The sequence below is a fragment of the Dokdonella immobilis genome (genome assembly GCF_900115085.1).
Classification (GTDB): Bacteria; Pseudomonadota; Gammaproteobacteria; order Xanthomonadales; family Rhodanobacteraceae; genus Dokdonella; species Dokdonella immobilis.
Map to the genome: position 1 here is coordinate 1 of NZ_FOVF01000009.1, position 55,884 is coordinate 55,884.

Genomic DNA, 55,884 nt, shown 5'->3' on the forward strand with positions numbered 1-55,884 from the left:
CTGCGGGCAGCATTCGCTGCGCAAAACGGCAGTCCTGCCGTTTGGTCTCCCGCAAAGCGGGAGAAGGAAGTTCAAGAGCAGAGACGAAGCCGCATCCGCAGGCTTGCGGGAGTCTGCTTCGTCTTGGCTGCGCAGGATGCGCAGTGGATGGGGCCCCTATGCAGTGGACCAGCGGCGGAGAAAAGGCCCGAAGGGTGGCTCGCAAGGATGCGAGCCAGTTGGCTGCCAGTCCAGGGATGGACTGTCAGCCAACCCCGGAGCCGCTGCGCGAAGTCGCAGGGCAGGATGCCCGGAGACCGCTGCATCGGGGTGGCCTTTCTCTTGGTTACTTCTCTTTGGCCACGCAAAGAGAAGTAACTCGCTCGCCGAAGGCGAGTGAAAGCTCTGCTCCTAACCCAAGAATGCGCCGCGAAGCGATGTCGAACAGAGCGAAAAGCACAGTCACTGGGTCACGGCCCGGACGAAGTCCGGCCTGTCCTGAGCCTGTCGAAGAGCAAGGACGACGATGTAGAAGTTCGGACCGTGCAGGAGAGCATCGCGCCTGGAGGCGCTCCTACAGTGGAATCGGTGTGACTCGCTCGCCGGCAACCGGTCCGGGCAGAGTGAAACTAGATGCCAAAGGCCCGATTGCACCAGTCGAACAACGGCCCCCAGGCGAACCCGAGCACGATCAGCGCCAGGCCATTCAATGAGATCACCCAGCGCAGGGGCACGTCGCTCGGCAGCGGCAGAGCCGAGGCATCGGCTGCCGAGTCGAAGTACATGACCTTGACCACGCGCAGGTAGTAGTAGATGCCGATGATCGCGAACACGATCGCGACGATGGCGAGCCAGAGGAAGCCGGCGTCGATGGCGGCCTTGAGCACCAGCAGCTTGGCGAAGAAACCGAACAGCGGCGGCACGCCGGCCAGCGAGAACATGGCGATCGCCATGATTCCGGCGTACCAGGGGCTGCGCTGGTTGAGGCCCTTGAAGTCCTCGATTTCCTCGCACTCGAATCCCTTGCGCGCAAGCAGGCCGATCATGCCGAACGCGACCGCTGCGGTCAGTGAATAGCTGATCGCGTAGAACATCGCAGCCGAGAAACCCGCGGGCGAAGCGCCAACGAAACCGAGCAGCAGGAAGCCGACGTGCGAAATCGTCGAATAGGCGAGCATGCGCTTGAGATTGCTCTGGGCGATCGCGAACAGGTTGCCGATCGCCAGCGAGAACACCGAAAGGATGGCCAGCATCAGGGTCCAGTGTTCGCTGAGGCCGCCGAGCCCGCCTTCAAGCAGGCGGTAGGCCAGGCCGAAGGCCGCCAGTTTGGGCGCCGAGCCGATGAATACGGTGATCGCGGTCGGGGCGCCCTGGTAGACGTCGGGCAGCCACATGTGGAATGGGGCGGCACCGAGCTTGAAGGCGATGCCGGCGATCAGGAAGATCAGGCCGAAGGCCAGCCAGCCCGGATGCTCAACTTGACCGATCGAGGCGCTGATGCGGGCCAGATCAAGCGTGCCGGTGGCGCCGTAGATCATCGACATGCCGTACAGCAGCAGGCCCGAGGCCAGCGCACCGAGCACGAAATACTTGATCGCCGCTTCGGCGGAAACCGACGAATCACGATTCAGCGCGACCAGGGCGTAGGACGACAGGGCCAGCAATTCGAGGCCCAGGTAGGCGCTGATCAGGCTGCCGGCCGAGACCAGCAGCATCATGCCCAGGGTCGCGAACAGGATCAGCAGGTAGTACTCGCCGATCAGCAACTGGCGCTCGCGCATGTAATTGCGGCCGTAGAAAAGGCTCAGGCCGCTCATCAGCAGGACGAACTGCTTGAGGACGACGCTGATGCCGTCATGCAGGAACATGCCATTGAACGCGCTCAGGCCCTGCCCTGCCGCCGGCGCGCCCTGCCAGACGAAGCATGCCGAAACCGCCAGGGCCGCGATCGACATCCAGTGCGTGACATCGCGCTGGCTCGGCTTGAGGAACAGATCGATCAGCAGGATCGCGCAGGTCGCTCCGAGCAGGATCAGCTCGGGAAGAATCGCGACCAGGTCGTTGGGATTGAATGACATCATCGTTGGGGTCTCAGGCCTTGCTCAGCATCAGCGCGTTGACGATCTGCAACACCGAGCTGTCCATCAGGTCGGTCAATGGCTTCGGATACACGCCGACGGCCAGCACCGCCGCCGCGAACGATCCGAGCACAATCCATTCGCGTGCATCGAGATCCTCGAACTTGGCCACTTTCGGATTGGTCACTTCGCCGAAGATCACGCGCTTGACCAGCCACAGCGTGTAGGCCGCACCGATGATCAGGGTGAAAGCCGCGACTGCGGCGATCCAGAAGTTGTCCTGGAACGCGGCCAGGATGACCATGAATTCACCGACGAAGCCGCTGGTGCCCGGCAGCCCGCAATTGGCCATGGCGAACAGCACGAAGAACGCGCCGAACCATGGCATCACGTTCACGACGCCGCCGTAGTCGCGGATCATGCGCGAATGCAGGCGGTCGTAGAGCACGCCGATGCACGAGAACATCGCGCCCGAGACGAATCCGTGCGAGATCATCTGCACCATCGCGCCCTGCACGCCGAGGCGCGCCGCATCGGGGTTGCCGTGCACGCGAACCAGGGCGAGGGCGATGAACAGGCCCAGGGTGACGAAGGCCATGTGGGCGATCGAGGAATAGGCGATCAGCTTCTTCATGTCGTCCTGGACCAGGGCGACGTAGCCGATATAGACCACCGCGACCAGGGACATCGCGATCACGACCCAGGCGTACTCCTGCGAGGCATCGGGCGTGATTGGCAGCGAGAACCGGATGAAGCCATAGCCGCCGACCTTGAGCATGATCGCGGCCAGGATCACCGAGCCACCGGTCGGCGCCTCGACGTGGGCGTCGGGCAGCCAGGTGTGCACCGGCCACATCGGCACCTTGATCGCGAAGGCGATCAGGAAGGCGAAGAACAGCCAGGCCTGCTCGCTTGGGCCGAGCGGGGCCTGGGCGAAGGCCTGCAGCGAGAACTCGCCAGTCTTCATGTGCAGGTAGATCAGCCCGATCAGCATGAAGATCGAGCCGAGGAAGGTGTAGATGAAGAACTTCAGGGTCGCGTAGACGCGGCGCGGGCCACCCCAAATGCCGATGATGATGAACATCGGAATCAGCATGGCTTCGAAGAACACGTAGAACAGCAGCGCATCGGTCGCCGCGAAGACGCCGATCAGCATGCCCTCGAGCGCGAGCATGGCCGCCATGTACTGCGAAACGCGCTTGTCGATCGGCCCCCACGAACCGATGATCACGAGCACGCTGGTGAACGTGGTCAGCACGATCAGGGCGACCGAAATGCCGTCGGCGGCCAGCGCGTAGTGGACCTTCAGCGCATCGATCCAGGCATGCGACTCGATGAACTGCATGCCGCCGGCGGGTGCGTCGTAGCCGAGATAGAGCGGAATGCTGGCGGCCAGGGTCGCCAGCGCAACGAGCACGCTGAGCCAGCGCGCGACGCGCGGATCGCGGCCGAGCGCGAGGACGAGGATGGCACCGGCAATCGGCAACCAGATCAGTACGCTGAGAAGTGGCCATTGAGCCATGGTGGTTGTCATTCCCTAACCCACACTATTCATGAACGGGCGCGGATGATCGCGGAGGATTTTGTGGCGAGCGCAAGGCGCGCGGAGCCGGAATGGTGGGCCCATTGCGGCGACAAGCAACGCCGCGATCGCAGCAAAAGACCCGCGAGGGCCGTGCCAGCAGGGAAACGCAGCCGTATATTTTGTCGAAGCCAAGTGATTTACGACTTGCATTGCCCTATCAAACATTTCGGCGTTTTCCTGCGACGTTCATGAATAGTGCGGGTTGAATCAGGCGGCGATGCGCGTGAACAGCCACCACGATCCGCCGAGCAGCAGGATCAGGCCGAGGATCATCGCGAACGCATAGTGGTAGAGATAGCCGGACTGGACCCGGCGAACGATGGCAGACAGTTGATCGATGAAGCTGGCGGAACCGTCGATGGCGCGGTCGATCAGGCCGGCGTCGCCGCCGCGCCAGAGGCCGCGGCCGAGGGCGACGCCGCCGCGCGCGAAGACCGCCTGGTAGAGGCTGTCGAACCAGTATTTGTTGGCCAGCAGGGTATGCAGCGGACGCAATGCGTTCTCGGCCTTGTCGGCCACGGACGGCTGGAACAGCCAGATCCAGGTGGCGGTGGCAAAACCGGCGAGTGCAATCCAGAACGGCGGCTGCGAGAACCCGTGCAGTGCCATGGCCAGCGCACCGTGGAATTCATGGCCGAGTTCGCCGAGCACATTGTTGGCTTCGCGCACGAAGATGGCCTGGCCGAAATAATCGCCGAACAGCATCGAACCGATAGTCAGGAAGCCGATCACGACAGATGGAATCGCCAGTAGCACGAGTGGCAGGGTAACCACCCACGGCGACTCCTTCGGCGCATGCTCGAGGTGACCGGGCGCATGGTGGCCGTGCTCGTCATGATCGGCATGGTGCTCATGACCATGGGCGTGCCCTGCGTGCTCGACGACGAAACGTTCCTTGCCATGGAAGGTCATGTAGAGCAGGCGGAAGCTGTACAAGGCGGTGATGAATACGCCGGCAAGCACGCAGAAATAGGCGTAGCCGGCGCCAACGCGATGCGACTCGCCGACCGCCTCGATGATCGCATCCTTCGAGTAGAAACCGGCGAAGCCCGGCGCCCCGGCCAGGGCCAGCGAACCGATCCACATCGTGATCCAGGTCACCGGCATGTATTTGCGCAGGCCGCCCATGTGGCGCATGTCCTGCTCGTGGTGCATGGCGATGATGACCGAACCGGCGCCGAGGAACAGCAGGGCCTTGAAGAAGGCATGGGTCATCAGGTGGAACACACCGGCCGAATAGGCCGAGACGCCGAGGGCAACGGTCATGTAGCCGAGTTGGGACAGGGTCGAATAAGCGACCACGCGCTTGATGTCGTTCTGGACGACGCCGATCAGGCCGGTGAACAGGGCCGTGGTTGCGCCGATCACAAGCACGAAGGTCAGCGCTGTCTCGCTCAGTTCGAACAGCGGCGACATGCGCGCGACCATGAAGATGCCGGCGGTGACCATGGTCGCAGCGTGGATCAGGGCCGAGATCGGGGTCGGACCTTCCATCGAGTCGGGCAGCCAGACATGCAGCGGAACCTGGGCCGACTTGCCCATGGCGCCGATGAACAGGCAGATGCAGACGACCGTGGCCACCTGCCACGGGTGCCCGGCGATCAGCTCGACCGAACGCGCGCCCATGTCGATGGCTGGATCCTGTGCGTGCGCGAACACCGTACCGTAGTCCAGCGAGCCGCCGAACCACATCAGCACGCCGGCGATACCGAGCAGGAAGCCGAAGTCGCCGACCCGGTTGACGATGAACGCCTTCATGTTGGCGAAGATCGCGGTCGGGCGCTTGAACCAGAAACCGATCAGCAGATAGGAAACCAGGCCGACTGCTTCCCAGCCGAAGAACAGCTGCAGGAAATTGTTGCTCATGACCAGCATGAGCATCGAGAAGGTGAACAGCGCGATGTAGCTGAAGAAGCGCTGGTAGCCGTCGTCGTCGGCCATGTAGCCGATCGTGTAGACGTGCACCATCAGCGAGACGAAGGTCACCACGACCATCATCATCGCGGTCAGTCGGTCGATCAGGAATCCGATGTTTGCGCTGGTGCTGCCGACCTGGAACCAGGTGTAGAGGTTCTCGTTGAAGGTCTCGGCGCCGCCCCAGACCAGCTGGTAGAGCACGTGCATCGACAGCGCGCAGCTCAGGGCGACGCCGACGATGGTCACGCCATGCGCGCCAACGCGGCCGACTCGCTTGCCGAACAGGCCTGCGATCACCGCGCCGACCAGGGGCGCCAGGACGATCACGAGCAGGAGGTTTTTGTCGAGCGTCATGGGTCAGCCCTTGAGCGTGTCGATGTCGGTCACGTCGATCGTCGCGCGATTGCGGAACAGGACGACGAGGATGGCGAGGCCGATCGCCGCCTCGGCCGCGGCCACGGTCAGGATGAAGAAAACGAAGACCTGACCCGACGGATCGCCGAGGAAGCGCGAGAACGCAACGAAGTTCGTGTTGACCGCGAGCAGCATGAGCTCGATGCACATGAGCAGGACGATCACGTTCTTGCGGTTGATGAAGATACCGGCCACGGCGATGCAAAACAGCACCGCGCCGAGGGTGAGGAAGTGGGCCAGGGTAATCACGGTGTCGCCTCCCCTTTCTTGACCGCGTCCATCTTGACCAGACGGATGCGATCCTCGCGCTTGACCATGACCTGGCGGCCCGGATTCTGGGTCTTGATGCCGCTGCGCTTGCGCAGCGTCAGCGGGATGGCCGCGATCAGGCCCACGGTAAGAATCAGTGCGGCAACCTCGAACGGGAGCAGGAAGTCGCGGAACAATGTGCGCCCGAGCCAACCCATGTTGGACATGCCGGCCAGCGCGGCGGGATCGGCGCTCACAGGCACCTGCAGGCTGCGTACGCCGATCATCATCAGCATCTCGACCAGCATGACCACGGCGACCACGATGCCGACCGGCAGGAAGCGCACGAAGCCTTCACGCACCGGGGCGAAGTCGACGTCGAGCATCATGACCACGAACAGGAACAGGACCATGACCGCGCCGACGTAGACGAGGACCAGGGCGACGGCGAGGAACTCGGCCTGGGCGAGCAGCCATACGCAAGCCATCGAGAAGAAGGTCAGGACCAGGTTCAGCGCGGCGACGACCGGATTCTTCACGCTGATCACGGCCAGCGCAGCCAGCGCGGCGACCGCGCCGAAGAAGTAGAAGCAGACCAGTTCAAATGTCATCGGATTCTCCGTGGCCGCTCATCGGAATGCCGCATCCTGGGCGCGCGCCGCGGCGATCTCGCCCTCGTAGCGATCGCCGATGGCCAGCAGCTGGATCTTGCTGACGACGTTCTCGCCGCGCTTCTCGAAGTGGTATTCGTGCAGGTGCGTCTCGACGATCGAATCGACCGGGCAGGATTCCTCGCAGAAACCGCAGTAGATGCACTTGAACAGGTCGATGTCGTAGCGCGTCGTGCGGCGCGTGCCGTCCTCGCGCATTTCCGAATCGATCGTGATCGCGAGCGCCGGGCAGACCGCCTCGCAGAGCTTGCAGGCGATGCAACGCTCTTCGCCATTCGGATAGCGACGCAAGGCGTGCAGGCCGCGGAACCGATTCGACTTCGGAATGTGTTCTTCCGGGTAGCGCATCGTGTACTTCGGCTTGAACATGTAGCGGAGGGTCAGCCACATGCCGGCCAGTAGCTCCAGCAGCAGCAGACTCTTGAAATAGTGAGTGACTCTGTTCATGGCTTGGCTTGGGGTCCTGGCTCGTTCATGCGCCGATGGTGACGATGCCGTAGTACTTCATGCAGGCCGCGGCCACGACCCAGACGATCGTGATCGGGATGAACACCTTCCAGCCCAGGCGCATGATCTGGTCGTAGCGATAGCGCGGGAACGAGGCGCGGAACCACAGGTAGAAGAAGGAAAACATGAACGCCTTGATGAAGGTCCACTGCCAGCCGCCCTTCCAGAGCCAGTCGACCCATGGTACGTCGGCGTTGATCCAGCCCTGCAGCGGACTCAGCCAGCCGCCCATGAACAGGACCGAGGCGAGGAACGCGATCAGGATCATGTTCGCGTATTCGGCGAGGAAGAAGATCGCGAACGCCGAGCCGGAGTACTCGACGTGGAAGCCGGCGACGATCTCGGATTCGCCCTCGGCCACGTCGAACGGCGCACGGTTGGTTTCGGCCACGCCGGAGATGAAGTAGATCACGAACATCGGCAGCAGCGGCAGCCAGTACCAGTCGAAAAAGCCCTTGCTGCCCTGCTGGGCAAGTACGATGTCGGTGAGGTTCAGGCTGCCGGTCATGATCATGACGCTGACCAGGGCGAAACCCATGGCGATCTCGTAGGACACGGTCTGCGCCGCGGCGCGCATTGCGCCGAGCATCGCGTAGCGCGAGTTCGAGGCCCAGCCGGCGAGGATGATGCCGTAGACGCCGAGCGAGGTCATCGCCAGCAACAGGAGCAGGCCGACATTGACGTTGGCCAGGACCAGTCCTGCGTCGAACGGAATCACCGACCAGGCGGCGAAGGCCGGGACCAGGGCGATCATCGGGGCCAGGTAGTACAGCACCTTGTTCGAATTGGCCGGCAGGATGACTTCCTTGAACAACAGCTTGAAGACGTCGGCAAAAGCCTGCAGCAGGCCGAGCGGACCGATCTGGTTCGGCCCCATGCGCACGTGCATCCAGCCGATCACCTTGCGTTCCCAATAGACGAACATCGCGACGGCGATGATCACCGGCACGGCGATGGCGAGAATCTTGAGCACGGTCCAGACGACGATCCCGGTGTCCCCGTAGCCGAACAGGGTGTCGCGCATCGAATCGATCATGCCGAAGCCCTCGCAATCGTCAGCGCCGCGCCAGGGCCCGGCAGGCCGGCCACCTCGGCGTAGCCTGCCTCGATCCATACCGCCCCTTCCGGCACGGCCGCATCGCTTGCCGCAGGCAGGACCGTGTCCTCGACGCGAACGCGATCACCACCCTGCAGGCCCAGCTTGCCGGCATCGACCGGATTCAGGATGGCCATGGCACCCCGCGTGAGCGGATGCGCATTGAGTGCCGGCGAGCGGCGCAGGACCGCGTCGGCGCGATAGATGGCCGTCGTCGTGATGCGCTCGAACGTGTACGGAGAACTGGCGGGCGACGTGCGCGGTTCGGCATCGCCGGCGCCGGTCGCGATCGGCGCCTTGCCCATCTGCGCGCGGACCTCGTCGATCTCGGTGAAGCCGAATCCATCGAGCGCGAGGGCAGATCCGAGTGCGCGCAGCACTTTCCAGCCCGGCCGTGCGTCGCCCGGCAAGCGGGCTGCCGCGCTGAGAGTCTGCACCGTTCCGTCGATATTGGTGTAGCTCGCGTCGATTTCGGGCGGCAGGCCGATCGGCAACACGGCGTGTGCCTTGCTGCGCACGCCGGCACAGGCATACGCGCCCATGTAGACGTAGAACCCAGCCTCGCTTCGCGCCTTCTCGAAAGCCGAAGGCTCGGCGAAATCGGCCGAGCCGGCCTGATAGACGATCAGGTTCTTCGGAGGACTGGCCAGCATCGCGGCGACATCGCGGCCGTCCTTCTGCGGCGCGAGCCCGGCGTCGGCCAGGCCGATCGCGTTGGCCCCGGCCGGAATCTCATTGAAGCCCGAGCCGGTCACGCGCGCGATGAACTTCGCCGCGGCGCGCAACCAGGACGCCTCCGCATGCTGCACGGCGACCTCGCCGAGAATGACGGCGGAGACGCCAGCATCGCTGAGCCCGGCGATCCAGTCCTTGGCCGACTCATTGGCGGTGGCGCGAGTCAGTTCCTTGGCCAGCGATGACGACGCTGGCAAGTGACCGGCATCGTTGGCCGCGCGGGCCAGACCGAGCACGAAGTCGACCATCGCGTGTGGCTTGGCGATGTGCTTGCCGGCCACGTCGAAATTGAATTCGAGGTCGAGCGGATTGATGACGTATACCCTGGCCCCGGCCCTGGCCGCCTTGCGCAGGCGGTGATTGAGCAAGGGCAGTTCGTTGCGCGGATGGCAGCCGATCAGCAGTACCGCGCCGGCCTTTTCGAGGGCGGCGAACGGGGTCTCGAAGGCGGTGGCCCGTGGCGCATCGGAAAAATCGGTCTGGCGAAGGCGATGGTCGATGGCGTCGCTGCCGAGGCCGCGCAGCAGGCGTGCGAGCAGATGACCTTCCTCGCTCGAGGTCAGCGGCGCGACCAGGGCGCCGACATCACCGCCCGATTCGCGCAGCAGATCGGCGACGAAGGCCAGGGCTTCGGCCCAGGTCGTCTCGACCAGCTCGCCATTCCTGCGGATCATCGGCATCGTGGCGCGGTCCGCGGCCTTCAGGCCCTCGTGGCTGTAACGATCGCGATCGGACAGCCAGCATTCGTTGATCGCCTCGTTGTCGCGCGGCACCGAGCGCAGCACCTCGCCGCGGCGCGTGTGCAGCCACAGATTCGAGCCGAGCGCATCGTGGTAGCCGATCGATTCGCGCGCGATCAGCTCCCAGGCCCGCGCCTTGAAACGGAACGGCTTGTTGGTCAGGGCCCCGACCGGGCAGACATCGATGACGTTGCCCGAAAGCTCGCTCATCAGCGGCTTGCCGACATAGGTTCCGATCTGCAGGCGCTCGCCGCGCTCCATGCCACCAAGTTCGTAGGTACCGGCAACCTCGGACATCACGCGAATGCAGCGCGTGCACTGGATGCAGCGGGTCATCTCGGTTTCGACCAGCGGACCGAGGTTCTCGTCGGGAATCGTGCGCTTGCGTTCGACGAAGCGGCTGACCGAGCGGCCATAGCCCATCGACAGGTCCTGCAGTTCGCACTCGCCGCCCTGGTCGCAGATCGGGCAGTCGAGCGGATGATTGATCAGCAGGAACTCCATCACGTTGCGCTGCGCGGACAAGGCGCGCTGCGACTGGGTGAAGATCTTCATGCCGTCGGCCACCGGCGTCGCGCATGCCGGTTGCGGCTTCGGCATCGGCCGGCCGCCCATTTCGACCTCGACCATGCACATCCGGCAATTGGCCGCGATCGGCAGCTTCTCGTGGTAGCAGAAACGCGGAATCGGCACGCCGATGCGATCGGCCGCCTGGATGATCATCGAACCCTTCGGCGCAAACGTCTGCTGGCCGTCGATCTCGATGGTGACGTGATCCGGTGGCACGTCGGTTGTGATCGGCTGGGCGCTCATGCCTGGGCTCCTGTCGAAGCCGGGATTCGGGATTCGGGATTGGGGATTCGAAAGAGCCTGGGCTTGCGGCTTCGCTTTGCCGAATCCCGAATCCCGAATCCCGAATCCCATGTCGTGAGTACGGCGAACGACATCATGCTGCAGCCTCCATCGAAGCCTCGACCATCGACCTGCCGTTCACAATGAAATACTCGAACTCGTGCCAGTAATGGCGCAGGAAGCCCTGCACCGGCCAGGCAGCGGCCTCGCCGAAGGCGCAGATGGTGTGGCCTTCGATCTGTCCGGCGGCGGCTTTCAGCGTATCGAGATCGCCGAGTTCGGCCTTTCCTTCGACGATGCGGGTGAGCATGCGGTACATCCAGCCGGTGCCTTCGCGGCAGGGCGTGCACTGGCCGCAGGATTCGGCGTAGTAGAAGCGCGCGATGCGCTGGCAGGCGCGGACCATGCAGGTGGATTCATCCATCACGACGACCGCGCCTGAGCCGAGGCCGGAGCCGGCTTTCTGGATCGCGTCGTAGTCCATCGTGATGCCCATCATCGTCTCGCCCGGCAGCACCGGCATCGACGAGCCGCCCGGGATCACGGCCTTGAGCTTGGCGCCATTGCGCATGCCACCGGCCATCTCGAGCAACTCGGCGAACGGCGTGCCGAGCGGGATCTCGTAGTTGCCGGGTTTCGCCACGTGGCCGGACACCGAAAAGATCTTCGGGCCGCCGTTGTTCGGCTTGCCGATATTGAGGAACCAGCTCGCGCCCTTGCGCAGGATCGCCGGCACCGAGGCGTAGGTCTCGGTGTTGTTGATCGTGGTCGGCTTGCCGTAGAGGCCGAAGTTGGCCGGGAATGGCGGCTTGAATCGCGGCTGCCCCTTCTTGCCTTCGAGCGACTCCATCATCGCGGTCTCTTCGCCACAGATGTAGGCGCCGGCGCCGAGCGCGGTATGGATGTCGACATCGATGCCCGAGCCGCCGATGTTCTTGCCGAGCAGGCCGGCCCCATAGGCGGCCTTCAGGGCCAACTCAAAATGCTCGAAGGGCTCGTGGTGGAACTCGCCACGCAGGTAGTTGTAGGCGACCGTCGAACCGGTCGCATAACAGGCGATCGCGAGCCCCTCGATCACGGCATGCGGATTGAAACGCAGGATGTCGCGATCCTTGCAGGTCCCCGGTTCGGATTCGTCGGAATTGCACAGGATGTATTTCTGGCCCGGCGCATTGCGCGGCATGAACGACCACTTCAGCCCGGTCGGGAAACCCGCGCCGCCGCGGCCGCGCAGGGCGCTGTTCTTGAGCTCGTCGATGATCGTGGCCGGATCGGGCTTTTCGGCCAGGATCTTCTTCCAGGCCTGGTAGCCGTCGACCTTGAGATAGTTCTCGAGCGTCCACGGCTGCTCGAAGTGCAGCGTGGTGTAAACGACCTGGTGGTCCTTGGGAGCGGGTCCGAATGCCATGGTTATTCCAGTGCGTCGAGGATCTTGTCGACCTTCGCGGTATCGAGGTTCTCGTGGTAGTGGCCGTTGACCACCATCATCGGCGCGCCGCAGCAGGCGGCCAGGCATTCTTCCTCGCGCTTGAGGTAGATGCGCCCATCCGCGCTGCTTTCGCCGAGTCTGACGCCGAGCTTCTTCTCGCAATGGCGGACGAGCTCTTCGGCACCGTTCAGCCAGCACGAGATATTGGTGCAGATCGCGACATTGTTGCGGCCGACCGGCGTGGTCTCGAACATCGAATAGAAACTGGCCACCTCGAATGCCCACACCTGGGGCAGGTCGAGATAGCGCGCGACGGCGACGATCAGTTCGTCGGTCAGGAAACCGCCATTCTGCTCCTGGGTCACGAACAGCGCCTGGATCAACGCCGAGCGCTTGCGATCAGGCGGAAACTTGGCCACCCACGCATCGATGTGCTCGCGCGTATGCGAAGTCAGCAACGCCAGCGGATCGACGTCCTTGATCTGGTTGTAGGTGCCGGTGGGTTTCATGGGTTGGAAGCCGGGAATGGAGAATGGAGAATGGAGAATGGGAAAGCGGGACCTCGGGATTGGGCACGGGAGCTCGGGCTGGCGCGAGTTACCTCTCCAACCATTCCCCATTCTCCATTCCCCATTCCCGTACTCACCGATCTATCTCCCCGAACACCACATCGTACGTGCCGATCATGGCCACGACGTCGGCGAGCATGTGGCCGCGCACGACCGTGTCCATCGACGAGAGGTGGGCGAAGCCCGGGGCGCGGAGCTTGCAGCGGAACGGCTTGTTGGCGCCGTCGGAAATCAGATAGCAGCCGAATTCGCCCTTCGGCGCCTCGACCGCGGCGTAGGTCTCGCCGGCCGGTACGCAGTAGCCTTCGGTGAACAGCTTGAAGTGGTGGATGAGGGCTTCCATGTCCTCCTTCATCTCCTCGCGCTTCGGCGGTGCGACCTTGTAGTTCTGCACGATGACCGGGCCCGGGTTTGCCTTCAGCCACGCCACGCACTGCTGGATGATTCGGTTGGACTGGCGCATCTCCTCGACGCGCACGAGGTAGCGGTCGTAGCAGTCGCCGTTGACGCCGACCGGAATGTCGAAATCGACTTCGGCGTATTTCGCATAGGGCTGCTTCTTGCGCAGGTCCCAGGCAATGCCGGAACCGCGAAGCATCGGCCCGGTCATGCCCCAGGCCCTGGCTAGGTCCGGCGGCACGACGCCGATGTCGACCGTGCGCTGCTTCCAGATCCGGTTGCCGGTGAGCAGTTCCTCGTATTCGTCAACCTTGCCCGGGAAGTCCGCGCAGAACGACTCGAGGTAGTCGAGCATCGAGCCTTCGCGCCACTGGTTGAAACGCTTAAGATCGTTGCCCTTGTGCCAGCGCGACTCCTTGTACTTGGGCATCTGCGCGGGCAGATCGCGATAGACGCCGCCTGGGCGATAGTAGGTGGCATGCATGCGTGCGCCGGAAACCGCTTCATAGCAGTCCATCAGCTCTTCACGTTCGCGGAACGCATACAGGAACACGGCCATGGCGCCGAGATCGAGCGCGTTCGAACCGATCCACATCAGGTGATTGAGGATGCGCGTGATCTCGTCGAACATCGTGCGGATCCACTGCGCGCGCTCCGGCACCTCGACGCCGAGCAGGTTCTCGATGGCGCGCACGTAGGCGTGCTCGTTGCACATCATCGAAACATAGTCGAGGCGATCCATGTAGCCGATCGACTGGTTGTAGGGCTTCGATTCGGCGAGCTTCTCGGTGCCGCGATGGAGCAGCCCGATGTGCGGATCGGCGCGGACCACGGTCTCGCCGTCCATCTCGAGGACAAGGCGCAACACGCCATGCGCAGCAGGGTGCTGCGGGCCGAAATTCATCGTGTAGTTGCGGATCTCTTCCATTACTTCGCCCCTGCCTCGCGCTCCGCCATGGCCTGCTCGTAGCGCGAATCGTCGCGGATCGTGCGTGGCACGAGCACACGCGGCTCGATCGACACCGGTTCGTAGACCACGCGCTTCTTTTCCGGGTCGTAGCGAACCTCGACATTGCCGATCAGCGGGAAATCCTTGCGGAAGGCATGGCCCACGAAACCGTAGTCGGTGAGGATGCGGCGAAGGTCCGGATGGCCCTCGAAGACGATGCCGAACAGGTCGAAGGCCTCGCGCTCGAACCAATTGACTGCGGGCCAGACTTCCACCAGCGAAGGCACCGTGGGAACGTCATCGTCCTCGCAGAACGCACGCATGCGCAGGCGCTGGTTGTGCGCGATCGAGAGCAGATGGACGACCACCGCGAAGCGACGCGGAATGTTCGTGTCGCGTGGCCGCTCGGCCCAGCTGAAGCGACCGGCGCCCTTGCCTTCGACGCCGCGCGAGAAGCCTTCCGAGGAAACGTCGGTGGTGTCCCATTCGGTCTGGCCGTAGCTGAGATAGTCGACGCCGCAGACATCGATGCACTGCTCGAACTGCCAGGCCGGATCGTCGCGCAGCGTTTTCGCCACGGAAAGCCAGTTCTCGGGCAGCACTTCGATGGTCGTCTCGCCCTTGCGCTCGATGCTGCTGACCACTTTCGGGCCAAGCTGGACTTCGAGGCGGCGCGCCAGGGATGCGGGTTCGCTCATGGCCGGTCCTCAGCGCGCGATGGTGTTGGTTCGGCGAATCTTCTTCTGCAGTTGCAGAATGCCGTGGATCAGGGCTTCGGCGGTCGGCGGGCAGCCCGGCACGTAGACATCGACCGGGACGATGCGGTCACAACCGCGGACCACGGCGTAGGAATAGTGGTAGTAGCCGCCCCCGTTGGCGCAGGAGCCCATCGAGATGACCCACTTCGGTTCGGGCATCTGGTCATAGACCTTGCGCAAGGCGGGAGCCATCTTGTTGACCAGCGTGCCGGCCACGATCATGACGTCGGACTGGCGTGGCGACGGGCGAAAGATGACGCCGTTGCGGTCCAGATCAAGGCGCGCCGCGCCGGCATGCATCATCTCGACGGCGCAACAGGCGAGCCCGAAGGTCATCGGCCACATCGAACCGGTGCGCGCCCAGTTGACCAGCTCGTCCATGCGTGCGGTGACGAAACCGCGCTCGAGCAGTGGATTGTCGTCGCCCGGCCGCAGGATGTCGTCGACCGGACCGCCCGGAGTCGGGTTGTGCATGACCCGCGCGATGGCGTCGCTCATTCCCATTCGAGGGCTCCCTTCTTCCAGACATAGACGAAGCCGAGCACGAGCAGGCCGATGAACATGCCCATTTCGGCCAGGCCGAACGCGCCGAGTTCGTCGAACACGATGGCCCACGGAATCACGAAGGCGATTTCGAGATCGAAGATGATGAAGAGGATGGCGATGAGGTAGTAGCGCACGTCGAAGCGCATGCGCGCGTCCTCGAAGGCCTCGAAGCCACACTCGTAGGGGGCCAGCTTCTCGGCTGCGGGCTTCTTCGGTCCAAGCACGTTGCCGAGCACCAGCAACGCAATGGCGATACCGGTGGCGACCAGCAGGAACAGGAGGACCGGGAAATACTCGACTAGCACATGCACCTCCGCGCCACCTGGCGCATCAGCGGTTGCCGCAGGCTGCGGCAACGACGGTTGTACAAGATGTTGGTGCCCAAGGGGGGACTCGAACCCCCACAGCTCTCGCCGCTACCACCTCAAGGTAGTGCGTCTACCAATTCCGCCACCTGGGCAACGCTATCAAGCTCCGTCCTTCCTCGCATTCTCCGGCTTCGCCGCTTCGGATTTTACCGGCTCCGATGCCGGTTTGTCCGTTGCGGGAGCAGGCACTGGCGCCGGCACGTCGGTGGAGGCCGGGGCCGCCGTCGTTGCTGCCGGCACGTCGCCGGCAGCCGGTGCCGGAGCGGCCGGGGCAACCCCCGCCATGACGCCAAGGTCGTCCGAGGTTCCGCCAACAGCGGAGGGGCGACTGTGATACATGCCCATGCCGAGGCTGAGCAGGAAGAACAAACCGGCCAGGACCGCCGTGCTGCGCGACAGGAAGTTTGCCGAACCGCGCGCACCGAAAACGGTCGAGGAAGCGCCGCCGCCGAATCCGGAGCCTGCATCGGCACCCGCGCCACGCTGCATGAGGATCAGCGCGATCATCGAAACGGCAATCAGCACATAGAAGACTTGGGCAATGATCGTGAACATTTGAATCAGGAATCCCGGTTTGCCGCGGCCGAAGCCGCATCGCATATCGCAAGAAAATCAGCCGCCACCAGCGAAGCGCCACCAATCAGCCCACCGTCGATATCGGGCCTGGCGAACAATTCGGCAGCATTGGCGGCCTTGACGCTGCCTCCGTACAGGAGGCGCAGCGAGCTGGCTATTCTAGCATCCTGCCCCGCGAATTTGTCACGCATGAACGCATGGACCTCCTGCGCCTGCTCCGGCGTGGCAGTCTTGCCGGTACCGATCGCCCAGACCGGTTCATAGGCAACCACGGCATCGGCGAATGCGGCAATGCCGGCGAGATCGAGCACGGCATCGAGCTGGGAACCGACGATCTGCTCGGTTTCGCCGGCCTCGCGGTGCTCGAGCAGTTCGCCGATGCAGAGGATCGGGATCAACCCCGCGGCTTGCGCGGCGACGAACTTGCGCGCCACAACCGCGTCGGTCTCGGCGTGGTACTGGCGCCGCTCGGAATGCCCGACCAGTACATAGCGGCAACCGATGTCGTGCAGCATCGCCCCGGCCACCTCGCCCGTGTAGGCGCCCTGAGCATGCTCGCTGAGATCCTGGGCGCCGAAGCCCAGGGCACTGCCGCGCGCGGCGGAGATCAGCTCGGAAAGATACGGAAACGGCGGGATGACGGCCACGTCCGCGGATTTGGGCAGGTTCTCCACCACGCTTGCGACGAGGCTGGCGGATTGTGCACGTGAACCATGCATTTTCCAGTTGCCGGCAACGAAATTGCGACGCATCGGACGAACCTGCTCTTGCGGGGCGCGAAGGATAGCGAGCCGTCGACGTGCCGGCAAATGATGGCACGTCCTGTTGCAGCGATGCCTGCTCGTGATCGGGCACCCTGCCCGCTGTTCCTGGCCAGCGGTGCCGGCAGCCGCCATGGCTTGGCCCGTTCGACGGCCAGGCCGCGGAGGACTAGTCTTTGCGCACTTTCGAACCGGACAGGACAGGAATGACCCAGACCAGGGGCTACGCATTGATCACCGGCGCGTCGGCCGGCATCGGCGCCGCGTTCGCGCGCGAACTGGCCGCGCGCGGTCACCCGTTGGTACTGAGCGCACGGCGCGTCGAGCGCCTCGAATCGCTGGCGCAATCCTTGCGCGAGGCGCACCGAATCGACATTCAGATCATTCCGGCCGATCTCGCCGAACGCGATGCGCCGCGCCTGCTATGCGAAGAAGTCGCGCGACGCGGCCTCGGCGTCGATCTGCTCGTCAACAATGCCGGCTACGGCGTAACCGGATACTTCCTGAGCCAACCCTGGCAGGTCCAGGCCGACTTCATCCAGGTCCTGATGACGGCGCCGACCGAACTCTGCCATCGCCTGCTGCCAGCCATGCGCGAGCGTGGCCATGGACGGATCATCAACGTGGCCTCGCTCGCCGGGCACGTCCCCGGCTCGGCCGGCCAGACCCTGTACGCCGGCGCCAAGTCCTACCTGATCAAGCTCTCGCAAGCACTGCACCTCGAGTACGGTCCGGACGGCGTCAATACCTGCGCGCTCTGTCCCGGCTTCACCTACACCGAATTCCACGACGTCACCGGCTCGCGCGCGATGATGTCGAAGCTGCCGAAATGGCTGTGGATGGATGCACAGACGGTCGTTCGCCAGGGTCTGCGCGCGGTCGATCGCGGCGAGGCGGTCCACATCAACGGCCGCGTCAATCGCATGATCAAGTCCCTGCTCAAGCTGATGCCCGATCGCCTCGCCCTGGCCCTCATGGGACGCCAGTCCAGGCGCATCCGGAAGAAGAAGCCGGACTGAACTCACGATCAGGTGCCATCGCCATGCTTCAGCTGCCGGATCAGGGACACTCACTCGGTGCGCGAAAGCAGAAGAACCGGACCGAGCGGCGCCCCGTCCTGACCTCCTCGCTGACGTCGACGAACGCGCCGTCGCGCCAGGCCAGGAAGTAGCTGCCCGGACCGAGCGGAGGCTTCGCCTCGGGGGCCATGTTCAGGAACACCAGGGCTCCACGGCCGATCAGGATCGGCGCGACGGTGTCGCGCCCCGCCCGCACCGGCGAAAACGGTGGCTTTTGCGCACGCAGGACTTCCGATCGCTCGACGAGGTGATACCAGGGCGAAAACTCGGTTTGGATGAAGCATCGGCCAAGCTTCGACAGATCCGGCGCGAGGGCCTTGATCGTCGTGTCGACATAGAATCCGAACAGCTTGCTGTCGGTGTCGACCAGGTAGATCTGGCAGTCCTCGACGGCCAGGTCGAGCTTGCCGATGGCAGCCACGGCAGCGCTGGCGAAGCGCGCCTGTTCGAGGGTCGTCCCCCGGTAGCTGCGGGCCAGGTGCTGGGACACCGAGAACAGGGGAATCACGAGCAGGGCCGTGCCGAGGCCGGCCAGCCAGCGCTGGTGCAGGGCCGTCGCCGGACCGGACCCTGCGAACACGGCAGCCATGGCCAGGGCCATTCCCAGCGCCGACATGAAGTAGTGACGCGCCGCCAGCACATCCTCGAGGGTATCGGCGCCAAAATGCAGGTTCATCAGAACCAGCCCCGTTCGCGGCCACTGGACCAACGCCGCGACCGCGATCAGGGCCAGGCCGGCCACGATCAGGGCGACCCGGTCGCGGTCCCAGGCGCCTCTGGACCTATTCCATGCCAGCAGCAGCAGGCCCAACGCGCCGAGCACGAACAGGGTCGCGGTGACGCCACCGAGCCGAGGCCAAAGAAACAGGTAGCTCGGCAGCTTGAGGAACCACGCAGCCATGCCCTCGCTGAAAAGCACCCAGGCCGACTTGTAGGCGAACAGTTGCTCGGTGCCGGTGGGCGGGAGCACCCAATGTCGAACCAGAAGCCAGGCAACGAATACCGCGGCCAGCCACAGACAGGCCAGCTGCCGGCGATCCAGCCAGGCCGGCCGCTGTGCGCTCGGCCACCACCAGAACACGAAGGCCGCGGAAATCAGGGCCGCGGTGTTTTCCTTCGCGCACAGGCCGAGGGCAAACAGCAGCAGGGTGGCGAGCAAGGCTCCGGTGCGCCGGGTCTGGCGATACTCCCAGGCCCGCGCCAGGGCCAATAGGCCCAATACCGAGGCGAGCAGCTCGTAGCGATTCGACAGCCAGGCCGTGGTGCCGATCGCGATCGGGTGGATGGCGAACACGAATGCGATGGCAAAGGCCGTACCCCGATCACCGATCAGGCGGGCAACGAGACGCCACAGGGAGAGCACGACCAGCGACAGCAGGGCCGCGTTGAGCAGGTAATGCGGACAGGCATCGGCACCGAACAGGCGCTCGCTCAGCCACCAGAGCAGCACGCCGAGTGGCCGGTAGTGCAGGCCGCCTTCCACATGCTGGTGCCAGAACGGCAGCAGCGGATTGTCGAGGAAGCGCGGCAGCGCCAGCAGCGCATAGTCGTCGAAAATGAACGACCCCGCGAACGCTCCGCGCAGCGCGAGGAAGACTGCCCCGATCAGCGCGATCGCGCGAACGACGCCCGGGCCGAACCCGGGCATTCGGGTACCGGCCTTCATCAGATCAGCTTGATTTCACGCAGGCGTTCCAGCAGGTACTCGTGCGAGGTGATCGGCGTCGGGTACCGGCTCGGATTGTCGTCGTCGATGCATGACGGAAGCACGTCGAGCACGACGTCCGGATTCGGGTGCAGGAAGAACGGGACCGAATATCGGGGCTTGCGCGCATTCTCGTTTTGCGGATTGACGACCCGGTGCGTGGTCGAGGGATAGACGTGGTTGGTCAGGCGCTGCAGCATGTCGCCGATGTTGACGACGATGGCATCCCCCTCCGTGGTGATCGGCAGCCACTGGCCGTCGCGGGTCAGGACCTCGAGTCCTTCGGCACTGGCGCCAACAAGCAGGGTGATGAAATTGATGTCCTCGTGGGCGCCGGCGCGCACGTTCGGGATGTCCTCCGCGGTGATCGGCGGGTAGTGGATCGGACGCAGGATCGAATTGCCGAAGCAGGTCTTGTCCTCGAAGAAATCCTCGGCCAGGTCGATATGCAGGGCCAGCGCGCGCAGCACGCGGGTGCCGAGCGCATCAAGCGCCTCGTACAGTCCGTAGCCATGTTCGCGGAACCCTTCGATTTCGCTGGGCCATACATTGGCCGGCATCTGTGCCGCGTATTTCGAATCGCGCGGAATTTCCCGACCGATATGCCAGAACTCCTTGAGGTCCGGGTGCCTGGAATCCTTCGCGGTCTCGATGCCGAAAGGCGTATACCCGCGCGCACCGCCCGTACCCGGCTGGTGGTACTTGAGCTTGGTCTCCTCGGGCAGGGCGAAAAAGCGTTGGAAGACATCATAGGCCGCATCGATACGACTCTTCGGGATGCCGTGGCCGCTGATGCAGCAGAACCCGAACTCGCGGTAGGCCGCGCCGAGCTCGGCGACGAAGGCGGTGCGGTCGGAATCGTAGCGGCGGATGTCGAGCGTGGGTACGTGTTTCATCGCGGGCTCACGGTATTGAATCGGCAGAGTGGGCGATTATCCCACGACCCGCGCGATCGGGCGGCGGCGTCGAAGACGCCAGGCGGCAGGGAATGCGACGAGACCGCAACGGGTCAGGTAATGCGCGCCTGGGCTGCGCGCACGGCGTCGGCCAGTTCCTCGGCCAGGCGCGAAACGATCGCGGAATCCATCGCTTCGACCGTCACCCGGACCAGTGGCTCGGTGCCCGAAGGGCGCAGGACGACCCTGCCCTGGCCGGCCAGCTGGCCCTGTACGCTGGCCAGCACGCGCTGGACCTCGGCGTCGGCGACGAGTCGCGGACCGCCACTGGCGCGCACGTTGACCGTGGTCTGCGGCACCTTGCGCATGCCGCCTGCCGCATCGGCCAGGCTGCGTCCGCTGCGCGCCAGTGCCTCGAGCACCTGCAGCGCGCTGACGATGGCGTCACCGGTCGATACCCGGTCGAGGCAGAGGATATGGCCCGACGTCTCGCCGCCCAGCACGCCCGAGTGCTCGCGCAGGGCCTGCATCACGTAGCGGTCGCCGACCCGGGTGCGCAGGAACGGCACGCCGAGCGCGCCCATCGCCTGCTCGAGCCCGAAATTGCTCATCAGGGTACCGACCAGAGGACCGCGCAAACGGCCCTGCTCATGCCAGTCCATGGCCAGCACGTACAGCAGTTCGTCGCCGTCGACGACGCGTCCGCTGGCGTCGACCATCTGCAAGCGGTCACCGTCGCCGTCGAAGGCGATGCCAAGATCGGCCCCGGACTCGACGACTGTCCTGGCCAGGGCCGAAGGGCTGGTCGAGCCGCAATCGCGATTGATGTTGAGCCCGTCCGGTCGATTGCCGATCGCGGTCACGGTGGCGCCGAGTTCGCCAAACATTTTCGGTGCGATCTGGTAGGTGGCGCCGTGGGCGCAATCGACGACCAGATGGACTCCGTGCAGGTTGAACGAACGCGATACGGTCGACTTGCAGAACTCGAGGTAGCGCGCCGAGGCGTCCTCGATGCGCATGGCCTTGCCGATCGCTTCCGAGGCAACCGTCGAGAACGGCAGGCTGAGTTCGGCCTCGATCGCCAATTCGACATCGTCGTCGAGCTTTTCGCCGAACGCCGAAAAGAACTTGATGCCGTTGTCCTGATGTGGATTATGCGAGGCGCTGATGACGATGCCGGCATCGGCGCGCATTGATCGGGTCAGGTAGGCGACCCCGGGCGTCGGCATCGGACCGAGCAGGCGCACCTCCGCACCTGCGGCGAGCAGGCCGGCCTCGAGCGCGGATTCGAACATGTAACCGGAAATCCGCGTGTCCTTGCCGATCAGAACGATCGGCCTCTCGCCTTCGCGGGCCAGCACGGCGCCCATCGCCCGACCGAGCTTGAGCATGAACTCCGCTGTGATCGGCCACTGGCCGACCTGGCCACGGATGCCGTCGGTGCCGAAGTACTTCCTATCCACGGGAATCGGGAATTGAGAATGGGGAATGGCTGAAAGGCCGGGAATTGAGGATGTGGAATGAGGAATGGAAAAAGCGGTTCCCCGCTTCCGAACCATTTTGCCGACGAAACGGGCTTACGCTAGCGGACACCGCATCACAGCGGAGAGCAGCCTTACCGATTCTCCATTCCCTATTCCCGGCTCCCGGCACCTCAATCGCCCATCTGTTTCTGGCGATGCTCCCAACGCTCCTGGGCGTCCAGGCACAGGGTGGCGATCGGCCGCGCATCGAGACGCTCCAGGCCGATGTCCTCGTCGGTTTCCTCGCAGAAGCCGTAGCGGCCCTCTTCGATGCGCTTGAGCGCCTTGTCGATCTTGGAGATCAGCTTGCGGTAACGGTCGCGCGTCCTCAACTCGAGCGAGTTCTCGGTTTCGCGGGTTGCGCGCTCGGCCTCGTCGCCGACGTCGCGGACCTCGTCGCGCAGGTTCTCGATGGTCTGCTTGGACTCCTCGACCAGATCCTCACGCCAGCTCTGCAGCTTGCGCCGGAAATACTCGAGGTGCCGGGGATTCATGTACTCCTCTTTGGCCGACGGGCGATAGCCCGCGGGCAATTCGATCGAGGTATTGGTCGGCAGCGCGTAACGGCCGTCCTGCATGGTCACGCCCTTCTCTTTCGAAGGAACGGCGATCGCCTTGATCTTCGCATTCTTTTTGGATGTTGCCGGTGCAGCGGTCGTGGTTTCGGTCACAGAAGACTTGCTGTTCTTGGAGAGAGGGGTTGTGGACTTGCCGGAAGGAGCCGGCTTGCTGACGGTTTTCTTCGCCGAGGCCGATGCGGGCGGGACGCGTTTTGCCACCGCACTGCCGGCCGCCCTGGCTGGCTTTGCGGGTTTCGCGGATCTGGCCGGCTTTGCCGGTGGCGCGACCTTCTTCGCCTTGGCGGCCTTCACGGGCGTCTTGACCTTGGCCGAGGCGGTCGGCTTCTTTGCCGCGGGTGCTGGCTTTTTTGGAGCGGCCGCCTTTTTCGATGCGGACTTCGCGACGACGGGCTTGGCCTTTGCAGCGGGCTTGGCACTGGACTTGGCCGCCTTCACCGCAGGCTTGGCCTTCGGCTTGGCCGCGCTCCTGGCGCTCGCGATGGCCTTGCCGGATTTCGCGCTCGCCTTGGGTTTCTGTTTGGATTTCGCCATTTCCGTCCTTACCTTGTGACTCGGCGGCGGCGTGTTATAGCCTAAGTACCCCGCCCCGGCAACCGCTGCATCAGGCGCTGCGGTCGACGCCTCACTGCGCCAAACACTATCACCCCCGTGTCCCGGCTTATCCTCTTACTGTTGGCATTTTACAAGCGCATGATCAGTCCGTGGCTCGGGCCGCGCTGCCGTTTTCATCCGAGCTGTTCGGATTACGCGCGCGTGGCCGTGGCCCGGTTTGGAAGCCTGCGTGGCAGCTGGCTGGCGCTGAACCGGCTGCTCCGATGCCAACCGATGTGCGAAGGCGGCCTCGATCCGGTACCGGAGAACTTCAGCTGGCGACCGTTCCTGCGCGCCAGCAAGGCGCATGGACACGACCATGAGTGATGAACCACCCTTCCATGCGCGGCGTGCCGGACAGCAACCCCGCCAGGCGCCTCGATCGACTTCAACCCACTTCACGGAAGACGGCCTGATCCACGTGCGGCCAGTCCGGGAGGCCTGTTGAGGCTCCTTGACCTGCTTGTTCTGTCCGGACTGCTCGGCCTCGCCACGTCCAGCGTTGCGCGCGGCGATGCCGATCGCATCGTTTTTCCCGAACAGGCGTCGCAGGGTGCGATGGTGCTCGGCAAGGTACCGGCCGGTAGCGTCGTCCACTTTGCCGGGCGGATGCTGCGTGTCACCCCGTACGGCACGGTCGGATTCGGTGTCGCGCGTGACGCCACGGGTCCGCTGGGCATCGACGTGCAGAGTCCGGACGGCAGCCACCACCTCGCCAGGATTGAGGTAAGCAAGCGCGACTGGCCGGTCGAGCGGGTCAGTGGTGTGCCACCGAAAACCGTTGATCCACCGCCGCAGATTGCCGCGCGGATCCGGCGCGAACAGGCTGCCGTCGCCGCCGCGCGCGAACGTGACGATGCGCGCACGGATTTCACCGCGGCCTTCATCCGTCCGCTCGATGGCCGCATCAGCGGGCGCTTCGGCAACCAGCGCATCTACGATGGCAAGGCCGGATCCGCGCACTCGGGCATGGACATCGCGGCGCCGAGAGGAACGCCGGTCAAGGCGCCCGCCGGTGGCATCGTCACCTTCGCGGCCACCGATCTCTACCTGACCGGCGGCACCCTCGTCATCGACCATGGCCACGGCTTCAGCAGCAATTTCCTGCACCTGTCCCGGATCGACGTGGAACCCGGCGAGCGCGTCGAACAAGGCCAGGTGATCGCGGCGGTCGGTTCCAGCGGTCGTGCCAGCGGTCCGCACCTGCATTGGGGAATGAACTGGTTCGATGTCCGCATCGATCCGCAACTCGTGCTCGAGCGCGGGCACTGAACCCCTGATCGCGCCGACGGTCCGAACCGCCCACGCCAGAGCCGATCAGCCAGGATCTTGCGACAGTCCTGTCACCGGGATTCTTGTCGATCGGCACGTTCGAGTTCAGAGACCGAGCGCTGCAGCAACGGACTGAGGTAGCAATGGGAACCGCAGGCCATCAGGCCGGCCTCGGCGAATCGCTTCCGGTACCAGCCCGGGGGCCGCGGTATGAAGCCTGCCATGTCGCCATCGACGGGATCGCGCGAGCTGAACAACTCGATGAAGGCCAGGCCGCCGAGCAGTTCGGCGAAGCCCGACAGGCCCCGCACCAGTTCCGGGGCGCGCAGATAGTGCAACACGTCGGAGCAGACGATCAGGTCGAAACGTTGCTCGAAGCGCAGTTCGGCCAGGTCGGAAAAACGCGCCAGGCGCAGGTTGCGTGCGCGGCCGAAGCGCGCGATCGCGTAGCCACTCGAATCAAGGCCGAGATAGTCGATGCGCGGACGCAGCCTGCGCAGCGGCGCGCGCCAGACACCCTCGCCGCAGCCCACATCGAGCACGTTGCGGACACTGCGTCCGAGATAGTACTCGGCCAGGGCGACCACCATGGCGACCTTGCGCCGGGTTTCGCCCTGGGCGCGAACCCGCGAGCGCGGGTCGCGGTACCAGCGGTCGAAGTAGGCTCGGTCGTAGGCCTTTTCCTTCATCGGTTCTGTCATCCACGCGTATCCGAAAGCGACACCCGATGGTACAGAGCACGGGCACTCGCGCGAAGAACCGGTACCGCCGGCCCCGCCAGCCCGAGCGAACGCCGCATGGCCCGTCGCCAGGCCCTCCGCACGGGGTGTGCCGTGATCTCGGCCGGCCTGCGCAGCCGACTCGCGGCGCCCAGGTCGTGGAATGTGCACTTGCACATATCGCCGGAAGGGCTAAAGATGGGGGATTCGCCATCGAAATCCGAGGCCGGCTCTATGCTGTACCACCTGCACGAACTGAATCGCTCGCTGATGAATCCGCTTGTCGGCTGGTCGGGTGCTGCAGCGCAACTACTGACAGGCAAGGAAAACTGGCTGTCCCAGCTACCCGGCGTCCAGCGCCTGGCCGCCGGCTACGAGCTGACCTACCGGCTCGGCAAGGACTACGAGAAACCGGCCTTCGCCATCGAGTCGGTCATGGCCCATGGCCATGAAACGCCGATCTCGGAAAAGGTCTCGATCGCCAAGCCGTTCTGCAACCTGATCCGCTTCAAGCGCTTCAGCGACGATGTGGAAACCCTTGGCGAACTGAAGAAGGATCCGGTCGTGCTGGTCGTGGCGCCCTTGTCCGGCCATCATTCGACGCTGTTGCGCGACACCGTGCGTTCGCTGCTGCAGGACCACAAGGTCTATCTGACCGACTGGATCGATGCCCGCATGGTGCCGCTCTCGCAGGGCGATTTCGGGCTCGACGACTACGTGGCCTACATCCAGGAATTCATCCGCCACATCGGCGCCGAACACCTGCACGTGATCTCGGTATGCCAGCCCACCGTGCCGGTGATGGCGGCGATTTCCCTGCTCGCCTCGAACAGGGAAGGAACGCCGTTGACCATGACCATGATGGGCGGCCCGATCGATCCGCGGCGCAGCCCGACCAAGGTCAACGACCTGGCCACGACCCAGCCGATCGAGTGGTTCGAGAACCATGTCATCCACTCCGTACCGTCGAACTATCCGGGCGCCGGCCGCAAGGTCTATCCCGGCTTCCTGCAGCATGCCGGCTTCGTCGCCATGAATCCGAGCCGGCACATGAGCTCGCACTGGGACTTCTACGAAGACCTGCGCCGCGGCGATCTCGAGGATGCCGAAGCCCATCGCAAGTTCTACGACGAGTACAACGCCGTGCTCGACATGCCTGCGCCGTTCTACCTCGATACGATCAAGACCGTGTTCCAGCAGCACCTGCTGCCGCGAGGCCTCTGGGAAATCGGCGGCCAGCGGGTCAGGCCCGGCGACATCCGCGACTCGGCCCTGCTCACCATCGAAGGCGAACTCGACGACATATCCGGACGTGGCCAGACCGAGGCGGCGCACGAGTTGTGCTCGGGGATTCCTGCCGCGCGCAAGCGCAACCTGCTGGTCACGGGCGCCGGCCACTACGGCATCTTCAGCGGCCGTCGCTGGCGCGAGACGATCTACCCACAACTGCGCGATTTCATTGCCGAACACTCGGGGCCGAAATCCGCGCCTGCCGGCAAGACCACGGCGCCGCGCAGGCGCCGGACTGCGAAAGCCTGAGCCGGGCCGTCCATGGGCCGCCAGCCCGCGCCAGCGGGCGGCTTGGCACCCTTCGTCTGCGCTGACGAAACACCAGAAGATCCCAGGACCACCGCGTCGGCCTGATGCCGCTTCCGGCATCTATGCGCACGACCGCATTGCGGCTACGCTTGCCCGCGCGTCATATCGCGATCGCGGCACAGGGGCAGCGGTCCGTCGCACGGGGTCGTTGCATCGTCCACAGCACTGCGCAACCGGGGATCTCCATGTCCAGATCATCACGCAACGCACCGAGGATTCGCCTGCTCACCATCGCGCTGAGCCTTGCCCTGCCGGGCCTGGCGAATGCCCAGGAAACCGAAACCGAAGCAAAGAAGGGCACGTCGGTGCTCGACGTGATCACGGTTACCGCTGAACGGCGCGAGGAAAGCGTGCAGGACGTGCCGATCTCGATCACCACGGTCGCCGACGAGAAACTCGACGTGATCGCCTCGGGTGGCGCCGACATCCGCTTCCTCTCGGCGCGCCTGCCGAGCCTGAACATCGAGTCGTCGTATGGCCGCGCGTTCCCGCGCTTCTATATCCGCGGACTCGGCAATACCGACTTCGACCTCAACGCATCGCAGCCGGTCTCCCTGATCTACGACGAAGTCGTCCAGGAAAGTCCGCTGCTGAAGGGCTTCCCGGTCTTCGACCTCGACCGCATCGAGATGCTGCGCGGCCCGCAAGGCACCCTGTTCGGCCGCAACACGCCGGCCGGCGTGATCAAGTTCGAGTCGGTCAAGCCGAGCCAGGAAACCAGCGGCTACGCCAGGATCAGCTACGGCAGCTACGGCACGGGCACTTTCGAAGGCGCCATCGGCGGAGCGCTCAGCCCGAACTGGTCGGCGCGCATATCCGGTCTCTACCAGCATCGCGACGACTGGGTCGACAATACCTTTACCGGCGAGAAGAATGCGCTCGAGGGCTACAACGAATCGGCCGTGCGCGCCCAGTTCCTGTACGACCCCGGGGCCAACTTCGACGCCCTGTTCAACGTGCATGCAAGGCGCATGGACGGTTCCGCACGCTTGTTCCGCGCCAACATCATCAAGCCCGGAACCAACGACTTCGTCGATGATTTCGAGCGTGACCAGATCGCGATCGATGGTCACAATTTTTCCGAGCTCAAGACCCACGGCGCCAGCGCGCGCCTGCACTGGGACTTCGGCAGCCTGAGCCTGTTCTCGGTGACCGGCTACGAAAGCGCCGACTCGCTCAACCGCGGCGACATCGATGGCGGCTTCGGGGCCGTTTTCGCGCCGCCATCCGGTCCGGGTCTGATCCCGTTTCCATCGGAGACCGCCGACGGCCTGCCCGAACACAGCCAGTGGTCGCAGGAATTCCGCCTCGCCTCGAACGACTGGGGACGCTTCGACTGGCAGTCGGGCCTGTATCTCTACCGCGAAAAGATCACCATCGACAGCTTCAGCTACAACACCCTGGCCGGCAGCGTCGAGGACGGCTACGCCCGCCAGAAGCAGGACAACAAGGCCTGGGCCCTGTTCGTGTCCGGTGACTACGACCTGACCGACCAATGGATCCTGAAGGGCGGCCTGCGCTACACGCGGGACGAGAAGGACTTCGAAGCGACCCGCTATCTCTCGCCGTTCGGGGCCGATCCGATCGGACCGCTGACCGCGAACCCGAGCGCCAGCGACGTCAGCGGGGATGTCAGCATCAACTATGCGGCCAGCGAGCAGGTCAACCTCTACGCGCGCGCGGCCAAGGGCTTCCGCGCCCCGAGCATCCAGGGTCGCCTGGTCTTCGGCGACACCATTTCGGTGGCCGGCTCGGAAAAGGTGTTCTCGTACGAGGCCGGTGTGAAGGCGGACCTGTTCGACCGTCGCGCCCGACTCGGCTTCTCGGTTTTCAGCTACACGGTCAAGGACCAGCAGCTGACCGCGGTCGGCGGTGCGGCCAACTTCAACCAGCTCGTCAATGCCGACAAGTCGATTGGCCGCGGCTTCGAACTCGATCTCGAGGCCTACCTGACCGATCGCCTGCTGGTCACCGTGGGCGGCAGCTACAACAAGACCGAGATCAAGGACCCGAACCTGTACATCGCGCCCTGCGGCGGCGGTTGCACCGTGCTCGACCCGCCCGGCCCGGGCGAAGGCCTGGTCTCGATCAACGGCAACGCACTGCCCCAGGCACCGCGCTGGATCGGCAATGTCACGGCGCGCTACAGCGTGCCCATGGGCGACGGTGAATTCTTCATCTTCACCGACTGGGCGTACCGCAGCAAGGTCAACTTCTTCCTCTACGAGTCGACCGAATTCACCGGCAAACCGCTGCTCGAAGGCGGTCTGCGCATCGGCTATCTGTGGCAGGACGGCCGTTATGAGGCCGCCCTTTACGGACGCAACATCACCGACCGCAAGGCGATCGTCGGCGGCATCGATTTCAACAACCTGACCGGCTTCATCAACGAGCCGCGCATCATCGGGGCGGAATTCACCGCACGCTACTGAGTGGCCACGTCGACCGACCCGCCGATGTCCGGTTTGCGCTGCCATGCCGCCGTGGAACAACGGCATGGCGGCGCGCAGGGACCGCGCGATGCGCGCTGAGGTCCGTTCGCGCTGGCTCTCCGGTGGCGACGTCAACGGTTTTTTCGGCCTCGTCGTGGACAACCTGTCGATCCTCGGCTTCATCGCCACGGCATTGATCGGCATCTACGGCTTTCCGGCCGAGATCGTCTTCACGCGCATGTTCCCGGGCACCGCGTTCGGCGTGCTGGTCGGCAACCTGATCTACGCGCGCATGGCGGCCAACCTGGCTCGACGTGAGAACCGCGAAACGGTCACCGCGATGCCACTCGGACTCGACGCCCCGACCAGCATCGGCATGGCCCTGCTCGTGCTCGGTCCGGCCTATGTCGGCTTCCACGAACGCGCCGGCTACGACCCTGCAACCGCGGCAATCATGACCTGGCAGCTCGGCATGGCCTCGCTGGTGGTCATGGGCCTGTTCAAGTTCGTCCTTTCCTTCTTCGGCGATCTCGTGCAGAAGCACGTGCCCCGCGCCGGACTGCTCGGCTCGATTGCCGGCATCGCCCTGATGCTGATCGGCTTCCTGCCGCTGGTCGAGATCCTGCGCATGCCGGTGGTCGGTCTTGCCGGACTCGGCATCGTGCTCTACGCGCTGATCGGCAAGGGCCGCCTGCCATTCGCGATGCCGGGCGTGCTGGCGGCATTCCTGGTCGCCGCCCTGCTCTATTTCGGACTCGGCGCGGGCGGCCTTCTCGGCAGCGCATATCATGCGCCGGCTCCCTGGCAGTTCCGCTTCGCCCTGCCCCTGCCCGGCACCGGTTTCATGGATGGTCTGCCGCTGACGATTCCCTATCTGCCTTTGCTGCTGCCGTTTGGCCTGCTCATGGTCGTCGGCGGCATCAACGTCAGCGAAAGCGCTCGCGCCGCCGGCGACGACTACCCGACCCGCAATATCCTGCTCGCCGAATCGTTCTCGACCCTCATCGCCGGTGTCTGCGGCGGCGTGGCCCAGACCACGCCCTACATCGGCCAGCCTGCCTACAAGGCCATGGGCGCACGGATCAGCTATGTGGTCCTGACCGGATTGTTCATCGGCCTCGGCGGCATCTTCGGTTACCTCTCCGACATCGTCGAGACACTGCCCTTCGCCGTACTCGCGCCGATCCTCGTCTTCGTCGCGATCAGCATCATGACCCAGGCCTTCGAGGCAACCCCGGCGCGCCACGCGGCGGCCGTGGTCGTCGCGTTCTTTCCGGCGATCGCTCGCCTGCTCGCCATCAAGCTCGGCGATCCGGCCATTGTCGATGCGGCGCGCTTCGAGGGGTTGTTCAACGACAGCAGCCGCGGCATCTCCGAAGTCGCCACGATCGTCGTCCTCGGCAACGGTTTCATCATCACCTCGATGATCTGGGCCAGCTTCGTGGTCGCCCTGATCGACGGTCGTTTGCGCCGCGCTGCGGCTATCCTCCTGCTCGGTGCCGTGCTGACCCTGTTCGGCGTCATTCATTCGGTGCTGCCATCGGGCGGCGTCTACCTGCCGACGGGCCTGGCCGGATCACTGCGCCCGATCATGGGCCAGTTCAGCGCGGCCTATGCCGTGCTGGCGCTGCTGGTGTTCCTGCTGTCGTTGCAGCGCGCGGGCCGCAACCAAGGACCCTGATCCGGCAGCGGACCGGACCCAGGTCGCCCTGCGGCAATCGTTCAGCCCGCCTTGACCAGCAGATGCTTGGCCAGTTGCCCGTGCAATTGGCCGATTCCGCGCACGATGTGGAGCATGACGAAGAACAGCAGCACGCCGCCAACGAACACGAATGGCAGGCTCCACAGCGGTGCCGACCAGGTCACGTAGTCGCCGTCCACCATGACGATGCCACTGCCGTACGGACTGAACAGGTGCACGAACGGAGCCAGGGTCAGGCCGATCGCGAATGAGAAACCGATCGTGACGATGCAGAAGTAGAGGACACCGAGCGGCATCATCAGCAACATGTAGAACAGCGTGCTCCAGGTCCTGGGATCGGTGAACATCGCGCCGATACGCTGCCAGATCGATCCGCCGGGCTGCATCGCCTGGGGCCTGCGTGGCATGCGCACGCCGAGCATGGCCTCGACGATCTTGCCCTCGACGAAGGACAGGGCGCGCACCGTGGCGAAGAACAGGATGATGAACGGGATGCCGATGATCAGGATGGCGAAGCCCGCCGACATGCCGAGGCCGGCCACGACCCAGGTGAAGTAGAAGATGCCGGTGGCCAGGGTCAGGACCATGTAGAACAGGGCCAGGTAGGCACGCGGGTCGACCGCGACGCCGAAGAATCGGGCCAGCAGGGATTTTTCGGCGACCGGTTGGCGCCGGCGCGGCCGCAGTGCCTGCTCGACTTCGCCTTCCTTGACCCTATAGATCTCGGCGACCTCGTCAGGCGCGCCGTAGCTCGTCGCGACCCTCGCCAGCATGGCCGCCTCGTCGAGTTCGGGATGTTCGGCCAGTTCGGCGCGCAGATGCTCTTCGGCATCGTACAGGGCGTCCTGGATCATCGCCGGATCGGCGCCGCGCAAGGCGGAGCGCAACTGGTCGAGATACTCGGGGATGGTCCTTGGGATGGCTTGGCTCATGATTTCGCCCCTCGCGAAGTGTTGCGTTCCAGCACGCTGTCGACGAAGTCCCGCGTCGTCGCCCAGCTTGCGATCCATTGTTTGAGCACGGCGCGTCCGAGCTCGGTGATGCGGTAATAGCGGCGCGGCGGGCCGGCCACCGAAGGTTCGACCTCGCTGTCGAGCAGGCCGGCGGCGCTGAGATTGCGCAGCACCGGATACAGGGCACTCTGCTTGCCGGCCAGCACGCCCTCGCCGCCGTCGGCCAGTCGCTTGGCGATCAGGTAGCCATACATGGGCTCCTCGGCCCCGGCCAACACGGCCAGCAGGACCAGCGAAACCGAGCCGGCGGAGAGCTCCTTCTCGAACTTCTTCAGGTGGCTTTCGAGCTCGGTCACGACTGCTGCCATTCATTACGCTATAGCGTTGAATGGATCATAGTGTTTACTTCGCACTAGTGAATGCGCCGGAAGTCATGGGCGCGCAACGGTGTCGGAGCGGCTAGTCTTGTCGCTTCTTCCCTTCCAGGTCGCGAGCTGCCATGCCGATTCCCGCCAGTCCGGTGTCCATGACATCCCATTTCCAGTCCGCCGCCAGCACAAGCGGGCGTCGCCGGGCCATCCGCCGGCGACTTGCGCGCTGTGCCCTGGTCCTCCTCTGCATGGCCAGCGTCGGCCTGCTCCACGCGGCCGAGGCGACGGCGAAAAAACCGACCATGCAGCAGGTGCTGGACTCCTCGAAGCCGGCCGACTGGCGACCGCTGGACCCGGCCAACACGCTGTACATGGAACTGCCCGGCGGTCGTGTCGTGATCGAACTGGCGACGCAGTTCGCTCCGCTGCATGCAGCCAACATCCGCACTCTGGTCAGGCAGAAGTATTTCGATGGGCTGGCGATCCTGCGCGTGCAGGACAATTTCGTCACCCAATGGGGCGACCCGAACGCCGAAGACACCGCCAAGGCGCGGCCTCTCGGCGACGCCCGCGCAAGCCTGCCGGCGGAGTTCAGTCGTCCGGCCCAGGGACTTGCCTTCACACGCCTGCCGGACGGCGATGTCTATGCCCCCGACGTCGGATTCTCGGACGGCTTTCCGGCCGCGCGCGACCCGAAATCCGGCCAGGCCTGGCTGGCGCACTGCTACGGCATGGTCGGCGCCGGGCGCGGCAACGAGGCCGAATCGGGCAGCGGCGCTGAACTCTATGTCGTGATCGGCCATGCGCCGCGCCAGCTCGATCGCAACATCGCGACGGTCGGGCGCGTTGTCCGCGGCATGGACCTGCTGGCAGCGCTGCCGCGCGGCAGCGGCCCCGCCGGCTTCTACGAGAAGCGCGAACAGATGCTGCCGATCCGCAGCATCCGCCTGTCCGCCGATGTGGCCGCCGCAGAACGCAGCGACCTCGAGATCCTGCGTACCGACACGCCGACCTTCACGGCGCTGGTCGAGTCGCGGCGCAACCGCAGCGACGACTGGTACCTGACCCCGGCCGGCAAGATCGACCTCTGCAACGTGCCCTTGCCTGTCAGAGAGAAAAAGCGCTGACAGGCCGGGATTGGAGATTTGGGATTCGAGATTCGGCAAGGCTGGATCCGGAAACCCGGAACTCGACCGCAAGCGAAACGCTTGTCCGAATCCCCAATCCCCAATCCCGAATCCCGAATCCCTGCTCCAGTCAATGATGATGCCCACCGGCGCCATGCACATGGCCGTGCTGCAGTTCCTCGGCGCTGGCCTCGCGCACCTCGACCACTTCGACGGCGAAATGCAGGGTCTCGCCGGCGAGCGGATGATTGCCGTCGACGGTGACTTCATCGCCCTCGATCTCGGTGACGACGACGGCGATCGAACCCTGGCCGGTCTGGGCCTGGAACTGCATGCCGACGGCGAGATCATCGATGCCCTGGAAGGACGTGCGCGGGACGATCTGGACCAGCTCGTCGATGTAGTCTCCATAGCCCTCTTCGGGTGCGACATCGACATTGAAGCGGTCACCCGCGACATGACCGGCCATCTCGCGTTCGAGTCCCGGCACGATATTGCCGACCCCGTGCAGGTAGGCGAGTGGCTCGCGTCCTTCGGAGCTGTCGAGCACGTCGCCCGCATCGTTGGTCAGGGTGTAGTGGAAGGATGCAACGCTGCGTTCCGCAATCTGCATGGAATACCTCGGTAATCTTGAAAGAAAAAAAACCCCGGGCGCGAGCGCCCGGGGTCGGCGTGGATGATCGAAGGACGATCAGTCAGCGCGTACGGCTTCGGCCTGGGGTCCCTTCGGGCCCTGGGTCACGGTGAAGCTGACTTTCTGACCTTCGGCGAGCGACTTGAAACCGCTGCCTTCGATCGAACGGAAATGCACGAATACGTCAGGACCGGACTCACGCGTGATGAATCCGAAACCCTTGGCGTCGTTGAACCATTTGACAGTGCCGTTTTCGCGTTCAGACATGGCTTGATCCTTGAACAGTTGAAACATGATGGAGTGCGCGAATCCAGGGATTCGTCGCGGGTACTGGGTGTGCAAGGAGGAAGTAGCGAGACGCGGCAAACAGGCAGATCACAGGATCAGCTGTGCCCATGTCACGATGCATTGTGACTCCGGCATACACAGTGCGGCGAAGTTTACGCGAGGTCTTGCACAAATGCGAATATTCCGATAGGACCGGTTTGCCGGTGCGTTCGGGCGGGTCGGGAGCGCTCAGTCCGGGCCGGTTTCAGGGCCCGATCCGGGATGTCGGCGGGCCAGAATGGCCACGACCTGGGCCAGATCGAGGTTGCGCGCGCGCAACAGCACGAGCAGATGGAAGATCAGGTCGGCCGACTCGCCGAGCAGCGAGGCGTCGTCCTCGACCACGGCCGCCAGCGCCGTCTCGACGCCCTCCTCGCCGACCTTCTGCGCGATCGCGCGCAGGCCCGAATCGAACAGGCGTGTCGTGTAGCTGTGCGCGGGCCGGTCGATCGCACGCCGGGCGACCAGGGCGTCGAGCGCATCGAGAAAGGCCAGCGGCAACGGCCGGGCATCGGCAAAGCAGGTCGGCGTGCCGGTGTGGCAGACCGGTCCGGTCGGCTCGGCGCGGACCAGCACGGCATCCCCATCGCAGTCGATGTGCAGGGACTTCAGCAGCAGGTGGTTTCCCGAGGATTCACCCTTGGTCCAGAGGCGCTGCCGGCTGCGGCTGAAGAAGGTCACCTTGCCGCTTTCACGGGTGGCCGCCATGGCCTCCGGCGACATGTAGCCGAGCATGAGGACCTCGCCGCTGCGCCAATGCTGGGCCACGGCCGGAACCAGTCCCTCCATCCTGACCCAGTCGATGCCTTGTGGAGGGGTATCGCTGTTCATGGCCGCACCTCCACCTGGCTGTCGGCCAGGCATCGTTTCAGGTCCGGAATGCGGATGGCTCCGGAATGGAAGACGCTGGCCGCCAATGCGGCGTCGGCGTCGGCGAGCCGGAACACCTCGAGGAAATGCCCGGGGTTGCCGGCACCGCCCGAGGCGACGAGCGGAACTCCGCAGCACGACCTCACCGCAGCGAGCTGCTCGATGTCGTAGCCGCAGCGCACGCCGTCGGCATCCATGCAGTTGAGGACGATCTCGCCGGCTCCGCGCCGCTGCACCTCGACAACCCAGTCGAGCGTGCGCCGGGCCAGCGCCTGCATGCGCCCGGGATCGCCCGTGTACTGGCGCACCCGCCACTCGCCATCGTCCTCGCGCAGGCTGTCGATGCCGACGACGACGCACTGCACGCCGAAGGCAGCGGCCAGTTCGTCGATCAGCGACGGCCGCTCCAGCGCCGGCGAATTGATCGAGATCTTGTCGGCCCCGGCATGCAGGACCTGGCGCGCCGCATCGACGTCGCGGATGCCACCGGCGACACAGAATGGAATGTCGATGACCCGGGCCACGCGTTCGACCCAGGCGCGATCGACGCTGCGCCCTTGCGGACTCGCCGTAATGTCGTAGAAGACCAGTTCGTCGGCGCCTTCGTCGCGATAGCGCAGGGCCAGGTCGACGATGTCGCCGACCACGGCGTGGTCGCGGAAGCGCACGCCCTTGACGACCTTGCCGTCGCGTACGTCGAGGCAGGGAATCAGGCGCCGGGTCAGCATGCGAGGGCGTCGCCGAGATCAAGACGTCCTTCGAGCAGGCTGCGACCGAGGATCACGGCGGCCGCGATTCCCTGCAGGGATCGCAGGTCATCGAGATCGCGCACGCCGCCGGAGGCCTGCACCTGCATCGACGGCGCAACCTGCGCAAGGTGCCGGTAGAGCTCGAGGTTCGGCCCCGACAGCATGCCGTCGCGCGCGATGTCGGTGCACAGCAGGTGGCGTGCGCCGGCGCCGGCGTAACGTGGTGCGAGTTCGTCGAGCAGGACACCGGCGGTTTCGGTCCAGCCGGCGACGGGCAGGCTCCAGCCGGCGTCCGAACGCCGCGTGTCGAGGGCGACGACGATGCGGTCGGCGCCATGCCGGGCGATCCATTCGCTGACCAGCGCCGGTTGCCTGACCGCAATGCTGCCGACCACGACGCGGCGCACGCCGATATCCAGCAGCCTGCGCAGGCCCGCCTCGTCGCGCACGCCACCACCGGCCTGGACTTCGAGGCCCAGGCGGACCAGTCCCTCGAGGACCTTGAAGTTCTCGAAGCCGCCGTCGCGCGCGCCGTCGAGGTCGACCACGTGCAGCCAGCGCGCCCCGATGTCGCGATAGCGACGGCCCTGCTCGAGGGCATCGATGGCGTAGCCGGTCTCGCGTGCGTAGTCGCCCTGGCGCAGGCGCACGACGCGACCACCGCGCAGGTCGAGGGCAGGAATGATCTCGATGTTCATATGCCGAGGAAGTTCCTGAGCAGCCGCGCACCGACCGCGGCCGAGCGCTCGGGATGGAACTGCATGCCATGGAAATTGCGATGACGCACGACCGCTGCGATGGCAGTGCCGTAGTCAGTGCTGGCCAGGGTGTGCGCACCGCTGGCAACGGCGTAGCTGTGCACGAAATAGGCGTGCGCATCAGCGCCAATGCCGGCCAGCAGCGGATCATCGGCAAGCACATCGAGCCGGTTCCAGCCCATATGCGGAACGCGTCGCTGCGCATCGCCCTCGATCCGGCGCACCTGCCCGGGGACGATGCCGAGGCAGGTCGTATCGCCTTCCCCGGAATGCTCGAACAGCAGTTGCATGCCAAGGCAGACACCGAGCACGGGCTGGCTCAATCCGCGCAGCACGTCGATGAGGCCGGCCTCGCGCAAGCGCTGCATACCGGGGCCGGCAGCACCGACCCCGGGCAGGATCACGTGCGTTGCGCCTGCGATCCTTTGCGCGTCGCCACTAACTTCCGCACCGACACCGAGGCGCTCCAGCGCGTAGCGCACCGAGCCCATGTTGGTGCCGCCGGCATCGACCAGAACCACGTCGAGCGCGTTCACAGCACACCCTTGGTGCTCGGCAGGTCGTCGCCTTCGATGCGGATAGCCTGGCGCAGGCAGCGCGCGAACGCCTTGAAGCTGGCCTCGACCATGTGATGGGCATTTTCACCGTGCACGCTGAGATGCAGGTTGGCACCCAATGTTTCGCACAGCGAACGGAAGAAGTGCGGGACCAGCTCGGTCGGCATGCCGCCGATCTGGTCGCGCGGAAAGGCGCCGTTGAACACCAGAAAGGGCCGCCCCGACAGGTCCAGCGCCGCACTGGCCAGGGTCTCGTCCATCGGTAGCGTGAAGCCATAGCGGCCGATGCCGCGCTTTTCGCCCAGCGCGCGGCGCAGGGCCTGGCCGAGAGCCAGCGCGCTGTCCTCGACGCTGTGGTGTTCATCGACCCCGGTATCGCCGGCGCAGTCGAGGCGCAGATCGAATCCGCCATGCTTGGCGATCTGCTCGAGCATGTGGTCGAAAAAGCCGATGCCAGTACGGATCTCCGCGTGCGGCGGCGCGTCGAGATCGACGCGCACGCGCAGCCGGGTCTCGCGCGTATCACGCGCTACTTCGGCGACGCGCGGTGCGGCGCATAGCGCGTGGGCGACTTCGAGCCAGCTCATTCCCTGCGCACCGACGCGGAGCCCGCGTACGCCGAGGTTGGCGGCAAACTGCAGGTCGGTGTCGCGATCGCCGACCATGGCCGATTGCGCGCGGGACCAGCCATCGTCGCCGAGGTAGTGGCGGACCATGCCGATGCCCGGCTTGCGCGTGTCGAGACTCTCATGGGCGAAGCTGCGGTCGATCAGGACCTCGTGCAGCGCAATGCCCTGCGAAGCGAGGATGCGCAGGAGCAGGTCGTGCGGCCCGCGAAAATCGTCTTCAGGGAAACTCGAGGTGCCGAGACCGTCCTGGTTGCTGACCATGACGATTTCGTATCCGGCGGCCACGCAACGCAGCAGCGCCGGGATGACACCCGGCATCAGCGAGAACTTCTCGAAACGGTCGATCTGGCAGTCTTCGGGTTCCTCGATCAGGCAGCCGTCACGATCGACGAAGAGCAGTTTGCGCAGGCTCACGCCGAGACCACGCGACGGATGAGCACCTCGAGCAGGCGGGAATTCTCCTCGCGCGTGCCGATGCTGATGCGCAGAAAACCGGCCAGGCGCGGGTAGCGACCGACATCGCGCACGATCACGCCGTTGGCCACCAGTTCGCGATAGACCAGCGCCGCATCGGCAAAACGCACGCAGAGGAAATTGGCGCTGGAAGGCAGCACTTCCAGCACACCCGGCAAGCGCGCCAGTTCGATCGCCATGCGCTCGCGCTCGGCAATGACGAGGGCAATGCGCCGGCGGGTCAGGTCCATGCCCTCGGCGGTCAACGCGGCCATGGCAGCCATTACGCTCGGCGTCGGCAGCGGATAGGGCGGCATGATCCTGCGCAGCACCGAAACGACCTCGGCCCGGGCGATCAGGCAGCCGATGCGCGCGCCAGCCAGGGCCCAGGCTTTGGATAGCGTGCGCAGGATGCCGAGATTCTCGTGCGCGTCGAGCAGACTCGACGCACTCGGCAGATCAGCGAACTCGATGTAGGCCTCGTCGACGATGACCAGTGCGCGGTCGCGCAAGGCATGGGTAATCCGTTCGATCACGGCCAGCCCAATCTCGCCGCCGGTCGGATTGTTCGGCGAGCACAGGAATACGATCTTGACCGACCGCTCGAGGCCGTCGAGCAGGGCCTTGGCATCGATCGAGAAATCCGCGCCGAGCGGAATCTCGATGCGCGCGGCGCCCTGGGTCGCCGCACACACGGCGTACATGCCGAAGGTCGGTGGCGACAGCGCAATCGCGTCGACACCGGGGCGGCAGAAGGCGCGGACGAGCAGGTCTATGGCCTCGTCGCTGCCGCGCCCGACCAGGATGCGAGCGGGGTCCACCGCATACAGCGCGGCCAGGCGCGCGATCAAATCTCGCGGCTGCGGATCGGGGTAGCGATTGAGTGGAATGCCGCGCGTCTCGGGCTGGACGCCGGGCGGCGGCCACGGCGCCTCGTTGGCGTTCAGCATGACCATCGCCTGCCCGGCCTCGGCGCGTGCCGAGGAATAAGGCTGCAGGGCCAGGATCTCGGGGCGGACCAGATCGAGCACGCTCATGCCGCATCCTCCAGCGACTGCAAGCGCAGGCTGACCGCGCTGGCATGGGCATCCAGGCGTTCCGCGGTTGCCAGGGTGACGGCGCAAGGTCCGATCGAACGCAGTCCGTCCGCCGACAGTTCCTGCACCGTCATCTGCTTCTGGAAGCTGGCCACGGACAGCCCGCTCCAGGCGCGCGCCGCTCCGTAGGTCGGCAAGACGTGATTGGTCCCGCTGCAATAGTCGCCGACCGACTCCGGCGACCACGGCCCGAGGAAGATCGAGCCGGCATTGACGATGGCGTCGAGCATGGCGCGCGGCTCCGCGGTATTGATGATCAGGTGTTCGGGAGCATAGGCGTTGCTCACGGCAATCGCCTCGTCGAGCGAGTCGACCCGGATCAGGCAGCCGTGCTCGAGGGCTTCGCCGGCCACGTCGGCGCGCGACACGCGCAGGCGCTGGACCGCCAGGCAACCGGCGACGGCCTCGATCAGATCTTCGCTCGGAGTCACCAGGATCGCCTGGGAATCGACGCCGTGCTCGGCCTGGGCCAGCAGGTCCGCTGCCACGAAGGCGGGATCGGCCTGCGCGTCGGCGATGACGAGGACCTCCGATGGCCCGGCCGGCATGTCGACGGCGGCGCCGTCGGGATCGGCCGAGACCTGCAGCTTGGCTTCGGTGACCCAGACGTTGCCGGGCCCGAACAGCTTGTCGCAGCGTGGCACCGACTCGGTGCCGTAGGCCATCGCCGCGATTGCCTGGGCACCGCCGATCTTGAAGACTTCCCGGATACCGCAGAGCCTGGCGGCGTACAGTACGGTTTCGTCGCAGCCGCCGTCGACACGCGGCGGCGTGCACAGGACCACGGTCGGCGATCCGGCAATGGCGGCCGGCACGCCGAGCATCAGCGCGGTCGAAGGCAGCGGCACTCCGCCAGCCGGCACATATAATCCGACCCGCCCGATCGGACGCAGGATGCGCTCGCAATGCACGCCGGGCGCGGTTTCGAGCGACACCGGTTGCGGCGCACTGGCCCGGTGGAACAGCTCGATGCGAGCCTTCGCTTCGTTGATGGCCATCTTCAACTCGGCGGACAACGCCTTTTCCGCGGCCTCGAATTCGGCTTCGCTGACGCGCAGCGAAGCCAGATCACAGCGATCGAAACGTCGGGTCAGCTCGCGCAGGGCGGCATCGCCCTGCGCGCGCACCTGGGCCAGCAGGCGCTCGACTGCGGCCCGCGTCTCGGCCGATTGACCCCGTGCGGGCCGCGCCAGTACGGCCAGCCTCGCGTCCACGTCGAGCCGATTCCATTCGATGCGCTTCATGCGAGCATCTGCTCCACCGGCAGGACCAGCATCTGGCGCGCCCCGGCGCGCTTCATGTCCTCCAGATGCTGCCAGGTGATGGCCTCGTTGCAGATCGCCTGCACGGCGACTTCGTTTTCGAGGCCCTCGATCGACGTGACGGTCGGCCGCGGCCCGTTCGGCAGCAACCGCGTGATCTCCTCAAGGGCCGAGCGCGGCGAGTGCCACATGACGAGCTTGGAAGCACGGACCTGGATGACCCCGTCAATGCGCCTGAGCAGCATGTCGATGAGCTCGCCGCGCTCGTCGCCGGGAAGCGTGGCGCCAGCGGCCAGCACCGCTTCGGATTCGAGGACGACGGCGGCCTCCTTGAGCTGGTTGGCGGCCAGGGTCGCGCCGCTGGAGACCAGATCGCAGATGAAGTCGGCGGTGCCGAGTCGCGGCGCGATTTCCACCGAGCCGGACAGGCTGACGATGCCGGCATCGACCCCGGCGCGTTCGAGCCATTTGGCGAGCAGGTTCGGGTAGGTCGTGGCGATGCGCTTGCCCCCGAGTTGGGCAGGCTCGACGTACTGGAACTCCTGCGGCACCGCCAACGCCAGCCGGCAACGTCCGAAGCCGAGTGCGCGCAACTCCCTGAAGCCGGCCGGCTGGCCGGCGCAACCCGCCGCCAGGAACTGCTCGTCGAGCACGTTGCGGCCGACGATGCCGAGATCGCAGACACCCTCGGCGATCATGTTCGGCACGTCGTCATCGCGGACCAGCAGCAGGTCCACGGCCAGAGTCTCGCCGAAGCAGAACAGCTTGTCGCGGCTGCGCCGGAACGTGAGCCCGCAGCGTGCCAGCAGGTCCAGCGAGGCATCGCTGAGGCGGCCGGATTTCTGAATGGCGATACGTAGACGGTCGCGCGCGCTCATGCCGAAGTCCTCCGCGCGGCAGGGCGCTTGTGCGCGACTGTGGCGTCGGATGGATCGCCGCTGGCATGCGCCAGCGCGGCGAGGTAACCGCCATTGCCCTGGCTCAGGAAACGCGCCACGCGACCGATCGTGGTGATGCTGACCGCAGTGCGATCGTGGATTTCGCGATACGGCACGCCCTTGAGGATGTAAGGCACCACGCGCCAGCGGTCAGTCAGTGCCTCGAGTTCGGCCGGCGTGCACAGATCGCGCAGGAAGGCGCGCATTTCGGCCAGTGTATCGAGGGCCAGCAGGGCGCGGCACAGACTGTCCTCGGCCCGGGCACTGGAGGTCTCGGCCTGGATGGAACGACGTTTCATAACGTATTAACGCGTTAATACAAGGGTGCGCACGATAACCTGCCGCGGCGGCTCGCGCAAGCGCGCAGACAATCCCAGCTGAAGGATTCGGGGTCTTGCGAGTGCGGCAAGCTGTCGCCGCAGCGGAGGCGATCAGCGCAAGGGCTTGCTCAGCACCTCGAAGCGCAAGTCATCGCGGCGCGGAATGCCGAAGCGTTCGTCGCCGTACGGAAACGGCTTGTGGATACCGGTGCGCCGGTAGCCGCGCCGCTCGTACCAGGCGATCAGCTCCGTGCGCACATCGATGACGGTCATGCGCATTTCGCGGCACTGCCATTCCTCGGCCGCGATGCGTTCGCTTTCGGCGAGCACGCGGTTGCCGATCCCGCTGCCCTGGCCCTCGGGCCGGACTGCGAACATGCCGAAATAGGCGCTGCCGTCCTGCCTTTGCAGCTCGCAGCAGGCCAGCAACCTGCCATCCTGCTCGGCCATCAGGACACGTGCGTCGGCGCGTTCGATCAGTTCGAGCAGAAGCTGGCGGTCGATGCGCTGGCCATCGAGCAGGTCGGCCTCGGTGGTCCAGCCCTTGCGGCTCGATTCACCGCGATAGGCCGACTCGACCAGGGCGATGATGGCCTCGGCGTCGGCGCGCGTGGCCTTGCGAAAATTCAGGGTATCGGTGCCCATGGCGTCGCTCAGGCCAGCAGTTTGCGCACGCGACCGATTGCCGCGACCAGCGCATCGATCTCGTCATGCGTGTTGTAGAAGGCCAGCGAGGCGCGCAGGGTTGCGGCGACGCCATAGAACTGCATGAGTGGATGCGCGCAGTGGTGACCGGAGCGCACGGCGATGCCCTCGAGATCGAGCAGGGTGGCCAGATCATGCGCATGGACGCCATCGATCAGGAACGAGATCACCGCCACCTTGTCGGCCGCTTCGCCGATCACGCGCAGACCCGGAACCGAGCGCAGCGCCGTGTTCGCGTGCTCGAGCAGGGCCTTCTCGCGGGCCGCCATCGCCGCCAGACCGACCGAGTCCATGTAGTCGATGGCCGCGCCGAGGCCGACGAAACCGGCCACATTCGGCGTGCCCGCCTCGAACTTGTGCGGCGGATCGGCAAACGTCGTGCCTTCGAAGCGCACCTCGCGGATCATCTCGCCACCGCCGAAGAACGGCGGCATCGCCTCGAGGTGCTCGCGTCGGGCCCAGAGCATGCCGGTTCCGGTCGGGCCGAACATCTTGTGGCCGGTCAGCGCGTAGAAATCGCAACCGAGCGCGCGCACGTCGATCGGCAGGTGCGGCGCCGCCTGCGAGCCATCGACCAGCAGCGGGATGCCACGGCGGCGGCATTCGCGCGCCAGCCGGGCGATCGGATTGATCGTGCCGAGCACGTTGGAGACATGGGTCACGCAGGCCAGCTTGACGTCCGCCGTGAGCAGTTCGACGAAGCGATCGACGAGGAGTTCGCCGGACTGGCTGATCGGCGCGACCTTGAGCTTCGCACCGGCGCGTGCGCAGACCAGCTGCCATGGCACGATGTTGGCGTGATGCTCCATCTGGGTGACGAGGATCGTGTCGCCGGGTACGAGGCGCGGCAAGGCGAAGCTGTAGGCGACCAGGTTGGTGGCCTGGGTCGTGCCCGACGTGAAGATGATCTCGTCGCGCGAGGGCGCATTGACGAAACGCGCGAGCTTGTCGCGCGTGGCCTCGTAGGCATCGGTCGCCTCGGCGCCGAGCGCATGCACTGCGCGCGCGACATTGGCATTGCTGGTCCGGTAGAAATGATCGGTCGCCTCGATCACGGCCAAGGGCTTCTGCGACGTATTGGCATTGTCGAGATAGACCAGCGGCTTGCCGTGGACGCTGCGTGCCAGCACCGGGAAATCGGCGCGAATGCGGTCGATGTCCAGCGCCGGGGCAGCGTCTGCTGCACTCGAGTCGTGGGCGTGGCTCGTGCTCATGCTTCGGATCCGTCTTGGAAAGTCGTGTCGTCCGCGCTCAGCTCCGCGCAACCGCCCCGGCCTGCCCTCGCCCGGCCCAGTCGAGTGCCGCGCGCATCACCAGACGCCGCCCCACCAATGGACCTCATGGCGACGCAGGCTCCTGCCCGGTTTCGTCCTCGCGTATGGGCAGGCGTTCGAGCATCATCGCATCGATGTGCTCGCGCAACGCTGCATTCGTGATCGAATCGAAGGCAACCCGGCAGAAGGCCAGGGTCAGCAGCGAACGCGCCTCGGCCCGGGAAAGACCGCGCGAGCGCAGGTAGAACAGCGCGCGCTCGTCGAGCTGGCCCACGGTCGCGCCATGCGCGGCCTTGACCTCGTCGGCGTGGATCTCGAGGACCGGCTGGGTGTTGATTTCGGCCTGGTCCGAAAGCAGCAGGTTCTTGTTGCTCAGTTGCGCGTCGGCACCGTCGGCACCCGCGGCGACGACGATCGCGCCATGGAAGATGCCGCGCGAGCGCTGGTCGGCAACGCCGCGCCAGACGATGTCGCAGCTCGTGTCGCGCGCCGTGTGGCGCACGTCGAGGCGGGTGTCGGCATGCTGGCGACCGTGCAGTGCAAATACGCCCCGGGAAACGAAGCGCGAGCGGTCGCCGCTCAATTCGACGGCGAGGTCGTGCCGCATCCAGCGCGCACCGGCCTCGATCGAACGCAGTTCGAGGTGCGCATCGGATTCCAGCGAGGCTTCGGTGCGGCGCACCAGGTTCGCGCTCTCCGGGCTGTCCTGGACCTGCAGCAGATCAAGGCGCGCGCCGGCCCGCAGCACGATCTGGCTGAAGCTGTTGCCGAGGTGTTCATGACCGGCCTCGCCGACGTGATGCTCGACCAGGCGCAACGAGGCGCCCTCGCCGACCTCGACGATGCCGCGCAGTTGCCAGGCCAGATCGACCGACGCGCTGGCGCCGACATTGACCAGATGCACGAGCGGCTCGACCACGCTGCCCGCAGCGACCCGGATTACCGGTCCGTCCGCGGCCAAGACCGTGTTGAGGCGGGCGAACGCATCGGCCGCGTCGGCATGGGGCCGATCGAGGAATCCGCGCAGGCGATCCGGATCCTCCTGCAGTTCCTGCGACAGCGTGCGCAGCTGCACGCCGGGCAGCGACGGCAGGCGCGACAGATCGGCGCGGAAGCTGCCATTGACGAAGACCAGGCGCGGCGCGTCGACACCGGCCAGTTCGAGCAACCCGGCGTCGACGTTGCGCGTGGCGGCGGCCGCGTCACCCGGCTCGAAACGGCGCTGGCCCAGGGCACGCAGGCTCGAGTATTTCCAGGCCTCGCTGCGCGGGCCGGGCAAGCCGTCGCGCTCGAGCTGGCGCAACGCCCGTTCACGCACCCCGGCCAGCCAGTCGCCGCCCGCGACCGCGCTCGACGAGGCGGCGGCCAGCAGCGGTTCGAGAAAACCCGTGGCCATCAGGCCGCTCCGGCCAGCTTGCGCTCGGCGATCCATGAATAGCCGTGTTCCTCGAGCTTCAGGGCCAGCGACTTGTCGCCGCTTTCGACGATGCGACCGTCGGCGAGCACATGGACGTAGTCGGGAACGATGTATTCGAGCAGGCGCTGGTAGTGGGTGATGACGATGAAGGCCCGCGCCGGATCGCGCATTGCGTTGACACCGTCGGCCACCATCTTGAGGGCGTCGATGTCGAGTCCTGAATCGGTCTCGTCGAGGATCGCCAGCTTCGGCTCGAGCAGGGCCATCTGGAAGATTTCGTTGCGCTTCTTCTCGCCGCCGGAGAAGCCTTCGTTGACGGCCCGGTGCAACAGTTCGTCCTTGAGGTGCAGGACGGCCAGTTTTTCGCGCACGCGCTTGAGGAACTGCATCGAATCGAGCTCGCTCTCGCCGCGGCGCCGGCGTTGCGCGTTGAGGGCCGCGCGCAGGAAATAGGTGTTGTTGACGCCCGGGATTTCGACCGGATACTGGAAGGCCAGGAACACGCCCGCAGCGGCGCGCTCCTCCGGTTCCAGTTCGAGCAGATCCCGCCCCTCGTAATGGATCGAGCCCTCGATGACCTCGTAGCCTTCGCGTCCGGCCAGCACGTTGCCCAGCGTGGACTTGCCGGCTCCGTTCGGGCCCATGATCGCGTGCACTTCGCCGGCCTTCACTTCGAGGCTCAGGCCGCGCAGGATGTCCTTGCCGGCGATGCGCACATGGAGGTTTTCGATCTTCAGCATGTCAGTGATTCCGTGATACGGGCCGTGCCCGTCAGATTCCAGGTTCGGGGGTCGGCTGGCCGGGCCCGGACCCGGCCGGTGGCGACACCTTGCATTGCAGGCGATAGACCACCTCGCCCTTGTCAGTCCGTTCGCCACGCTTCCAGCCGTTGCGCCGATAGAAGCGGTCCGCGCGCGTACCCTCGGCGGTGCCGAGCCGGATCTCGCCGACACCTGCGCCGAACATCCACGTCGCAACCCGCGCCAGCAAGCCGCGGCCGATGCCCTGGCCTTCGTGCCGGGGATCGACAAACAGGGCCCAAATGTCGGCCTCGGCGATCCGCCCCGTGGCGAAACCGACCACCTCACCGGCGCGTTCGGCGACCCAGGTCGCGGCATTGCCACTCGTCGACAAGGCATCGATCCACTTCGCGCGAGTCAGCCAGCCGGGATCCGAGAGGCGGTTCTCGCGCACGCCAAGGCGGATCGCCGTCATCTGTGGGATGTCTCCTTCATTGGCGAGCCTGTACCGCACCATCGCAAGCACCTCGTCTGAGCCATTGCAAGGACCTGCGCCCGGAGCGGCATGTCGCTCCGTAACACGCCAAGCCGCTCGCTTCCCGCTACTTCCAGCGGCGCAGCTGCGGTATGCCCGCGCCGAACCGCCGGGCCAGGAATCCCGGCACCTTCATGTCGCGCATCTTTCCCAGCACGCGATCCTGCATTTCGCTGCAGGTCATCTGCTCGTCGACGAATCGTCCGCCGACATAGCAATGACTGCAGTATTCCGCGCTCGGCGTTCCATCCGCCCCGGTTCCGCCGCCCTTCGGATCGCGACTCAGCGGCATTCCGCAACTCTGGCATTTCGGACCGAACATGGCGCCTCCGTTCAGGGCGTCAACCGACCGCGCCTTCGAGGCTGACTTCGAGCAGCTTCTTGGCCTCGACCGCGAACTCCATCGGCAGTTCGCGGAACACCTGCCGGCAGAAGCCGTCGACGATCAGCGACACCGCATCCTCTTCGGCGATGCCGCGCGAGCGGCAGTAGAACAGTTGGTCGTCGGAGATCTTCGAGGTGGTCGCCTCATGCTCGACGATGGCCGACGGATTCTTCACCTCGATATACGGAAACGTGTGCGCGCCGCACTTCTTGCCGATCAGCAGGCTGTCGCACTGCGTGTAGTTGCGCGCGCCGCTGGCGCCCTTCTCGACCTTGACCAGGCCGCGATAGCTGTTCTGTCCGCGGCCCGCGCTGATGCCCTTGGCGATGATCTTGGACTTCGTATTGCGGCCGATGTGGATCATCTTGGTGCCGGTATCGGCCTGCTGGTGATGATGGGTCAGCGCCACGGAGTGGAACTCACCGACCGAGTCGTCGCCGCGCAACACGCAACTGGGATACTTCCAGGTGATCGCCGAACCGGTCTCGACCTGGGTCCAGGAAATCTTCGAGCGTGCGCCGCGGCAATCGCCGCGCTTGGTCACGAAGTTGTAGATCCCGCCGAGGCCGTTCTCGTCCCCCGGATACCAGTTCTGCACGGTCGAGTACTTGATGTCCGCGTCATCCAGTGCAACCAGCTCGACCACGGCCGCGTGCAACTGGTTCTCGTCGCGCATCGGCGCCGTACAGCCTTCCAGATAGGACACGCTGGCCCCTTCCTCGGCCACGATCAGGGTGCGCTCGAACTGGCCGGTGTTGATCGCATTGATGCGGAAGTAGGTACTCAGTTCCATCGGGCAGCGCACGCCCTTCGGGATGAACACGAAGCTGCCGTCGGAGAACACGGCCGAATTGAGCGCGGCGAAGTAGTTGTCGCTGCTCGGCACGACCGAACCGAGATAGGCGCGGACCAGCTCCGGATGCTCCTTCACCGCTTCGGACATCGAACAGAAAATCACGCCTGCCTCGGCCAGCTCCTTGCGGAACGTGGTGCCCACCGAAACCGAATCGAACACCGCATCGACGGCGACGCCGGCCAGGCGGGCGCGTTCGTGCAGCGGCACACCGAGCTTCTCGTAGGTCTCGAGCAGCTTCGGATCGACCTCGGCCAGCGATTTCGGGCCCTCCTTGGGTGCCGCGAAATAGCTGATCGCCTGGAAATCGATCGGGCCGATCCGCAGCTTGGCCCATTCCGGCGGGATCATGGTAAGCCAGTGCCGATAGGCCTTGAGGCGCCACTCGGTCATCCATCCGGGCTCGCCCTTGCGCGCCGAGATCCAGCGCACCACGTCCTCGTTGAGGCCGGGTGGCAGGGTATCGGTTTCGATGTCGGTGACGAAGCCGGCACCGTAGCGACGGTTGATTGCCGCGATGATCTGTTCGTTGCCTTCGCCGGACGCCGGCTCGCGATCGTGCCGGGCCAGCGGGTCGGATTCGTTGCTCATGCTCGTTGCCATCAGTGGGAGGCTACCCGCAATGGAATGCCGGCCGGCCGCCGTGGCGGTGCGGCGACCATGTCGGCCAGGCTCACGTCCTGGAGCGCGTTGCGGACGGCCTGGCTGATGCGCTGCCAGTTCACGCGTATCCCGCAGTGCGACTCGTGGTCGCAGGCGCCCGCGTGGGCGCTGCACTCGGTCATGCCGATCGGCCCTTCCATGGCGGTGACGATGTCGGCCACGCTGATCGCTGCGGCCGGCCGTGCCAGGCAGTAACCGCCATTGACGCCGCGCCGCGAAGTGACGAGCCCGGCATGGGCCAGCTGCTTGAGGAGCTTGCTGACCGTCGGCAGTTCGAGGCGCGCCGCATCGGCCAGTTGCTGGGCACTGGTGACCTCGACCCCGGTCATCGCAAGGCAGGTCATGACGACAGTCGCGTAGTCGGTAAGTTTGCTGACGCGCAGCATGGCGGCTCCATTCAGTACCGAAATTGTACTGTTTTGCGGCGGTCGAGTACAGATGCCGGCCTCGATTGCCGCTGGAGTTGATCCGGGGCAGGAAACACGGCCGGCGCATGGCCATCCGCAGCGCGCCCCCGCATCGCCTCCAGTCGACTAGACTGCCCGCATTCAACTGCAAGGGATATGAGGCGTGACCCCACGCACCGAGCGTCATTCGGCGATGCACCGTTTCGTCCAGTCTGCGCTACAGCGCTCCGACATCGAACTGTCCAGCGCCTCCGCGGACGCAAGTTTCCGCAGCTACTGGCGCGTGGGCGGCGACGGCGCGGCCACGCACGCCGCCACGGCCGTCGTCATGGATGCGCCTCCGGACAAGGAGGACCTCGGCCCCTGGCTCGACATCGACAGGCGCCTGCGCGAGGCCGGACTGCATGCACCGGAAGTCATCGCCGTCGAACGCGACCACGGTTTCGTCCTGATGGAGGATCTCGGTACCCGCACCTACCTGCCGGAACTCACTTCGAAAAGCGTCGACGCGCTCTACGCCGACGCACTCGATGCCTTGTTGCGCATGCAGACGGCGGTCGATGTCGCCGGCCTGCCCGACTACAGCCGGCAGCGGCTCATCGACGAAATGCAACTGATGCCGGCCTGGTTTCTCGAACGCCATCTCGGCCATCCGGTATCGAGTGCCGAACAGGACGTCATCGCGGCCGCATTCACCGCCCTGGTCGAGGCCGCGGCGGAACAGCCGCGCGCATTCGTGCACCGCGATTTCCACAGCCGCAACCTGCTCGTCATCGAACGCGATGAAGCACCTGCCGGCACCCGGCTGCTGGTCAATCCCGGCATCGTTGATTTCCAGGATGCCGTGGTCGGCCCGCTCACCTACGACCTCGTCTCGCTATTGCGCGATTGCTACATCGAGTGGGATCCGGAGCACGTCGCCGGCTGGGTCGAGGCCTACCGCATCCGCCTGCAGGCGGCGCATCTGCTCGGCCCCGAAGTCGGCACAGCGCAGATGACGCGCTGGTTCGACCTGATGGGACTGCAGCGCCATCTCAAGGTTCTTGGGATTTTCTGTCGGCTCTGGTACCGGGACGGGAAACCCCAGTACCTGAACGATCTGGCCCTGGTCTGGCGCTACGCGATCGGCACCGCACGCCGCTATCCGGAAACCGGCGAACTCGCCGACCTGCTCGAACGCGCGCTCGGCGATTCCGATATCCGCAGGCCGCGCGGGTCCGCTGCCGGATGAGTCTGCGCAAGGCGATGATCTTCGCGGCCGGACGCGGCGAACGCATGCGTCCGCTGACCGACACCACGGCCAAGCCCCTGCTCCCGGCCGGTGGCAAGCGCCTGATCGAGTGGCACCTGGAAAAACTCGCGGCACTCGGCATCCGCGATGTCGTCATCAATACCTCCCACCTTGCCGGCCAATTTCCGCAAGCGCTCGGCGACGGCGACCGCTGGGGACTGCGCATCCGCTATCTCGACGAGGGACCGGTCCCGCTCGAGACCGGAGGCGGCATGCTCAATGCCCTGCCCCTGCTCGGCCCGGAGCCGTTCCTGCTCGTCAACGGCGATGTCTGGTCCGACCTCGACTTCGCGACCCTGCCCGGCCGACCACGCGGCCACGCGCATCTGGTCCTGGTGGCCAATCCATCCCACCACGCCGACGGCGACTTTGTCCTGGCCGACGACGGCACGGTCCACGCCGAAGGCGCGCCACGGTGGACCTACGCCGGCATCGGCGTGTTCCGTCCCGAACTGTTCGGCAACTGGCGGGAAGTCGTCGGCGAGGTCGATGGCGCCGATCAACGACCGCCACGCTTTCGGCTGCTTCCGCTGTTGGTGGACGCCATGCGCCGCGGCGCCGTCGGCGGTCAACGCCACGACGGGCACTGGGTCGATGTGGGAACGCCGCAGCGCTTGCGCGAGCTCGATGCCGGGCTGCGTCACGACTGACTTTGCCGGCTTTCTTCAATCGGCTTCGTCGAGCAGTTGGCGCAGGAACGGTATCGTGACCCGGCGCTGGGCCGCCAGGGTGGCGCGGTCGATGCGGTCGAGCAACGGGACCAGGGTGCCGAGATCGCGCGCCTGGCGGGCGAACAGCCAGTCGAGCACGTTTTCGTCCAGTTCGATGCCTCGATCGGCCGCACGCACCTGCAGGGCCCGACGCCGGCTTGCTTCATCAAGCGGGCGCAAGAGCCATTGCGTGCAGGCGCCGAGACGGGAGACCAGGTCGGCAAGGCCCAGACCCAGCGCGGCCGGGGCATCGGATCCGGCGAACAGCAGGGTCGAGCCTTCGGCCAGGCAGCGGTTGTACAGGTCGAACAGGGCATGTTCGGCATCGCGCGCGCCGACGATGGCGTCGACGTTGTCGATGGCCAGCAGTTCGCTGCCGCCAAAGCGGCGGATCGTGTCGGCCACCGGTCTGGCGACACGTGCCAGGTCCAGGTACTGGGCGCTGCGCTGGCCAGCCAGCGCTTCGGCGCAGGCGGCGACCAGCAGGTGGGTCTTGCCGCTACCCCTGGCCCCGCACAGGTAGACCCGGTCGATGCCATCGCCGCGGGCCGCGTGGCGGAGGATGTCGATACCGTCCGCGTTGGCTCCGGCCAGGAACGTCTCGAAGCGCTGATGCGCCGGCCAGCGCAGGGCCAGCGGAAGTTGTTCGCTCATGCGTCGGATGCAGGGGCGGGTCCGGTCGGCGGCGCGACCGGTGGAGCATCCACCGCAATGCCGGATGCTTCGCTGCTCGCCGCCGCGATGTTGCCTTCGAGCACGATCGCCGAACCGGCCGGCGCGTCGTGATACATCTCGCTCTGCGTGTAGCGCTCGTAGGCGTAGCGCAACAGGACCATGACCACGGCCGCCAGCGGCAGCGCCAGCAGCACGCCGATGAAGCCGAACAGTTCGCCACCGGCGAGGATCGCGAACATGACCGCGACCGGATGCAGGCCGATCTTGTCGCCGACCAGCTTCGGCACCAGCACATAGCCTTCGAGCAACTGGCCGACCACGAATACGACCAGGACGAAGATCACATGGACGGTATCCAGGCCCTGGACCACCGCCGCGATCACACCCATGCCGACGCCGACGATGGCCCCCATGTACGGCACGAAGCTGATCAGGCCGGCGATCATGCCGATCAGCGGGCCCACGCTGACGCCGACCAGCGAGAGCCCGACACCGTAGAAGGCGCCGAGCAGGAGCATCACGCTGATCTGGCCGCGCAGGAAGCCGCCCAGGGTTTCGTCCGACTCGCGGGCCAGGCGCGCCACGACCGGTTCGATCGCACGCGGCACCATGGCGTGGATGCGCTCGACGACGATGTTCCAGTCACGCAGAAGGTAGAACGCGGCGACCGGCACGATAACCAGGTTCAGCAGCCAGGCGACGATCGCAAACCCGGACTTCGAGACCTTCGACAGCACGCTGGTGGCGAAACCGCCGGCCTCCTTCCAGTGGCCCTGGAGCATGCTGACCAGTTCGCTGCTGTCGAAGGTATCGAGGCTGACGCCGAAGCGGGCCTCGATCCAGGGCGTAGCCACGTCGCGGGCCCACTCGGTCCAGCGCGGCAACTGGTCGATGAAGCGCGCAACCTGGCGTTCCATGAACGGAATCAGGATCAGCACGATGGCAACCACCGCGAGGGTCAGGACCAGGAACACGAGGCTGACGCCCCATGAGCGCCCGACGCCCCGCGCCTGGAGCCGCTGCACCAGCGGATTGAACAGATAGGCAAACAGCGCGGCGATCGCGAACGGCACCAGTGCCGGCCCGAGCAGGTACAGCACCCAGCCGATGAAAGCGACCAGGAGCAGCCACTTGAGACGAAGATCGATCGTGGTCGGAGGCATCAGCGGGATTCCTGTTCTCTGCGTTCATGCGAGGCCTGGCGCGCACGCATGGACCAGACGACCACGTAGTGTAGACCGCTGGCCACGGTCAGCGCCGCGGCGAGGAGAATGAAGGGATACTGTCCGGGCAGCTGCGGGAACCAGGCCAGGCGCAGCAATTCAGCCAGGACCAGCAGGATCTGGACCACGGTCGTGAGCTTGGACAGCCGACTCGGTTGTGCGTCGAACGGGCCGATCAGGTTGTGATAGGCGATCGCGCCGCAGACGATCACGACGTCGCGGCCGATGACCAGCGCGAACAGCCAGACCGGCACGCTGCCGATCAGGGTCAGCGCGGTGAATCCGGCCAGCAGCAGCAGCTTGTCGGCCAGCGGATCGAGCAATCCGCCGAGCCGGCTTTCCCAGCCGAAGTGCTTGGCCAGGTACCCGTCCACCGCATCACTGACGCCGGCGACCGCGGCCAGCAACAGGGCCACCTTGAATTCGCCGTGCGAGATCAGCCAGAAGACCGGCCACACCATCAGGATGCGCACACCGGTGACCAGATTGGGCAGGTGCCGCCACATCGACGTTCACGGGCTCAGGATAAGCGTGGCATCGATGCCATCCAGCGGTGGACTGGCGCTGTTGACCCGCAACACGCCTTCGCCATCGACCGCTGCAAGCCAGCGATCGAGGCCGCCGGCAACGCTGAGGCGCACGAGGATGCCATCGCCACGCGCCTCCAGCGGCCAGGCCTGGCGTACCAGCGACTGCCGAGCCAGATAGCCCATGCCGCGCGCATAGTCCTCGGCGGAATGGATGCCGCTGATCCAGATTCGCCGCTCGACCGGCGTGGCATCGACGGGTGCGGCGGCACCGGCGACGGCCAGGCCGAGCCCGGCCAGCATGCGGTCCACGGCGCTGCTGTCGAATTCCGCGACCAGCATCAGGCGGGTGGTCGCCGCTCCGCTGGTTTCGTCGATGCCGCTGTCACGCCGGTAACGGTATTGCAGGACGTATTTGTCGGCATCGGCGACGGCCTTGGCCACCTCGGCACGGGCGAGAATGCCGGGATCGCCGCTGAGCCGGATCACGACATCGGCCAGGGCGGACTTGAGGGCACCGGCGCGCTCCGCTTCGGACTGGCTCGTGACCGGCGCTTCGCCGCTGTAGGTGGCCGGTGCCGCGGCGGCCTGCAGGCAGGCCAGCATGGCCATCAGGACCCCGGCGAGGAGCAGCCTGGCCCGACGGCAAATGACCGGCTTCAAGCAACGACCCGCCGAGGGCGGGCATTCCGGGCGTTGCCGCCATGCAGGCGTTGTATCGTCCATCGCAGTGCTGCGCATGACGGAGTCCCTGGCCCTGTGGTGATGAGCGCCAGTCTGCACGAAGGCTCGCTACCTCGTCCATCCGGGCTGGTATCATTCGCGGCCCCGCGTACCCGGCTTTTCCCATGTCGAACGATAACGAGGCCCTCACCTACCGCGCCGCCGGCGTCGACATCGATGCCGGCAACGCTGTCGTCGAACGCATCAAGCCGCTGGTCGCGCGCACCTTCCGCAAGGAGGTCATGGCCGGACTCGGCGGATTCGGCGGGCTGTTCGAACTCGGCGGACGCTACCGCGATCCGGTGCTGGTGTCGGGCACCGACGGCGTAGGCACCAAGCTCAAGCTCGCCCAGATCCTCGGCCGCCACGACACGATCGGCATCGACCTCGTTGGCATGTGCGTCAACGACGTGCTTGTCCAGGGTGCCGAACCGCTGTTCTTCCTCGACTACTTCGCCACCGGCGCGCTCGACGTGGAGACCACGGTCGCAGTGGTCGGCGGCATCGCCACAGGCTGCGAGTTGGCCGGCTGCGCGTTGATCGGTGGCGAGACCGCGGAAATGCCGAGCATGTATCCGCCGGGCGAATACGATCTCGCCGGATTCTGCGTCGGCGCGGTCGAGAAACTGGCCCTGATCGACGGCACCCGCATCCAGGCCGGCGACGCGATCATCGGCATCGCCTCATCGGGACCGCACTCCAACGGCTACTCGTTGATCCGGCGCATCCTCGAACGCGCCGGCAGTCCGTACGACCTCGATCTCTCCGGCACCCGCCTCGACGACGCCCTGATGGCGCCGACGACCATCTACGTGAAGCCGGTGCTCAAGCTCATGCAGCAGCTGCCGGTGAACGGCATGGCCCACATCACCGGTGGCGGCCTGCGCGAAAACATCATTCGGGTCGTACCGGAGACGCTCGGCATCGACATCGACGGCAGTGCCTGGAAGGCGCCGGCCGTATTCGACTGGCTGCAGCGCGAGGGCAAGGTCGCGCGCGAGGAGATGCTGCGCACCTTCAACTGCGGGATCGGCTATGCCCTGATCGTCTCTCGCGAACACGCCGGCTCCGTGCTCGATGCGCTGGAGACGCTCGAACTGCAGGCCTGGACGATCGGCGAGGTGGTCTCCGCCACGGGCGACGCCCGCGTCCATATCCGCTGAACGGCGCGGTTGGATTCATGCGCATTGTCGTCCTCGCTTCAGGTCGGGGCAGCAATCTCGAGGCCCTGATCGATGCGCAGCGCGATGCGCGACTGCCGATCAGCATCGCCGCCGTCCTTTCCGACAAGGCCGACGCCCGCGCCCTCGAGGTTGCGCGCGCGGCCGGCATCGCGGCAATCCATGTGGATCCGCGTGCCTTCGGGTCGCGCCGCGAGTTCGATGACGCCTTGTTCGCCGCCATCGCCGGGGCAAGACCCGAGCTGATCGTCCT

Annotated in this window: 57 protein-coding genes and 1 tRNA gene (1 of these 58 only partly in view); 11 read left to right on the plus strand and 47 right to left on the minus strand. The window is 65.6% G+C overall.

The features are described 5' to 3' along the window. Positions 1-608: 608 nt before the first annotated feature. From nuoN to tpiA, 17 genes are all read right to left on the minus strand, one after another. Positions 609-2,057, minus strand: a complete 1,449-nt coding sequence (gene nuoN / locus BM125_RS08435) for an NADH-quinone oxidoreductase subunit NuoN (RefSeq protein WP_425429608.1) — start codon at positions 2,055-2,057, stop codon at positions 609-611. A gap of 13 nt (positions 2,058-2,070) precedes the next feature. Beyond that, positions 2,071-3,579, minus strand: a complete 1,509-nt coding sequence (locus BM125_RS08440; RefSeq protein ID WP_092406905.1) for an NADH-quinone oxidoreductase subunit M — start codon at positions 3,577-3,579, stop codon at positions 2,071-2,073. Between the two features lie 270 nt (positions 3,580-3,849). Continuing rightward, on the minus strand, positions 3,850-5,913 hold the full coding sequence (gene nuoL / locus BM125_RS08445) for an NADH-quinone oxidoreductase subunit L (protein ID WP_092406907.1): 2,064 nt from the start codon (positions 5,911-5,913) through the stop codon (positions 3,850-3,852). Between the two features lie 3 nt (positions 5,914-5,916). Continuing rightward, positions 5,917-6,222 carry an NADH-quinone oxidoreductase subunit NuoK gene (gene nuoK, locus BM125_RS08450; protein WP_092406909.1) on the minus strand — a complete coding sequence of 102 codons (306 nt, stop codon included), beginning with the start codon at positions 6,220-6,222 and terminating at the stop codon, positions 5,917-5,919. After that, positions 6,219-6,833: an NADH-quinone oxidoreductase subunit J gene (locus tag BM125_RS08455; protein ID WP_092406911.1), complete on the minus strand. Its 615-nt coding sequence runs from the start codon at positions 6,831-6,833 to the stop codon at positions 6,219-6,221. The genes nuoK and BM125_RS08455 overlap by 4 nt, the downstream gene beginning before the upstream one ends. An 18-nt stretch (positions 6,834-6,851) precedes the next feature. Then, positions 6,852-7,340: an NADH-quinone oxidoreductase subunit NuoI gene (gene nuoI, locus BM125_RS08460; protein ID WP_092406913.1), complete on the minus strand. Its 489-nt coding sequence runs from the start codon at positions 7,338-7,340 to the stop codon at positions 6,852-6,854. A gap of 25 nt (positions 7,341-7,365) precedes the next feature. After that, the gene (nuoH, locus tag BM125_RS08465) at positions 7,366-8,436 is read right to left on the minus strand and encodes an NADH-quinone oxidoreductase subunit NuoH (RefSeq protein ID WP_092406915.1); all 1,071 of its coding nucleotides are present in this window, start codon (positions 8,434-8,436) and stop codon (positions 7,366-7,368) included. Continuing rightward, positions 8,433-10,784 carry an NADH-quinone oxidoreductase subunit NuoG gene (gene nuoG, locus BM125_RS08470; RefSeq protein ID WP_092406917.1) on the minus strand — a complete coding sequence of 784 codons (2,352 nt, stop codon included), beginning with the start codon at positions 10,782-10,784 and terminating at the stop codon, positions 8,433-8,435. The genes nuoH and nuoG overlap by 4 nt, the downstream gene beginning before the upstream one ends. A gap of 133 nt (positions 10,785-10,917) precedes the next feature. Next, positions 10,918-12,231, minus strand: a complete 1,314-nt coding sequence (gene nuoF / locus BM125_RS08475; RefSeq protein ID WP_092406919.1) for an NADH-quinone oxidoreductase subunit NuoF — start codon at positions 12,229-12,231, stop codon at positions 10,918-10,920. A 2-nt stretch (positions 12,232-12,233) separates the two neighbouring features. Further along, complete coding sequence (gene nuoE, locus BM125_RS08480; protein ID WP_092406921.1) at positions 12,234-12,761, minus strand: NADH-quinone oxidoreductase subunit NuoE; 528 nt, start codon at positions 12,759-12,761, stop codon at positions 12,234-12,236. Between the two features lie 133 nt (positions 12,762-12,894). Beyond that, positions 12,895-14,148, minus strand: coding sequence for an NADH-quinone oxidoreductase subunit D (locus tag BM125_RS08485; RefSeq protein ID WP_092406923.1), 1,254 nt, complete (start codon positions 14,146-14,148; stop codon positions 12,895-12,897). Next, on the minus strand, positions 14,148-14,867 hold the full coding sequence (locus BM125_RS08490; RefSeq protein ID WP_092406925.1) for an NADH-quinone oxidoreductase subunit C: 720 nt from the start codon (positions 14,865-14,867) through the stop codon (positions 14,148-14,150). The genes BM125_RS08485 and BM125_RS08490 overlap by 1 nt, the downstream gene beginning before the upstream one ends. Positions 14,868-14,876: 9 nt before the next feature. Further along, positions 14,877-15,431, minus strand: a complete 555-nt coding sequence (locus tag BM125_RS08495; RefSeq protein ID WP_092406927.1) for a NuoB/complex I 20 kDa subunit family protein — start codon at positions 15,429-15,431, stop codon at positions 14,877-14,879. After that, positions 15,422-15,778, minus strand: a complete 357-nt coding sequence (locus tag BM125_RS08500) for an NADH-quinone oxidoreductase subunit A (protein ID WP_092407105.1) — start codon at positions 15,776-15,778, stop codon at positions 15,422-15,424. The genes BM125_RS08495 and BM125_RS08500 overlap by 10 nt, the downstream gene beginning before the upstream one ends. A gap of 70 nt (positions 15,779-15,848) precedes the next feature. Beyond that, positions 15,849-15,933: transfer RNA gene (locus BM125_RS08505), tRNA-Leu, on the minus strand. Between the two features lie 7 nt (positions 15,934-15,940). Further along, complete coding sequence (gene secG / locus BM125_RS08510; RefSeq protein ID WP_092406929.1) at positions 15,941-16,396, minus strand: preprotein translocase subunit SecG; 456 nt, start codon at positions 16,394-16,396, stop codon at positions 15,941-15,943. A gap of 5 nt (positions 16,397-16,401) precedes the next feature. Further along, positions 16,402-17,169: a triose-phosphate isomerase gene (tpiA, locus tag BM125_RS08515; protein WP_092406931.1), complete on the minus strand. Its 768-nt coding sequence runs from the start codon at positions 17,167-17,169 to the stop codon at positions 16,402-16,404. 215 nt (positions 17,170-17,384) lie between these two features. Here tpiA and BM125_RS08520 point away from each other — a divergent pair, with 215 nt between their 5' ends. Beyond that, positions 17,385-18,197: an SDR family NAD(P)-dependent oxidoreductase gene (locus BM125_RS08520; RefSeq protein WP_092406933.1), complete on the plus strand. Its 813-nt coding sequence runs from the start codon at positions 17,385-17,387 to the stop codon at positions 18,195-18,197. A 40-nt stretch (positions 18,198-18,237) separates the two neighbouring features. Here BM125_RS08520 and BM125_RS08525 read toward each other — a convergent pair whose 3' ends face one another. The 4 genes from BM125_RS08525 to dksA all read right to left on the minus strand — a co-directional run bounded on the left by BM125_RS08525 (position 18,238) and on the right by dksA (position 23,493). After that, positions 18,238-19,923: a glycosyltransferase family 39 protein gene (locus BM125_RS08525; protein WP_092406935.1), complete on the minus strand. Its 1,686-nt coding sequence runs from the start codon at positions 19,921-19,923 to the stop codon at positions 18,238-18,240. After that, complete coding sequence (locus tag BM125_RS08530; RefSeq protein ID WP_092406937.1) at positions 19,923-20,858, minus strand: isopenicillin N synthase family dioxygenase; 936 nt, start codon at positions 20,856-20,858, stop codon at positions 19,923-19,925. Before BM125_RS08530 ends, BM125_RS08525 begins: the two co-directional genes overlap by 1 nt. Positions 20,859-20,971: 113 nt before the next feature. Beyond that, positions 20,972-22,327, minus strand: a complete 1,356-nt coding sequence (gene glmM / locus BM125_RS08535; protein WP_245778855.1) for a phosphoglucosamine mutase — start codon at positions 22,325-22,327, stop codon at positions 20,972-20,974. 185 nt (positions 22,328-22,512) lie between these two features. After that, entirely contained in the window at positions 22,513-23,493 is a 981-nt protein-coding gene (gene dksA / locus BM125_RS20960) for an RNA polymerase-binding protein DksA (protein ID WP_092406941.1), read from the minus strand. Positions 23,494-23,610: 117 nt separating this feature from the next. On the opposite strand from dksA, the gene yidD reads away from it, so the two are divergent. Both yidD and BM125_RS08550 read left to right on the plus strand, forming a co-directional pair. Beyond that, a complete protein-coding gene (gene yidD / locus BM125_RS08545) occupies positions 23,611-23,880 on the plus strand; it encodes a membrane protein insertion efficiency factor YidD (RefSeq protein ID WP_217647836.1) in 270 nt (89 codons plus the stop codon). A gap of 141 nt (positions 23,881-24,021) precedes the next feature. Beyond that, positions 24,022-24,825: a M23 family metallopeptidase gene (locus BM125_RS08550; protein WP_245778857.1), complete on the plus strand. Its 804-nt coding sequence runs from the start codon at positions 24,022-24,024 to the stop codon at positions 24,823-24,825. A 71-nt stretch (positions 24,826-24,896) separates the two neighbouring features. On the opposite strand, the gene BM125_RS08555 is transcribed toward BM125_RS08550, so the two are convergent. Further along, entirely contained in the window at positions 24,897-25,526 is a 630-nt protein-coding gene (locus BM125_RS08555; RefSeq protein WP_245778848.1) for a class I SAM-dependent DNA methyltransferase, read from the minus strand. Positions 25,527-25,778: 252 nt separating this feature from the next. Between BM125_RS08555 and BM125_RS08560 the strand changes: the two genes are divergently transcribed. The 3 genes from BM125_RS08560 to BM125_RS08570 all read left to right on the plus strand — a co-directional run bounded on the left by BM125_RS08560 (position 25,779) and on the right by BM125_RS08570 (position 31,256). Beyond that, positions 25,779-27,083 carry a polyhydroxyalkanoate depolymerase gene (locus BM125_RS08560; protein ID WP_092406947.1) on the plus strand — a complete coding sequence of 435 codons (1,305 nt, stop codon included), beginning with the start codon at positions 25,779-25,781 and terminating at the stop codon, positions 27,081-27,083. Positions 27,084-27,322: 239 nt separating this feature from the next. Beyond that, positions 27,323-29,575, plus strand: coding sequence for a TonB-dependent receptor (locus tag BM125_RS08565; protein WP_175497981.1), 2,253 nt, complete (start codon positions 27,323-27,325; stop codon positions 29,573-29,575). 64 nt (positions 29,576-29,639) lie between these two features. Then, on the plus strand, positions 29,640-31,256 hold the full coding sequence (locus BM125_RS08570; protein WP_245778849.1) for a hypothetical protein: 1,617 nt from the start codon (positions 29,640-29,642) through the stop codon (positions 31,254-31,256). Between the two features lie 41 nt (positions 31,257-31,297). Here the strand turns inward: BM125_RS08570 and BM125_RS08575 are convergent, their stop codons facing one another. Both BM125_RS08575 and BM125_RS08580 read right to left on the minus strand, forming a co-directional pair. Beyond that, a complete protein-coding gene (locus BM125_RS08575) occupies positions 31,298-32,209 on the minus strand; it encodes a sensor domain-containing protein (RefSeq protein WP_092406953.1) in 912 nt (303 codons plus the stop codon). Then, the gene (locus tag BM125_RS08580) at positions 32,206-32,586 is read right to left on the minus strand and encodes a PadR family transcriptional regulator (protein WP_092407109.1); all 381 of its coding nucleotides are present in this window, start codon (positions 32,584-32,586) and stop codon (positions 32,206-32,208) included. The genes BM125_RS08575 and BM125_RS08580 overlap by 4 nt, the downstream gene beginning before the upstream one ends. Positions 32,587-32,849: 263 nt before the next feature. Between BM125_RS08580 and BM125_RS08585 the strand changes: the two genes are divergently transcribed. Continuing rightward, the gene (locus BM125_RS08585) at positions 32,850-33,728 is read left to right on the plus strand and encodes a peptidylprolyl isomerase (protein WP_092407111.1); all 879 of its coding nucleotides are present in this window, start codon (positions 32,850-32,852) and stop codon (positions 33,726-33,728) included. A 130-nt stretch (positions 33,729-33,858) separates the two neighbouring features. Here the strand turns inward: BM125_RS08585 and BM125_RS08590 are convergent, their stop codons facing one another. From BM125_RS08590 to BM125_RS08680, 19 genes are all read right to left on the minus strand, one after another. Continuing rightward, positions 33,859-34,341 (minus strand): FKBP-type peptidyl-prolyl cis-trans isomerase, encoded by a 483-nt coding sequence (locus BM125_RS08590; RefSeq protein WP_092406955.1) that lies wholly within the window; start codon positions 34,339-34,341, stop codon positions 33,859-33,861. 78 nt (positions 34,342-34,419) lie between these two features. Next, entirely contained in the window at positions 34,420-34,629 is a 210-nt protein-coding gene (locus tag BM125_RS08595; protein ID WP_092407113.1) for a cold-shock protein, read from the minus strand. Between the two features lie 249 nt (positions 34,630-34,878). Next, positions 34,879-35,520: a bifunctional phosphoribosyl-AMP cyclohydrolase/phosphoribosyl-ATP diphosphatase HisIE gene (gene hisIE, locus BM125_RS08600; protein ID WP_092406957.1), complete on the minus strand. Its 642-nt coding sequence runs from the start codon at positions 35,518-35,520 to the stop codon at positions 34,879-34,881. Further along, complete coding sequence (gene hisF / locus BM125_RS08605) at positions 35,517-36,287, minus strand: imidazole glycerol phosphate synthase subunit HisF (protein ID WP_092406959.1); 771 nt, start codon at positions 36,285-36,287, stop codon at positions 35,517-35,519. Before hisF ends, hisIE begins: the two co-directional genes overlap by 4 nt. Further along, positions 36,281-37,006, minus strand: coding sequence for a 1-(5-phosphoribosyl)-5-[(5-phosphoribosylamino)methylideneamino] imidazole-4-carboxamide isomerase (locus BM125_RS08610; protein ID WP_092406961.1), 726 nt, complete (start codon positions 37,004-37,006; stop codon positions 36,281-36,283). The genes hisF and BM125_RS08610 overlap by 7 nt, the downstream gene beginning before the upstream one ends. Further along, entirely contained in the window at positions 37,003-37,602 is a 600-nt protein-coding gene (gene hisH, locus BM125_RS08615; RefSeq protein WP_281243940.1) for an imidazole glycerol phosphate synthase subunit HisH, read from the minus strand. The genes BM125_RS08610 and hisH overlap by 4 nt, the downstream gene beginning before the upstream one ends. After that, the gene (gene hisB / locus BM125_RS08620; RefSeq protein ID WP_175497974.1) at positions 37,599-38,666 is read right to left on the minus strand and encodes a bifunctional histidinol-phosphatase/imidazoleglycerol-phosphate dehydratase HisB; all 1,068 of its coding nucleotides are present in this window, start codon (positions 38,664-38,666) and stop codon (positions 37,599-37,601) included. The genes hisH and hisB overlap by 4 nt, the downstream gene beginning before the upstream one ends. Continuing rightward, positions 38,663-39,742, minus strand: a complete 1,080-nt coding sequence (gene hisC / locus BM125_RS08625) for a histidinol-phosphate transaminase (RefSeq protein ID WP_092406963.1) — start codon at positions 39,740-39,742, stop codon at positions 38,663-38,665. The genes hisB and hisC overlap by 4 nt, the downstream gene beginning before the upstream one ends. Then, the gene (gene hisD, locus BM125_RS08630) at positions 39,739-41,046 is read right to left on the minus strand and encodes a histidinol dehydrogenase (protein WP_092406965.1); all 1,308 of its coding nucleotides are present in this window, start codon (positions 41,044-41,046) and stop codon (positions 39,739-39,741) included. The genes hisC and hisD overlap by 4 nt, the downstream gene beginning before the upstream one ends. Next, positions 41,043-41,942 carry an ATP phosphoribosyltransferase gene (hisG, locus tag BM125_RS08635; protein ID WP_092406967.1) on the minus strand — a complete coding sequence of 300 codons (900 nt, stop codon included), beginning with the start codon at positions 41,940-41,942 and terminating at the stop codon, positions 41,043-41,045. Before hisG ends, hisD begins: the two co-directional genes overlap by 4 nt. After that, the gene (locus BM125_RS08640) at positions 41,939-42,301 is read right to left on the minus strand and encodes a YerC/YecD family TrpR-related protein (protein ID WP_092406969.1); all 363 of its coding nucleotides are present in this window, start codon (positions 42,299-42,301) and stop codon (positions 41,939-41,941) included. The genes hisG and BM125_RS08640 overlap by 4 nt, the downstream gene beginning before the upstream one ends. Positions 42,302-42,433: 132 nt before the next feature. Further along, positions 42,434-42,967 carry a GNAT family N-acetyltransferase gene (locus tag BM125_RS08645; protein WP_092406971.1) on the minus strand — a complete coding sequence of 178 codons (534 nt, stop codon included), beginning with the start codon at positions 42,965-42,967 and terminating at the stop codon, positions 42,434-42,436. An 8-nt stretch (positions 42,968-42,975) separates the two neighbouring features. Continuing rightward, complete coding sequence (locus tag BM125_RS08650; RefSeq protein WP_092406973.1) at positions 42,976-44,241, minus strand: cysteine desulfurase; 1,266 nt, start codon at positions 44,239-44,241, stop codon at positions 42,976-42,978. A 124-nt stretch (positions 44,242-44,365) separates the two neighbouring features. Beyond that, positions 44,366-45,697, minus strand: coding sequence for a Fe-S cluster assembly protein SufD (gene sufD, locus BM125_RS08655; protein ID WP_092406975.1), 1,332 nt, complete (start codon positions 45,695-45,697; stop codon positions 44,366-44,368). Beyond that, positions 45,697-46,458 (minus strand): Fe-S cluster assembly ATPase SufC, encoded by a 762-nt coding sequence (gene sufC, locus BM125_RS08660; RefSeq protein ID WP_092406977.1) that lies wholly within the window; start codon positions 46,456-46,458, stop codon positions 45,697-45,699. The genes sufD and sufC overlap by 1 nt, the downstream gene beginning before the upstream one ends. A gap of 31 nt (positions 46,459-46,489) precedes the next feature. Continuing rightward, positions 46,490-46,933 (minus strand): GNAT family N-acetyltransferase, encoded by a 444-nt coding sequence (locus BM125_RS08665; RefSeq protein ID WP_217647837.1) that lies wholly within the window; start codon positions 46,931-46,933, stop codon positions 46,490-46,492. 127 nt (positions 46,934-47,060) lie between these two features. Further along, positions 47,061-47,315, minus strand: coding sequence for a zinc ribbon domain-containing protein (locus tag BM125_RS08670; RefSeq protein WP_092406979.1), 255 nt, complete (start codon positions 47,313-47,315; stop codon positions 47,061-47,063). A 19-nt stretch (positions 47,316-47,334) separates the two neighbouring features. After that, positions 47,335-48,822 (minus strand): Fe-S cluster assembly protein SufB, encoded by a 1,488-nt coding sequence (gene sufB / locus BM125_RS08675; protein WP_092407121.1) that lies wholly within the window; start codon positions 48,820-48,822, stop codon positions 47,335-47,337. An 11-nt stretch (positions 48,823-48,833) separates the two neighbouring features. After that, positions 48,834-49,280, minus strand: coding sequence for an SUF system Fe-S cluster assembly regulator (locus tag BM125_RS08680; protein WP_092406981.1), 447 nt, complete (start codon positions 49,278-49,280; stop codon positions 48,834-48,836). Between the two features lie 184 nt (positions 49,281-49,464). Here BM125_RS08680 and BM125_RS08685 point away from each other — a divergent pair, with 184 nt between their 5' ends. Both BM125_RS08685 and murU read left to right on the plus strand, forming a co-directional pair. After that, entirely contained in the window at positions 49,465-50,532 is a 1,068-nt protein-coding gene (locus BM125_RS08685; RefSeq protein ID WP_245778850.1) for an aminoglycoside phosphotransferase family protein, read from the plus strand. Positions 50,533-50,534: 2 nt separating this feature from the next. Then, positions 50,535-51,242: an N-acetylmuramate alpha-1-phosphate uridylyltransferase MurU gene (gene murU, locus BM125_RS08690; RefSeq protein WP_092407123.1), complete on the plus strand. Its 708-nt coding sequence runs from the start codon at positions 50,535-50,537 to the stop codon at positions 51,240-51,242. Positions 51,243-51,257: 15 nt separating this feature from the next. Here the strand turns inward: murU and hda are convergent, their stop codons facing one another. Genes hda through BM125_RS08710 form a run of 4 tightly spaced genes read right to left on the minus strand, consistent with a single transcriptional unit; the run spans position 51,258 to position 54,390 of the window. After that, positions 51,258-51,956, minus strand: coding sequence for a DnaA regulatory inactivator Hda (hda, locus tag BM125_RS08695; RefSeq protein ID WP_092406985.1), 699 nt, complete (start codon positions 51,954-51,956; stop codon positions 51,258-51,260). Further along, on the minus strand, positions 51,953-53,140 hold the full coding sequence (locus BM125_RS08700) for an AI-2E family transporter (RefSeq protein WP_092406987.1): 1,188 nt from the start codon (positions 53,138-53,140) through the stop codon (positions 51,953-51,955). The genes hda and BM125_RS08700 overlap by 4 nt, the downstream gene beginning before the upstream one ends. Next, on the minus strand, positions 53,140-53,706 hold the full coding sequence (locus tag BM125_RS08705) for a CDP-alcohol phosphatidyltransferase family protein (RefSeq protein ID WP_092406989.1): 567 nt from the start codon (positions 53,704-53,706) through the stop codon (positions 53,140-53,142). The genes BM125_RS08700 and BM125_RS08705 overlap by 1 nt, the downstream gene beginning before the upstream one ends. A gap of 6 nt (positions 53,707-53,712) precedes the next feature. After that, entirely contained in the window at positions 53,713-54,390 is a 678-nt protein-coding gene (locus BM125_RS08710; RefSeq protein WP_175497975.1) for a DUF2066 domain-containing protein, read from the minus strand. A gap of 185 nt (positions 54,391-54,575) precedes the next feature. On the opposite strand from BM125_RS08710, the gene purM reads away from it, so the two are divergent. Together purM and purN are read left to right on the plus strand one after the other, a co-directional pair. Continuing rightward, positions 54,576-55,613: a phosphoribosylformylglycinamidine cyclo-ligase gene (gene purM / locus BM125_RS08715; protein WP_092406993.1), complete on the plus strand. Its 1,038-nt coding sequence runs from the start codon at positions 54,576-54,578 to the stop codon at positions 55,611-55,613. Between the two features lie 17 nt (positions 55,614-55,630). Beyond that, positions 55,631-55,884, plus strand: partial view of a phosphoribosylglycinamide formyltransferase gene (gene purN, locus BM125_RS08720; RefSeq protein WP_092406995.1) — the 5' portion only. The gene runs 409 nt beyond the window's last position; only the first 254 of its 663 coding nucleotides appear in the window; the start codon lies at positions 55,631-55,633; the stop codon falls past the right edge of the window.

What these genes read in the sequence shown, in the direction of transcription:
- BM125_RS08680 (WP_092406981.1), bottom strand. Translation starts at nt 49,280, where the DNA reads ATGCTGCGCGTCAGCAAACTTACCGACTACGCGACTGTCGTCATGACC.
- nuoI (WP_092406913.1), bottom strand. Translation starts at nt 7,340, where the DNA reads ATGAACAGAGTCACTCACTATTTCAAGAGTCTGCTGCTGCTGGAGCTA.
- BM125_RS08585 (WP_092407111.1), top strand. Translation starts at nt 32,850, where the DNA reads ATGGCCAGCGTCGGCCTGCTCCACGCGGCCGAGGCGACGGCGAAAAAA.
- BM125_RS08610 (WP_092406961.1), bottom strand. Translation starts at nt 37,006, where the DNA reads ATGAACATCGAGATCATTCCTGCCCTCGACCTGCGCGGTGGTCGCGTC.
- BM125_RS08490 (WP_092406925.1), bottom strand. Translation starts at nt 14,867, where the DNA reads ATGAGCGAACCCGCATCCCTGGCGCGCCGCCTCGAAGTCCAGCTTGGC.
- sufB (WP_092407121.1), bottom strand. Translation starts at nt 48,822, where the DNA reads ATGAGCAACGAATCCGACCCGCTGGCCCGGCACGATCGCGAGCCGGCG.
- BM125_RS08575 (WP_092406953.1), bottom strand. Translation starts at nt 32,209, where the DNA reads ATGAGCCAAGCCATCCCAAGGACCATCCCCGAGTATCTCGACCAGTTG.
- BM125_RS08570 (WP_245778849.1), top strand. Translation starts at nt 29,640, where the DNA reads ATGGCGGCGCGCAGGGACCGCGCGATGCGCGCTGAGGTCCGTTCGCGC.
- hisC (WP_092406963.1), bottom strand. Translation starts at nt 39,742, where the DNA reads ATGAGCGTGCTCGATCTGGTCCGCCCCGAGATCCTGGCCCTGCAGCCT.
- secG (WP_092406929.1), bottom strand. Translation starts at nt 16,396, where the DNA reads ATGTTCACGATCATTGCCCAAGTCTTCTATGTGCTGATTGCCGTTTCG.
- BM125_RS08640 (WP_092406969.1), bottom strand. Translation starts at nt 42,301, where the DNA reads ATGAAACGTCGTTCCATCCAGGCCGAGACCTCCAGTGCCCGGGCCGAG.
- hisG (WP_092406967.1), bottom strand. Translation starts at nt 41,942, where the DNA reads ATGAGCGCGCGCGACCGTCTACGTATCGCCATTCAGAAATCCGGCCGC.
- BM125_RS08665 (WP_217647837.1), bottom strand. Translation starts at nt 46,933, where the DNA reads ATGACGGCGATCCGCCTTGGCGTGCGCGAGAACCGCCTCTCGGATCCC.
- hisD (WP_092406965.1), bottom strand. Translation starts at nt 41,046, where the DNA reads ATGAAGCGCATCGAATGGAATCGGCTCGACGTGGACGCGAGGCTGGCC.
- nuoH (WP_092406915.1), bottom strand. Translation starts at nt 8,436, where the DNA reads ATGATCGATTCGATGCGCGACACCCTGTTCGGCTACGGGGACACCGGG.
- BM125_RS08520 (WP_092406933.1), top strand. Translation starts at nt 17,385, where the DNA reads ATGACCCAGACCAGGGGCTACGCATTGATCACCGGCGCGTCGGCCGGC.
- BM125_RS08595 (WP_092407113.1), bottom strand. Translation starts at nt 34,629, where the DNA reads ATGTCTGAACGCGAAAACGGCACTGTCAAATGGTTCAACGACGCCAAG.
- BM125_RS08705 (WP_092406989.1), bottom strand. Translation starts at nt 53,706, where the DNA reads ATGTGGCGGCACCTGCCCAATCTGGTCACCGGTGTGCGCATCCTGATG.
- BM125_RS08645 (WP_092406971.1), bottom strand. Translation starts at nt 42,967, where the DNA reads ATGGGCACCGATACCCTGAATTTTCGCAAGGCCACGCGCGCCGACGCC.
- BM125_RS08495 (WP_092406927.1), bottom strand. Translation starts at nt 15,431, where the DNA reads ATGGGAATGAGCGACGCCATCGCGCGGGTCATGCACAACCCGACTCCG.
- BM125_RS08700 (WP_092406987.1), bottom strand. Translation starts at nt 53,140, where the DNA reads ATGCCTCCGACCACGATCGATCTTCGTCTCAAGTGGCTGCTCCTGGTC.
- BM125_RS08650 (WP_092406973.1), bottom strand. Translation starts at nt 44,241, where the DNA reads ATGAGCACGAGCCACGCCCACGACTCGAGTGCAGCAGACGCTGCCCCG.
- BM125_RS08670 (WP_092406979.1), bottom strand. Translation starts at nt 47,315, where the DNA reads ATGTTCGGTCCGAAATGCCAGAGTTGCGGAATGCCGCTGAGTCGCGAT.
- nuoF (WP_092406919.1), bottom strand. Translation starts at nt 12,231, where the DNA reads ATGGCATTCGGACCCGCTCCCAAGGACCACCAGGTCGTTTACACCACG.
- BM125_RS08590 (WP_092406955.1), bottom strand. Translation starts at nt 34,341, where the DNA reads ATGCAGATTGCGGAACGCAGCGTTGCATCCTTCCACTACACCCTGACC.
- hisF (WP_092406959.1), bottom strand. Translation starts at nt 36,287, where the DNA reads ATGCTGACCCGGCGCCTGATTCCCTGCCTCGACGTACGCGACGGCAAG.
- tpiA (WP_092406931.1), bottom strand. Translation starts at nt 17,169, where the DNA reads ATGCGTCGCAATTTCGTTGCCGGCAACTGGAAAATGCATGGTTCACGT.
- nuoL (WP_092406907.1), bottom strand. Translation starts at nt 5,913, where the DNA reads ATGACGCTCGACAAAAACCTCCTGCTCGTGATCGTCCTGGCGCCCCTG.
- BM125_RS08525 (WP_092406935.1), bottom strand. Translation starts at nt 19,923, where the DNA reads ATGAAGGCCGGTACCCGAATGCCCGGGTTCGGCCCGGGCGTCGTTCGC.
- hisIE (WP_092406957.1), bottom strand. Translation starts at nt 35,520, where the DNA reads ATGAACAGCGATACCCCTCCACAAGGCATCGACTGGGTCAGGATGGAG.
- BM125_RS08455 (WP_092406911.1), bottom strand. Translation starts at nt 6,833, where the DNA reads ATGACATTTGAACTGGTCTGCTTCTACTTCTTCGGCGCGGTCGCCGCG.
- dksA (WP_092406941.1), bottom strand. Translation starts at nt 23,493, where the DNA reads ATGGCGAAATCCAAACAGAAACCCAAGGCGAGCGCGAAATCCGGCAAG.
- BM125_RS08555 (WP_245778848.1), bottom strand. Translation starts at nt 25,526, where the DNA reads ATGACAGAACCGATGAAGGAAAAGGCCTACGACCGAGCCTACTTCGAC.
- BM125_RS08440 (WP_092406905.1), bottom strand. Translation starts at nt 3,579, where the DNA reads ATGGCTCAATGGCCACTTCTCAGCGTACTGATCTGGTTGCCGATTGCC.
- nuoG (WP_092406917.1), bottom strand. Translation starts at nt 10,784, where the DNA reads ATGAGCGCCCAGCCGATCACAACCGACGTGCCACCGGATCACGTCACC.
- hda (WP_092406985.1), bottom strand. Translation starts at nt 51,956, where the DNA reads ATGAGCGAACAACTTCCGCTGGCCCTGCGCTGGCCGGCGCATCAGCGC.
- nuoN (WP_425429608.1), bottom strand. Translation starts at nt 2,057, where the DNA reads ATGTCATTCAATCCCAACGACCTGGTCGCGATTCTTCCCGAGCTGATC.
- sufD (WP_092406975.1), bottom strand. Translation starts at nt 45,697, where the DNA reads ATGGCCACGGGTTTTCTCGAACCGCTGCTGGCCGCCGCCTCGTCGAGC.
- BM125_RS08485 (WP_092406923.1), bottom strand. Translation starts at nt 14,148, where the DNA reads ATGGAAGAGATCCGCAACTACACGATGAATTTCGGCCCGCAGCACCCT.
- BM125_RS08560 (WP_092406947.1), top strand. Translation starts at nt 25,779, where the DNA reads ATGCTGTACCACCTGCACGAACTGAATCGCTCGCTGATGAATCCGCTT.
- nuoE (WP_092406921.1), bottom strand. Translation starts at nt 12,761, where the DNA reads ATGAAACCCACCGGCACCTACAACCAGATCAAGGACGTCGATCCGCTG.
- purM (WP_092406993.1), top strand. Translation starts at nt 54,576, where the DNA reads ATGTCGAACGATAACGAGGCCCTCACCTACCGCGCCGCCGGCGTCGAC.
- sufC (WP_092406977.1), bottom strand. Translation starts at nt 46,458, where the DNA reads ATGCTGAAGATCGAAAACCTCCATGTGCGCATCGCCGGCAAGGACATC.
- BM125_RS08530 (WP_092406937.1), bottom strand. Translation starts at nt 20,858, where the DNA reads ATGAAACACGTACCCACGCTCGACATCCGCCGCTACGATTCCGACCGC.